Origin of the sequence: Mesorhizobium captivum, assembly GCF_033977165.1 — a bacterium.
GTDB classification, from domain to species: domain Bacteria; phylum Pseudomonadota; class Alphaproteobacteria; order Rhizobiales; family Rhizobiaceae; genus Mesorhizobium; species Mesorhizobium captivum.
This window is the reverse complement of sequence record NZ_JAVIJB010000025.1, coordinates 53446-105849: the sequence shown is the minus strand read 5'-3', so window position 1 is coordinate 105849 and position 52404 is coordinate 53446. Positions and strand designations below refer to the sequence as shown.

The following is a 52404-nucleotide window of genomic DNA, read 5'->3' as shown; positions in this document are numbered from 1 at the left end:
TCGACAACAAGAGCGGCAAGCTCAACCGCAGGAGCCAGATCCAGGGCGGGCGATCGCGCGTGCGCCGCGCCCTCTACATGGCGGCGCTCAGTGCCATTCGAACCTGCGACCGCTTCAAAAAAATCTACACCGACCTTGCCGCCCGCTCGGGTTCCAAAAAAACTCGCCATCATCGCCGTCGCAAGGAAGCTCCTGGTCGTCCTCAATGCCATCATCAGAGACAAAACCGCATTCGCATGAACACAGTTGCCATGCCGTGACGTCGAGGCTCCGCAACAGTACTGGATAGGGGATGCGAATAAACGTCTCTTCTGCACAGCTGCATCCTAGTGCAGACGTCACGGAATGGATCCTCGGGTCTGCGCCGCGTCGCTTCGCTCCTTGCTCCGCCCGTGGATGACGAAGCGCACGGTTGGCCACCGGCAGTGATGGCGCTGCGTGAGTTAACCCTGCGCCGCCTGCAGCCGGTTATAATCATGCAGCGTGCGGCTGAGCCGGCGGCGCAGGAAGTTCGAGATGTTGTCGAAGACGAAGACGACGAGCAGCGTCAGCAGCACCATGTAGAAGACGTTGGCCCAGTTCGAATTGGTGCGCATCGCCTCCCATAGCTTCAGGCCGATGCCGCCGGCGCCGACGGCGCCGATGATGGTCGCGCCGCGGGTGTTCGATTCCCACTGGTAGAGCGTCTGGCTGATGAAGATCGGCACCACTTCCGGCAGCACGCCGTAGCGCTGCACGAGCAAGCCGTTGGCGCCGGTCGACAGCACGCCTTCGCGCGGCTTGTCGTCAATGTTCTCCAGCGCCTCGGAATAGGTTTTGCCGAGCGTGCCGATCTCGGTGAAGAAGATCGCGGCGCTGCCGGCCAGCGGGCCGGGGCCGAAGGCGCGGGTGAAGAACAGCGCCCAGATCAGCATGTCGACCGAGCGCATGAAGTCGAAGAAGCGCTTCAAGACCTGGCTGAGCAGGCCGCTCGGCGTGATGTTGCGGGCGGCGAAGAAGGCAAGCGGGAAGGCGACGATGCCGCCGAGCAGCGTGCCGAGGAAGGCCATGACGATGGTCTGCAACAGCTTCGTCCAGACGTCGCCATGCTGCCACTGGGCGTTGTTCCAGATGTTGTCGACGGCAAGCGCGAGGTTCGACGTGCCGGGCTGGAGCTCAGGCCCCGAGACGATCAGCGACAACACCTCGCCCGCCGATTTGCCGAAGAAGGGCGAGCGTGTGTCGAAGACGAAGTTCGCCCAACCGAGGAAGCGCTTGCGCACCTTGACGCGGTCGACGGTGACGCGCACCTCGCCGGCAAAGCCCATCTTGGCGACGACCTCGTCGTCATGCACCGTCACCCAGTCCGGCACCGGGCCCGTGACGACCGGTTTGCCGCCGGTAAGCGATATCGGAATGGTCTCGCCATTGGCGACGATCGTCGCCCTGGTCTTGTCGAAGGTGATGGATTTGGCTTCGCCGTCGATCTGCACGGTGAAGGTGCCGTCGGGATTCCTGATCACCCAGTCCGGATTGGGGTTCTCGCCAAGCGCCGAGAAGCGCGGATATTTCGGCGTGATCTGAGGCTGGTCGAGCCGGAATTCCGGCTGCAGGTCGTAGCTGATCCATTGCGACAGGAAGAGCGGCAGGCGCTCCCAATGCGATTCCTTCAACACTTGCGGAAGGCTGAAGAACCACAAGGCGTAGGCGAGGTAGAGTACCGTGCCCGCGATCAGGAGCAGCGGCCAGAAACGCTTGTAGGCCGGCCGCTGGAATATCTGCGGGTGGCGTTCCTCAATGGCCCTGATTTCGTCGACTGTCATAGCCATGGTTAAGCAGCACTCATCAGGAAAGCCTGCTCACCAACCAGCTTGCGGCGCAGCCAGGCGGAGAACTGGTCGACGAGGAAGATGGTGACGAAGAGCAGCAGCACCAGCGCCAGCGTCTTGGCGCCGAAGCCGCGCGAGATCGAAAGCTTCAGCTCCTCGCCGATGCCGCCGCCGCCGACCGCGCCCATGATGGTCGAGATGCGCACGTTGATCTCGATCCGGAGCAGCGTGTAGGACATGAAATTGGGCAGCACCTGCGGCAGGTCGGCGAAACGCACCCGCTCGATCCAGTTGGCGCCGACCGCGCGCAAGCCCTCCTCGGGGCGCATGTCGATATTCTCGTTGATCTCGTAGAACAGCTTGCCCAGCGCCCCGATCGAATGCAGGCCGATGGCGATGATCGCCGCTACCGGGCCGATCGAGACGATGGCCGCGAACAGGCCGGCGATGACGATCTCCGGAAAGGCTCGCAGCAGTTCCATGAAGCGCTTGACGATGAGCCGCAGGATCGGGCTCGGCGTCAGGTTGCGCGCGGCGATGAAGGAGAAGGGAACGGCGAAAACGAAGCCGATGAAGGTCGAGACCAGCGCAACGTTGACGGTGGTCAGCATCAGCTCGAAATATTCGGGGATGTAGAAGCCGCCCCAGACATAGACGCGGCCGAGCGGGAAATTGAATTCCTGTGTGCCCTTGTCATGCGGCGAGGCGATGTCGAACAGCGCCCGCCAGACGTCGTTCCAGTCTTTCGGGATCAGCCAGCTCAGGAAGTCGAGGATATGCGGCAGCCGCTCGAAGAAATGGCCGGCATTGGCCTCGTCGGCGAACCACATGGTCGCGCACATGGCGACCAGAAGAAGGCCGACGCCGAGCGCGGTGTAGAAGCGGCGAAGCGAGGTCTGGCGCCGCCAGGCGTCCGCCTGCTGCCGGGTCGCTTCCGAGTGGATTGTCGCTGAGGCTGTCATGATCGGAACATGCAAGAAGGGCGGCGTTTTAGAGACGCCGCCCTTCTTTCCTGATGCCGTCAGCCGCCGATCGCGGCTTTGCGGGCTTCGATGATGACGTTGTAGAAGTCCGGCTTCACCGGCACGTAGCCTGTGAAATCGCCGCCTTCGACGCCTTCGAAGCAGGGCTTGTCCTTGGTCGGCAGCTGGGTGAAGAAGTCGGCGAGTTTGGCGGTCATGTCGGCGCCGAGCGCGGTGCGGACGACCAGCGGACCATTCGGGATCAGGCCCGAGCGCCACACTTCGACGAAATCGTTCGGGTCGACGGCGCCCTTGGCGACTTCCTTGTGGAAGGTGCCGGAGGTGTAGCCGTTCTTGAAGTCGCCGATGCCGGAGGAATCGTCCACCGCCACGTCGACCTTGCCGTCGCGGACGGCGAGCACGTTGTTCTCATGGCCGCCGTTGAACTGGGTCGAGGCGAAGTAGGTCTCGTTGGAGGCGCCGGTGTCCTTCGGAATCTGGGTCAGCGGGATCAGGTAGCCCGAGGTCGAATCCGGGTCGGCATAGCCGAGCTTCTTGCCCTTGGCCGACTTGATGTCGGTGATGCCGGAAGTCTTCAGCGCCAGGCCGATAGAATAGTAACCGGTCGAGCCGTCGGTCTGCTTGGTGGTGAGGATCGGGGTGACGGCGTTCGGGTCCTTGAGATAGACGCTGGCATAGCCGGACGCGCCGAGCTCGGCGAAGTCGAGCGTGCCGCCAAGCAGGCCCTGGATGACGCCGTCATAGTCGGCGGCCGGGAACAGCGACACCTTCTCGAAGCCGAATTCGGCCTTCAGATGGTCGGCAAGGCACTGGTAGTTGCGCAGACGGTCGGTTTCGTTCTCGCCGCCGAGGATGCCGACGCGGAACTCCTTGATGTCGGCAGCGTGCGCGGCGCTTGCCGCCATGGCCAGCATTGATACGGCGCAAAGAACAATTTTCCTGAACATTTTGATCTCTCTCCTGTTGCTCCGGCTTCGCGCCGGCGGCGTTCGAATTTTTAAGTCTGGCCTTTGACGCGGGCTGGCGATCCGGGTTGCTCTCTTGAAATCCGCGATTTGCCCGGAACCGCTTCGGGTCCGGGCGATGGATTCAGTAGCCAGGGAAGGCTGGTTCGAGCGGTCCGGCGGATGCGGTGATCTTCGGCTTGATGGTGACGCTGGTCGACGTGATGGCCTCGGAGATCTCGACGCCATTGGCGTCGGCGCCATAGACGGTGCGCACGGCCTCGCGGTCGAGATCCTCGGGCGCGCCGTCGAACACGACCTTGCCGGCGGCCATTCCGATGATGCGGTTGCAGTAGGCGCGGGCGGTGTCCAGCGTGTGCAGGTTGGTGACGACGGTGATGCCTTCGCGCAAATTGATGTCGCGCAGCGAGTCCATCACCACCTTGGCGTTGAGCGGGTCGAGCGAGGCGATCGGCTCGTCGGCGAGCAGCACCTTCGGCTGCTGCATCATGGCGCGCGCGATCGCCACGCGCTGCTGCTGGCCGCCGGAAAGCGTGCCGGCCGGCTGCAGCGCGGTGCGGGCGATATCGAGGCGCTCGAGCGCGGCCACCGCCTCGGCGCATTCGGTGCGCGAGAACATGCCGAGCAGGTTGGAGAACGTCGAACGGTGGTTGAGCCGGCCGAGCAGCACGTTGGTGAGCACGTCGAGGCGCGGCACGAGGTTGAACTGCTGGAAGATCATGGCGCAGTCGCGCTGCCAGCGGCGCAGCGGCGAGCCCTGCAGGCGCGAGACCTCGGCGCCGTCAAAAAAAATCGACCCCTGGCTGGGATCGATGAGACGGTTGATCATGCGCAGAAGCGTCGACTTGCCGGCGCCGGAACGGCCGATGATGCCGACCATCTGGCCCTGCGGGATCGAGACGTTGATATCGCTGACGGCGGTGTTCTTGCCAAATCGTCGGGTTACGCCGCGAATTTCCAGCGTGGCCGATGATGCTGACATGGCAAGACTCCGGTACGTCGCGGTTTTGAAGGTCCGTTAACCTTCGCTAGCGCAGCCCCATGAAGCTGGGGTGTCGGATTGATGTCAGTTTTGTTACGACCCACAGGCAGGAATCCTCGTTTATGCATGTCGTTGTCCCAAAACCGCCAGGCACTTTTGGGCGACATGCATGGGCTCATCCAAGGACAAGCAATTCCTCGAAATGCTTCATGTCCTTGAAGCTGCAGAAGGCCGGCGGGCGCAATTCGATCACCGGAGCCTCGCGCTCGAGGAACGACAGGCAGTCGTCGAACAGATCCTGCCAGGCTGATACCCGCTCATCGGCGAGGCGGCGGATCTGGTAGGCGAAAGTGATGTGGAAGATGTAGGTGTCGTGGTCGGGATGGCGGTAGCCGAACGGCACGGACAGCGCGTCGCGCCACGTGCGCAGGATGCGCTCATCCTCGTCGGAAGCACCGGCGACCGTAAGGCCGTTCGGCGTGACGCCAATGGCCTTGATGCGGAAGGGAGGGCAAGGCTCAAAGCCCTGCAGGCGCTGCAGACAGAGACGGGTCATGTCGTCGATGCCGGTGTCGAGCGGCACATCGGCAGGCCAATAGGGAAGGCGGCGCCGGTATTCGATGATGCCCTGGAACAGGGTCATGTGCAGGCTGGAGATCGGCGTGAAGGCGAGGCGGTTCGCGTCGGGCATGGCGCGGATGCGCTCGCGCACCGCGATGATCGCGGCTTCGGAAGGCGAGCCCGAAACGAGGTGGCTGACCACCGTGTTGCCGGGCTCGAAGAGGAAGTTGCCCGATCTGTCGTAGCGCGTGCCGAGATGCACCGGCGGCATCGGGTTGGTGCCTTCGAAGAAGGAGGCGAGCGAGGGTCTTACCTTGTCGAGCATGACGATCTCCTAGGGGAGAACGCCTACTGTCCGAGTCATGTGTCAAGGATGTGAATGGTGAATGGTGAATGGTGAATGGTGAATGGTGAATGGTGAAGAAGGCTTCCTAGCCCGAACCTCGTCGGCCATTCACTATTGACCATTCACCATTCACGATCGTTAGCCGCCATACTTCTCCAGGAAGGCCTCGGCCGAGAGCTCGCGGAAATCATCGAGCGCGGCGCGCAGCCGGGCATGATCCCAATCCCACCAGGCGAGCGCCTGAAAACGCTCGGCGGTGCGGCGGTCGAAGCGCTCGCGGATCGGCTTTGCCGGCACGCCGGCAACGATTGTGTAGGGCGCGACATCCTTCGACACCACCGCACCCGCGCCGACCGCCGCGCCGTCGCCGACGGCCACGCCGGGCAGGATGGTCGAGCCGTGGCCGAGCCAGGTGTCGTGGCCGATGGTGACCCGTCTGGCACGGCGCTCGGCGAAGAATTCGCTCTCGTGATCGGCGTCGTCCCAGTAATCCGAGGCGCGGTAGGTGAAGTGATGCAGCGTCGGCCGCCAGGTCGGGTGGTTGGTGGCGTTGATGCGCACGCTTGCCGCGATGTTGGAGAACTTTCGAATGGTGGCGCACCAGACGGCGCAGTCCTGCATCATGTAGGAATAGTCGCCGAGCTCGCTTTCCGAGACCCGGCTACGCTCGGCGATCTCGGTCCAACGGCCGAGCGTCGAGTTTTCGACCTGCGCAGTCGGATGAACCAGCGGCGCCTCAGAAAGCTTCTTCATGCGGCGATCCTGCCTGCGGCGAAAGCGGTGACGTCGATGACGCGGTCGGCCACCGCATCGCGTACATCCTGATCGTGGAAGATGCCGAGCAGGGCGACGCCCGCCGCCTTCTTGGCGGCGATGAGGTCGACCACGACATCGCGGTTCCTGGCGTCGAGCGAAGCGGTCGGCTCGTCGAGCAGCAGGATCGGATGCTCGGTGATGAAACCGCGCGCGATGTTGACGCGCTGCTGCTCGCCGCCGGAGAAAGTCGCCGGCGGCAGCGCCCAGAGTTTTTCGGGCAGGTTGAGCTGCGCAAGCAGGGTGCGCGCCTTGCCACGGGCAGTTTCCCTGTCCTCGCCGCGCTCGACCAACGGCTCGGCGACGACGTCGAGCGCCGAAACGCGCGGCACGGTGCGCAGGAATTGGCTGACATAGCCGATGGTATGACGGCGCACGGCAAGCACTGTGCGCGGACTGGCTGAGCCGAGATCGATCAGGCCGCCCTCATGCTGGACGATGATCTGGCCTTCGTCGACGGCATAGTTGCCGTAGAGCATCTTCAGGATCGAGCTTTTTCCCGCGCCCGACTGGCCGCCAAGCACGGCGCATTCGCCGGCGCGGATCGAGAAGGAAACGCCCGCCACCACCGGCAGCGTGACGCCGTCGCGCAGATGCATGGTGAAGCTCTTTGCGACATCGGAGACAACGAGAGGTGTTGGCATCAGAAAGTCCTCCAATCGTCATTCGTTGGCGGGACAGCACCCCCCTCTGCCTTGCCAGGCATCTCCCCCTCAAGGGGGGAGATTGGCTGTCCCATTCGGTTTCGCCACTCACCTGCGTTGCAGAACGAGCGGGGCGTGAAAGCTGCCGATCTCCCCCCTTGAGGGGGAGATGGCCGGCAGGCCAGAGGGGGGTGACTTGGCGCCATCATCACACCTGCAAAATCGAAGAAACAAGCAACTGCGTATAAGGCGCGCGCGGGTCGTCGAGGACGCGGTCGGTGAGGCCGCTTTCGACGACGCGGCCGTCCTTCATCACCATCATGCGCTGCGACAAGAGCCGCGCCACGGCGAGGTCATGGGTGACGACGATCGCCGCGAGGCCGAGGTCGGTGACCAGTCCGCGCAACAGATCGAGCAGGCGCGCCTGCACCGAGACGTCGAGGCCGCCGGTCGGCTCGTCCATGAATACCAGGCGCGGTCCCGTCACCAGGTTGCGGGCGATCTGCAGGCGCTGGCGCATGCCTCCGGAAAAGGCGCGAGGTTCGTCGTCGATGCGGTCCTCGTCGATCTCGACACGCGACAGCCAGTCGACGGCGGTGGCGCGGATCTTGCCGTAGTGGCGGTCGCCGACCGCCATCAACCGCTCGCCGACATTGGCGCCGGCCGATACCGTCATGCGCAGTCCGTCGGCCGGGTTCTGATGGACAAAGCCCCAGTCGGTGCGCATCAGGAAGCGGCGCTCAGCCTCGCTCATGCGGTAGAGCTCACGCCACTGGCCATCGCGCATGCGGTAGCTTGCCGTGCCGGAAGAGGGCAGCAGCCGCGTCGACAGGCAGTTGAGCAGCGTCGTCTTGCCGGAGCCGGACTCGCCGACCACCGCCAGCACCTCGCCCGGCCAGAGATCGAAGCTGATAGTCTCGCAGCCGATGCGCGAGCCGTAGAATTTGGAAAGTGCTGCGACGCGCAGCAGCGGTTCGTCGGTCATTTTGCCTCCTTACCCTCCCCCTTGTGGGGAGGGTCGGCGCGCAGCGCCGGGGTGGGGGTTGAGAGGAATTCGCCATCACCCCCACCCGCGCCTTCGGCGCGACCTCCCCACAAGGGGGAGGTAGGATCGGCGCGCCGCTTTTCGCAGTGGTCGGTGTCCGAGCAGACGAACATGTGGCCGCCATGGTCATCGAGGATGACCTCGTCGAGATAGACGTTCTCGGCGCCGCAGAGCGCGCAGGGCTGGTCGAAGGTCTGCACCTCGAACGGATGGTCCTCGAAATCGAGGCTGACGACGTCGGTGAAGGGCGGCACCGCATAGATGCGCTTCTCGCGACCGGCGCCGAACAGCTGCAGGGCCGGCGAGCGGTGCATCTTCGGATTGTCGAATTTCGGCGTCGGGGAAGGGTCCATCACATAGCGGCCCTCGACCTTGACCGGATAGGCGTAGGTGGTGGCGATGCGGCCGTGCCTGGCGATGTCCTCATAGAGCTTGACATGCATGAGGCCGTATTCCTCCAGCGCATGCATCTTGCGCGTCTCGGTCTCGCGCGGCTCGAGGAAGCGCAGCGGCTCGGGGATCGGCACCTGGAAGACCAGCACCTGGCCGGCATCGAGCGGATGCTCCGGGATGCGGTGGCGGGTCTGGATGATGGTGGCGCTGGCGGTATCGGTCGTCACCGCGACGTCGGCGACCTTCTTGAAGAAGGCGCGGATCGAGACGGCATTCGTGGTGTCGTCGGCGCCCTGGTCGATGACCTTGAGCACATCATCGGGGCCGATGATCGAGGCGGTGACCTGCACGCCGCCGGTGCCCCAGCCGTAGGGCATCGGCATCTCGCGCGAGGCGAAGGGCACCTGATAGCCGGGAATGGCGATGCCTTTCAAAATGGCGCGGCGGATCATCCGCTTGGTCTGTTCGTCGAGATAGGCGAAGTTGTAAGTGGCGATGTCGGTCATGACGATCACATCCGCTTCGTGCTAAGGATTTGGCACCCAAGACGCGGGAGCATGCCCACATGGACTCTACCGGTTGGTTGCATCTTGGCGCGCTTTTGCTGGTCTTCGCCGGCGTCGCGGCCTTCGCGCTTCGGAAAATGTTTCTCCCCGCGCCAAAGGAGCCTCCGCACGGCGAGACCGTTGCCGGCACCAGTGGCTCCGGCGCCGGCGGTTATGGCGGCGGCTCGTTCGATGCCGGCAGCGGGCATTCCGGTAGCGGACACTAAAATCATTCCGCCGCCTCCCGCTTTTCCTCGGCGGACTTATCCTCATGTTCGCGCGCCTCGTATTCGGCGCGCATGCGGCGCACGAGATCCAGCTCGGCCTGGAAGTCGACATAGTGCGGCAGCTTCAGATGCTCGACGAAGCCGGTCGCCTGCACATTGTCGGAATGCGAGATGACGAACTCTTCGTCTTGTGCTGCGGCAATCACATCCTCGCCGAGCTCGCTCGCGCGCAGCGCCCGGTCGCACAGCGCCATGGCCATCGCCTTGCGCTCGCTCTGGCCGAAGACAAGGCCGTAGCCGCGGGTGAATTGCGGCGGCGCCTTGGCCGATCCCTTGAACTGGTTGACCATCTGGCATTCGGTGACGCGGATCGAGCCAAGCGGCACGGCGAAAGGCAGTTCCGGCACGTCCAGCTCCAACTCGACCTCGCCAATGCGGATCTCGCCCACGAAGGGATGGTTGCGGGCGTAGCCGCGCTGCGTCGAATAGCCGAGCGCCAGGAGAAAACCCTCGTCGCCGCGCGACAGCGCCTGCAGGCGGATGTCACGCGCCATCGGGAATTGCAGCGGCTCGCGCGTGATGTCGCCGGGGATATGGTCAAGCGGCATGTCGCCGTCGGCTTCGATCAGCCCTTCATGGGCGAGGATCGAGGAGACGCGCGGCATGACTTCCGCCTCGGTCGGACGCTGCGCGGGCGCCTCGACTTCGGCGCCGGCGGCAAGCTCCGGGTCAAGCAGGCGGTGGGTGTAGTCGAAGGTCGGGCCGAGCACCTGGCCGCCGGGCAGGTCCTTGTAGGTGGCCGACACGCGCCGCTCGACCTGCATGGCGCCTGTATCGACCGGGCTGGTGTAGCCGAAGCGCGGCAGCGTGGTGCGGTAGGCGCGCACCAGGAAGATCGCCTCGATCATGTCGCCGCGCGCCTGGACGACGGCAAGCGCCGCCAACTCGCGGTCGTAGAGCGAGCCTTCGCTCATCACGCGGTCGACGCCGAGCGCCAGCTGCTCGACGATCTGGTCGAGGCGCAGCGCCGGCACCGAGCGGTCGCCGCGGCGGCGGTCGGCCAGCAGGCGGTGGGCATTGGCAATTGCGGCTTCGCCGCCTTTCACCGCGACATACATGTCATGCCTCCATCGTCTTGATGCGGGTGGTGCGCGGCAGGCAGGCGAGGCTGCCGCGTGCCGCCAGGATGATGTCGACGCCGCGCGGAAAACGCTGGTTGTTCTGCTTCCACTGCTCGACGAAATGGCGCGGCATGCCTGTCGGAGCGATCATAGACGTCTTCTCGATGCCTGGTCCTTCGAGTAGCAGCGACGGACCCGAAGCAAGGTCATCGACCAAAAGGATGAGCGTCGTCGAGCGGTTGGGATATTCCTGCGTGCCCTGCGAAAAGCCGTCGAGCGCCGCCATTTCCGCCGGGTTGGCGACCAAAGCGAAATGCGCGTCGGCCGGCGTGTTGGCCAAGGGCGCGCCGGTGTGGAAGCCGAGCCAGGCCTTGACCGGGGCCTCCGCCTGCAGCCGCGGATCGAGCCAGACCGGCGTGTCGTTGTCGCAGAGCGAAAGCGCCACGGCGCCGGCGGTCGCCGACAGCGGCGCCGGCGGATGGGCGAGCGGCGGCAGCGCCTGGACGCTGCCGGGGCGAGCCATCGCATCCATGATGGCGCGGAACACGACTTGAGCGTTGAAGACGGGATCGGCGAAGCCGCCCTCGATCGATTGCGTGGCGATATCCATCAGTCCTCTCCGCGCACCATGGTGAAGAAATCCACTTTCGTGGCCGCCGTCTCGACGCGCCGCTTCTCGCGCGCCTCTTCGAGTGCTGTCCGCAACGGCGTGACGAGCTTCGTTTCGACCGCTTCGCGGTGAGCCGGGTCCTGCCAGAGCGCATCGGCGATTGCGGCGAGCCTGGCTTTGGCCTTGTCGCGGCCGAGCGCGTAGGAATGGCCGACCTGTCCGGCGGGCAGCCGCACGGTGGCGCGGGTGACGGTCGCCTCGCCGACATTGAAGGGCGCGCCGCCGCCGCCGATCCGGCCGCGCACCGTCACCAGCCCGGTTTCGGGGCCGCGCAGCAGTTCGGCCTCGGAGGGCAGGCCTGAGCTGTCCCACAGACGCGTGATTTCATCGGCCGCCGCATGCGCCAGCGTCGCCATCATAGCCTTCCGCTCGGCCTGCTCGCGCGCTTCCTGTCCTCGCATCGCTTCACTCCTCGCATGAAGATGATTTGTCTATTGATATAGACAACTATACAAATTATACTCATCATCTAGCGAGAGTCCATGACGGGTGGATGACAAAGGGGCGTAAAAGTTTGGGGGCGGGGAGATGATCGGAATTGCGAGCAGCATAGAAAGGCGCAGCGGCGTGTCGCTGTGGCGCCAGATCGCCGACAGGATATTACAGGGGATCGCGAGCGGCGATTTCGCCGAAAATGCGGCGCTGCCGCCCGAGGTTGTGTTGGCGGAACGCTACGGCGTCAACCGCCACACGGTGCGCAGCGCTATTGCTGCACTCGTGCAGGAAGGCGTGCTGAGGGCCGAGCAGGGGCGCGGCACCTTCGTTTTGTCGCGCAAGCGCCTGTCCTATCCGATCGGCGCCCGCACACGCTTTTCGACCGGGCTGCAGAGCCAGACGACCGAGCGCCACATCGCTCTGCTGTCGTCCTCGACCGAGCCGGCCAACCGGCGCATCGCCGAGGCGCTCGGCATTGCCAGGGGAGCGGCCGTGATCCGTCTGGAAACGCGCGGCGAGGCCGACGGGCATCCGGTGTCGCGCGCGACGACCTGGTTCGATGCAAAGCGTTTCGCCGGCATCGAGGCCGCGATGGCGGAGACGGGATCGATCACCGCCTCGCTCAAGCGCTTCGGCATCAACGACTATCTGAGGCACTCAACGGTGCTGTCGGCGCGTCACGCCGACGCCGACGACCTCGCCGCACTTGATTTGCAACCGGGCGCCATCGTGCTGGTGACCGTCGCCGTCAACGTCACGCTGGATGGCCAGCCGATCCAGTTCGCGGAGTCGCGATTTCCGGCGGAACGGGTGGAGCTCAGGCTGTCGGCCAGCGATTAGTCGCGTCTTACCCGACCTCAATAACCGCCTTGATCAGCCCCGACTTCTCATGCGCCCATCGCGCGAGATCGCGCGGCGTTCCGGCAAGCGTCGTGCGGTGGGTGACGAGTTTCCCGAGCGGCACCGCACCGTTGCGGATCGAGGCGGCGACGTGGTCGAAATCGGCATGGAGCGCATTGCGACTGCCGACCAGCGTCATCTCGCGCTTGTGGAATTCAGGATCGGAGAAAGTGATATCGTCCTTGACGACGCTGACCAGCACCAGCGTGCCGCCATGCGCGACATGGGCGAAGGCAGATTGCACCGACTGCGTGTTGCCGGTGGCGTCGAAGACCAGGTCGAAGCCTTCGCCGCTCGTCGCCTCCCGTACCAGGTCGGTGGCTGGTGCTTTCGAACCGTCGAGCGCGGCAAAGCCGAGCTCGCCTTCGGCGAAATTAAGCCGCTCGGTGCTCATGTCGAGCAGGCTGACGTCGAACCCGGCAATGCGCGCGAAGATCGCTGTACCAATGCCGATCGGCCCGGCGCCGATGACCAGCGTGCGGGAGCCCTGCACGGCGAGCGAGCGTCGCACGGCATGCGCGCCGATCGCCAGGAATTCGACCGCAGCCGCATCGGCCAGCGAGAGGCCGTTTGCCGGATAAAGATTTTGCGCCGGCACCAGGATCTCGTCGCACATGGCGCCGTCGCGGTGTACGCCAAGCACCTCGATCCTGACGCAGCAGTTGGGCTTGCCGTGCCGGCAGGCGATGCATTTGCCGCAGGCGAGATAGGGGTTGATGATCACCGGCTCGCCGACGGGAAGGCCGACGCCTTCGCCCCTCTCTACGACCGTGCCCGAGACCTCATGGCCCATGATGCGCGGATAGGCAAGGAACGGGTGCTTGCCCTCGAAGATGTGGTAGTCGGTGCCGCAGATGCCGACATGGCTGACAGCGACCCGCGCCCAGCCGGGCGGCGGCGCGCCGGGCGCCGCGCGGTCTTCGAGAACAAGGTCGCCAGGCGAGCGGCAAACGACGGCTTTCATGCGCTAATCCAGTATTTGTAAGGAGCGCCGGCCTCGGTCGATCGGGGCCGGCGCGTCATTCATGGTTATTTGCCGCGACGGCGCAGGCCGTCGAAGTAGACGATGACAATGATCAGCACGCCGGTGATGATGCGCTGCCAGAAGGCATTGACGTTGAGCAGGTTGGCGCCGTTGTTGATGGTGGCCAGAATGAAAGCGCCAAGCAGCGGTCCGTGCACGGAGCCGACCGCGCCGAACAGCGAGGTGCCGCCGATCACCGACGAGGCAATCGCCTGCAGTTCCCAACCCTCGGCCTGCGTCGGATTGCCGATGCCGATGCGCGAGGCCAGCAGCACGCCAACGAAAGCCGCGCAGAGACCCGATAGCGTATAGGCCATATAGATGGTGCGCTGGACATTGACGCCCGACAGGCGCGAGGCCTCGGCGTTGGAGCCGACCGAGAACAGATATCGGCCCCAACGGCTGTGATGCAGGAAGACATAGGCGGGGATGCCGACCAGGATCACCATCCAGAACAGGTTGGGGATGCCGACGAAGGAACCGCGCGAGAACTCCTGGAAGGCGTCGTTGTTGATCGAGATCGAATTGCCGTTGGTCATCAGCAGGCCGATGCCGCGCAACGAGGTTAGCGTCGCCAACGTGATGATGAAGGGCGGCAGGCCCATCTTGACGATGCCAAAGCCATGGAACAGGCCGATGGCGACGCCCACAAGCAAGGTGATGAGGATGGCGGCGAAGACCGGCACTCCGGCATTGATCAGCATCGCCGTGGTTACGGTGCAGAAGCCGACAACCGCGCCGACCGAAAGGTCGATGCCGCCGGTGATGATGACGAAGGTCTGACCGACCGCGAGGATGGCGATCATCGAACCCTGGCGGAGCAGGTTCGAGATGTTGTTGGCCGAGGCGAAGCTTGGCGTCGCCACCGACAGGATGATCCACAAGAGAACCAGCAGCGCCAGCAGTGTCAGCCCGAACAGGGCGTTGTAATTGCGCTTGGGTTTTTCGGCAGGGATCGCCTCGGTGCTCATTTTTGTCCTCCCGTCTTTTCTTGTTTCTCGGCCAGTGCCTGGCTCAAAATGTCCTCGTGGCTTGCAGTGTGGAAACCATGCGTGGCGACCAGCTTGCCGCGCCGGAACACGTGCAGCGTGTCGGCGAGCTCATAGACTTCCGGCAGATAGGACGAGATCAGGATGATGCCGGCGCCCTTGGACAGAAGCGTCGAGAACAGGCGGTAGATCTCGGCCTTGGTGCCGACATCGACGCCGACCGTCGGCTCGTCGAAGATGAACAGCTTGGCGCCGTGCGCCAGCCATTTGCCGATGACGATCTTCTGCTGGTTGCCGCCGGACAGGCTGGAGGCCAGCGCATGGCGCGTCGGCGTCTTGATGCGCAGATCGGCGATCTGGCGGTCGGCCTCGGCCTTCTCGCGTGAGCCGGAGATCAGAAGATTGCTCGAAATGCGCTTGTAGATCGGCAGGTTGAGGTTCATGCTGACCGGCAGGTTGAGGCAAAGGCCCTGGTCGCGGCGGCTTTCCGGCGCCAGCGCCATACCGAGCCTTATAGCGTCATGCTCGGAATTGACCTGCACCTCCTTGCCTTGCCAAAAAATCTGGCCGGCCGACTTTCTGTGACGGCCGTAGAGCGTGGTGACGAACTCGCTGCGGCCGGCGCCGATCAGGCCGTAAAGGCCGACGATCTCGCCGGCGCGGACGGTCACCGAAACGTTCTCAAAACCTTTGCCGGAGAGGCTCCGCGTCTCCACGATCGTCGCGCCCGGCGTGAAATGCTCCTTGTGATAGATCTGCTCAATCGAGCGGTTGATCATCAGCTTGACCAGTTCCGGCTCATTGGTCTCGGCGATGTTGCGGGTGCCGACGAGGGTGCCGTCGCGCAGCACCGAAACGCGGTCGGCAAGCTCGAACACCTCCTCCATGCGGTGGCTGATGTAGATGATGGTGACACCTTCGCCCTTCAGCCGGCGGATCAGCTTGAACAGCTGGTCGGCTTCCTTGCGGGTGAGGTAGGCAGTCGGTTCGTCGAAGATCAGGAATTTGGTGCCGCGCACCGTGGCGCGGGCGGCGGCGATCAGTTGCTGCTGGCCGATGGTGAGGTCGCCGAGCATGACATGCGCCGGCAGGTCGAAACCGAGATCGTCGATGATCTTCTGCGCGTCCTTGACCATGGCGCGTTGCTGCAGGATGCCGAAGCGGGACTCTTCCTCGCCGAGGAACATGTTGGCGGCGACGGTAAGGTGGCGGCAGAGCACGACCTCCTGGTGGACGGCATTGATGCCGAGCGCCATCGCTTCATGCGGCGTGGCCAGCGCCTCGGGCTTGCCTTCCCAGATCACCTCGCCGGAGGTGCGCGGCATGACGCCGGTCAAAAGTTTGATGAGCGTCGATTTGCCGGCGCCGTTCTCGCCCACGATGGCGTGGATCTCGGCTGCCTTGAAGGCAAGGTCCACCGGCTTCAGCGCATGCGTGCCGGGATAGCGCTTTTCGAGCCCTTTGAGTTCCAGGATCGTCCGGCCGGGCTCCAGCGTTGGTGCGGGGTGCAGTTCCTGCGCCGTCGACGTCATGACAATCCTCCCAGACTGATCTCAACCGTTGGGGTACGCAGCGATGCGTCTTGATCGCGCATCTTGTTGGCGGAGCCTAAAGCTAGTTTACGCAATTCCGTACGGAAAACCGCTACACACTTTTCCTGGAATTGCGCAGGGCAAGCCGACGAATTTCCAAACCGCTTGCGGTGGATGTTTCCGGGGCGGTGAGGCCCCGGAAACGATTGTCGCGATGCCGCTCAGTTAAGCTTCGGGTTGAGCAGCGCGTCGATCTTCGGATCCTTCATGTTGTCCTTGGTGACGAGGTTGGCGCCGGTGTCGACATTGGCCTCGACCTTCTCGCCCTTCGAGGCGGCTAAAGCGGTCTTGATGCCGTCGTAACCCATCCGGTACGGATCCTGGACGACGAGGCCGGAGATGACGCCGTCGTTGAGGAACTTGATCAGCTTTTCGTCACTGTCGAAGCCGATCAGCCCGACCTTGCCGGCAAGGCTGTTCTCGGCGATCGCCTGGCCGACGCCTTGCGCCATGATCAGGTTGGAGGCGAAGATGCCCTTCAGATCCGGATTGGCGGTGATCAGGTCGGTGGCGATGTTGAGGCCGGTTGTGGCCTGGCCATCGGCATATTTGTCGGCGATCAGTTCGAGGCCGGGATATTTCGCCTTGAGCTGTTCCTTGAAGCCTTGCGCGCGCTGCTCGAGCGAGCCGGCGCCGGGCAGCGCGGTGATCAGCGCAACCTTGCCTTCGACCTTGCCGCCGTTGGCGGCGCCGATCGCTGCGGCAAGACCGTCAGCCGCAACGCGGCCGCCCTGGACGTTGTCGGTGGTCAGGAACGAGGTGAAGGCCTTGGAGTCGGCACCGGAGTCGATGCCGATGACCTTGACCTTGGACGCGGCCTCGTCGATCGGCTTGCCGAGCGCCTTGGCTTCGGTCGGTGCGATAACGACGGCGGCCGGATTGCCGGCGACGGCATTCTCGAGGATCGAGATCTGGCCGTTGACGTCGGTCTCGGCCTGGGCGCCAAGCTCCGGCACGTTGATGCCGAGATCCTTGCCGGCCTTGCGGGCGCCGGCCAGCACGATCTGCCAGTAGAAGGACGTGGTGTCCTTGACGATGATCGGGATGGTTACGTCGGCCGCCGAGGCAGGTGCGGAATGCATTGCACCGGCCAGCATTGAGGCAGCGGCTAAAGCCACGAAAGCGCGGCGGTTGAGAAGGCTGGTCACGAATTTCATTAGGTTCCTCCCTAAGTCGCCTGGTGAAGGTTGCGGAAGCTCCATCTGGATAGGCGCGAGCCAAACAGAACTTTATCAATAAAAAACAGATACCGCATTTTGATAGTGCATCAGTCCGGCCGATGCAAGCGGTGTCTGGTGCCGTTTGCGTGATACCGGGCGAGGTATGATCGGCTCTGCCGGTTCCTCACTGGCCGCACCCGGATGCTTCCGTTCCTCCTTTCCAAAATGGAACACAGATTCCATATATCTGTCAATATGGAATATTCATTCCCTTATGGAAGTCGCATGATTGTGAAGCTCGGTACTGCCGACATAGCCGGCGGGCCGACCAACAGCATCTCAGCCGAGCTGCTGAACGATCGTGTAAGGATCGTATTTGGCGAACTCAGCCGCTGGCACCTCGATGTCGAGAAGTTCGAGATTGCGCGTCAGATTGGCGGGCTTGGCCGTGCCGGTCAGCACCGAGGCGACGACCGGCTCATGCAGCGGGAACTGAAATGCGGCGGCGGCCAGCGGATAGCCGCCTTCTCCGGCGATCCTTTCCATCGCGCCGACCCTGTCGAGAATATCCTTGCTCGCCGGCAGATAATCGAAATGCGCGCCGTGCACCGGGCCCGTCGCCAATATGCCCGAGTTGAAGACACCGCCGATGATCAGCGATGTCTGCCGCTCGCGGCAGAGCGGCAGCAGTTCGGCCTCGGCGCTGCGGTCGAGCAGCGAATAGCGGCTGGCGAGCAGGATGCAGTCGAGCGGCGCGCGGCGGAGCACGTCGAGGCAGATTTGCACCTCGTTGACGCCGAGGCCGTAGGCCGAGATCGTACCGGATGACTTCAGTTCTTCCAGCGCCTTCAGTCCGCCATCCATGAGCTGGCGGAAATGGATTTTCGTCGCCTCGACGCCATGCGTGTAGACGCCGATGTCGTGGACGAACAGGATGTCTATTCTGTTGAGGCCGAGCCGCGCGTAGGAAAACTCCACCGAGCGCATGATGCCGTCGTAGGAATAGTCGTAGTCGAGCGCGAAGGGCAGCGGATCGACATAGGAGTGATCGGGAACCTGGTTCTCCAGCACCGGCCGGAACAGGCGCCCGACCTTGGTCGAGAGCACGTAAGACGAGCGCGGCTTCTCGCGCAGGAAGTCGCCGGTCCGGCGCTCTGACAGGCCGAAGCCGTAGAAGGGCGCGGTGTCGAAATAGCGCAGGCCGCCATCCCAGGCCGTCTGCAGCGTTTCCATCGCGGGCTCGCGCGGACAGGCGCGATAAAGCCCGCCGATCGCTGCGCCGCCGAAGCTGATTTCAGTCACTTCGAGCGCAGTCGTGCCGATCCGGCGTTTGTTCATCAAAGCCTCCCCTTGCCGTTCGCCCGGCCGATGTTTTGAAATACTTAGAGCGTCGCGCCGAGGTGCCAGGGCACGAACTCGTTATCGCCGTAGCCGAACGCCTCGCTCTTGGTCTTGCGGCCGGACGCCGTCTCGATGATCAGCTCGAAGATCTCGCGGCCCATGCCGGCTATGGTCTTCTCGCCCGAGGCGATGACGCCGCAATTGACATCCATGTCCTCCTCCATCTGGTGGTACATGGTCGAGTTGGTGGCGACCTTGATCGACGGCGTCGGCCGGCAGCCGAAGCAGGAGCCGCGGCCGGTGGTAAAGACGATGACGTTGGCGCCGCCGGCGACCTGGCCAGTGGCCGAAACCGGGTCATAGCCAGGCGTGTCCATGAACACCAGGCCGCTGCCGCTGACCTTCTCGGCATAGCCGAAGACGCCGTTGAGCGACGTCTGGCCACCCTTCGCTACCGCGCCCAGCGACTTCTCGAGGATAGTGGTCAGGCCGCCGCGCTTGTTGCCGGGAGAGGGGTTGTTGTCGATCGAGGCGCCGTGCTTGGCGACATGGTCTTCCCACCACTTCACGTAGCTGTCGAGCTTGGCGGCGATTTCGGGCGAGGCGGCGCGGTAGGCGAGCAGATGCTCGGCGCCGTAAATCTCGGTGGTCTCGGACAGGATGCCGATGCCGCCGACGCCGGCGAGGATGTCGACCGCGGCGCCAAGCGCCGGGTTGGCGGTGATGCCGGACATGCCGTCCGAGCCGCCGCACTGCAGGCCGACGACGATCTCGCTGACCGGGATCGGCTCGCGCTGCAATTGGCCCACTTCCTCGGCGATCTCCGCCAGCACGCCCATCGCCTTCTCGACGGATTTGCGCGAGCCGCCAGCTTCCTGGATATTGAAGTGGCGTTTTCCCGCCGCGACGCCTTTCTGGCCGTACAGCGTGAGCTGGTTGACCTCGCAGCCCAGCCCCACCATCAGCACGCCGCCGAAATTCGGATGGCGCGCATAGCCGGCGAGCGTGCGATGCAGCACCATCATGCCGTCGCCGGTGGCGCTCATGCCGCAACCCTGGCCGTGAACGATCGGCACGAAGCCGTCGATGCCGGGATATTTGGGCAGCAGCACACGGTTGGCCTCGTCGGCGATGGCATGGCAGACGGTGGACGAGCAATTGACGCTGGCTACGATGCCGACGAAGTTGCGGGTTCCCGCGCGGCCGTCGGCGCGGCGATAGCCCATGAAGGTGCGCTTGCGGTCGGCCTCGGTGGCATGCTCGGCCTCGCTCGGCGGCACCACCGGCAAGCGTCCGCTCTCGAACACCAGATTGTGCGAGTGGACATGCTCGCCCGGCGCGATGTCCTGCGTTGCGCGGCCGATTGCCTGGGCATATTTCACCACCGCTTCGCCCGCCGCGATCGGCTTGATCGCCACCTTGTGGCCGGGGTCGATCGCTGCCACGGCAGCCGCGCCGCCGGGCAAGGCCGTGCCGATCTCGATGCGGCCATTGGCGACCGCGACATTGTCGGCGGGGGAAAGAAGAATGGTGTTTGCGGCGTTCACGGGCGGCTGTCCTGGGTAAACCTGGGAGTGTGGGCGGATTGACATGCGCCCGTTTGAGGATAATGTCTTTTATCGTGAAAAAACATTTTTGCGTCAATTGTTTTTTCAGCGCGTGCCGCGCGCCCTTTGGGCGTGTGGCAAAGCCGACGAAATCCGATTCCGCATTTCGCGGGCTTGCGCTAGGAACACCGATCATATCGCGCTTCCGGCGGACCGCCGCAAGCGTTGGGGATACGGGGCATGTCGAAGAGCAACAACGTCTACAAGGACGCCTTCAACCGCGGCTTGCGGCTGCTCGATGAAACCAGGAGCCTGCCGTCGGAGCCGGAGCTTGGGACGCTGCTCGGCGTCAGCCGCACCACGGTGCGCAGCATCCTTTCGCGCATGGAGGAGACCGGGCTGATTGCCTGGAACAAGCGCAACAAGACGGTGCTGCGGGCGCCGAAGCCGGAAGATTTCTTTCCCGAAGAGGAGACCGATTCGCTGGCCGAGATCATCGAGCGCTCCTTCATGCGCCGGCTGCTTGCCGAGGGCGCCGAGGCCGGCATGCAGATCAACGAGCTGGAGCTGGCGCGCGAGATCGGCGTCGGCACCACCAGCGTGCGCGAATTCCTGATCCGCTTCTCGCGCTTCGGCCTGATCGAAAAGCGACGCAACAGCCACTGGGTGCTGAAGGGCTTCACCCGCGCTTTCGCGCTGGAGCTGACCGAAATCCGCGAAATGTTCGAGCTGCGCTCGGCTGCCGCTTTCGTCGCGCTGCCGGAAGAGAGCGCGGTCTGGGCCGATCTCGACAGGCTGGAGGAGGAGCACCGCCAACTGGCCGGCGAGATCGCCACCCGCTTCAACGAATTCTCCGAGCTCGACGAGCGCTTCCACCGGCTGATCCACCGCGCCTCGCACAACCGCTTCATCGTCGATTTCTACGATGTGATCGCGATGATCTTCCATTACCATTACCAGTGGAACAAGGCGCAGGAACGTGAGCGCAACGAGGTCGCGGTCCAGGAGCATCTGGCCTATATCGCGGCGCTGAAATCGCGCGATCCCGGCAAGGTGGATGCCGCTTGCCGAAAGCATCTAAAGTCGGCGCGCCAGACGCTGCTGAGCTCCATTCCGGAAGGACGGCAGGTACAGCCTGCCTGATGCAGCACATCGCGCCGCGTTGCCGCAGGATGGTTTTGCCGATTTTCCGGTTGCTGCCCCCATGCTAGGGTCGGTTGAGTTGCTAGAGCAGTTCACCGTTTCACGGAAACGCCGAACTGCTCTAACTATTTGTTTCTACGCAGTTCCAGACGGAAAACCGTTACACACTTTTCCTGGAATTGCTTTAGGAAGAGGCAGGTCTTTGAAAATCCGGCTGAGGCGATGGAGCATGCCGGCCGCGTTCGTCGCGGCCCTGCTGCTGTTGCTCCAGTCGACGCTCGGCGCCTTTGCCTTCGGCGCGCCTTCGCAGCTCGATGCCTTCGGCAACGTCATCTGCACGCATGAAGGGGCGGTCAAGCTTCCAGGCGGCGATCCGCCTCAGCAGCATATGCCGGCCTGCTGCTCGCTTGGCTGCAGCATGGTGTCGCCGGCGCATATGCCGCCGCAAGATGCCGGCGCGTTAGCCAGAACACTCGTTTTCGAGGCGGTCGCTTTCCGGCTTCCCGCCTTCCGGCATCTCGATTTCGCCCGCGACCGCTCGCCGGCCAATCCACGAGCGCCGCCGGCTACGGTCTGACGCCACGACCCGCGGAACCTTTCGCGGGCGCATTCATCCAAGTTCAGACTGCCAAGTTCAGACTGCTCGCGACCGGATGACGGCGCGACCTCATAGCCATGGAGCAACCATGTCCAATTTTCTTCCTGCAGCGCGTGCGCACGCTCATCACGGCATGCCTTCACGCAGCTTCGAACACTTGAGTCTTGCCGTGTTCGTCCTCCTTCTCCTCTTAGCCTGCGTTCCCGGCGCCCTGGCGCATGAATTCAAGGCCGGCGACCTGGAAATCGGGCACCCGTGGTCGCGCGCGACGCCGCCCGGCGCCAAGGTGGCCGGCGGCTATTTCACGGTGACGAACAAGGGCAACTCGCCCGACCGGCTGCTGTCGATTTCCTCCGACATTTCGGACACGGCCGGGGTGCATGAAATGGGCGTCAAGGACGGCGTCATGACCATGCGATCGGTCAATGGCGGGCTGGAAATTCCTGCGGGCGGCAAGGTCGAGCTGAAGGCGGGCGGCTATCACGTGATGTTCGTCGGCCTGAAGCGGCAGCCCAAGCAGGGCGAGAAATTCCCGGCCACTTTGACCTTCGAGAAGGCCGGCAGCGTCACCGTCGAGTTCGCCGTCGAAGGCATGGGCGAAATGGGCGGCATGGACGATCACGCCGAGTGAATCCGCCATCCGCCAATTCGAAATCAGAGGGACAATTCATGAAAAAGTATCTTTTGGCGGCGGGCGCGCTTTGCGCGCTTGGCACCAATGCCGCGCTCGCCCACATCACGCTCGAAACCCAGGAAGCGGCCGTCGGCTCGACCTACAAGGCAATCTTACGCGTACCGCATGGCTGTGAAGGCAAGGCGACGACAGCGGTGCGGGTGCAGATCCCGGAAAGCGTCATCTCGGTAAAGCCGATGCCGAAGCCCGGCTGGACGCTGCAGACCAAGAAGGGCAGATACGAAAAGTCGTACCAGCTCTATGGCGAGACGCTGACCACCGGCGTCAAGGAGGTCGACTGGAGCGGCGGCAATTTGCCTGACGACTTCTATGACGAGTTCGTCTTCCGCGCTTCGCTCGCGGCCGATCTGCCGGCCGGCCAGATGCTCTATTTCCCGGTGGTGCAGGAATGCGGCGATGCCGCCGCTCGCTGGATCGAAATTCCGGCGGCAGGCCAGGATGAGGACGCGCTGGAAGATCCGGCGCCCGGCATCAAATTGCTGCCGAAGAAATGATCTCTTGATGGCGCGACCCATTCGGGCGCGCCATCGCTTCTCGAAAGACCGCATGAACGCAGCAATTTTCCCCGCCCGCCTGAGTGGCACCCGCATCAGCCCTGTCACCAGCGGCCTGGTGGCGGCCTTCGTGCTGATCGCGCTGCTGGTCTTGCCTTGCCGCGCCTTCGCGCATGCGGCCCTGGTCGCAACCGATCCGGCCGATGGCACGATGTTGGTGCAGAGCCCTGCGCATTTCTCGCTGACCTTCAGCGAGCCGGTCTCGCCATTGGTCCTCACTCTCGTGCGGCCGGACGGCACGCGGCTTGCGCTGACCTCCTTCCGTCTCACCGACCGGACCGTCGAGATCGATAATCCCGAGACGCTCAAATCCGGCATGCATGTGCTGAGCTGGCGGGTTATTTCGGAGGACGGCCATCCGGTCGGCGGTTCGGCGCTGTTTTCCGTCGGCGCGCCAAGTGCGGCGCCCGTCGCCGGTGAAACCGTCGACTGGTCGCTGCGCACGACGATCTGGATCGGCAAGTTCTTGCTCTATGCCGGCCTCTTTCTCGGCGTCGGCGGCGCCTTCTCTCTCGCCTGGCTCGTCGAATACCGCCGCTGCGGCCGGCGCTTCGTCATTGGCGCTCTGCTCTTCGGGCTGGCCGCTGCCCCGTTTTCGCTTGGCTTGCAGGGACTGGACTCGCTCGGCGCGCCGCTCGCCCGGTTCGCGACGCCGGTCGTCTGGCAGACAGCGCTTGAGACGAGCTTCAGTTGGACCGTGCTGGTTGGCTTGATCGCGCTTGGGCTGGCATTGCTGTCCCTTGTCGCACCGGGCGCTTCTCGCAAGCTGCTTGCGCTGGCAGGGCTTGTCGGCGTGGGCTTAGCGCTCGCCGCCTGCGGACATGCAAGTGCGGCCGAGCCGCAATGGCTGATGCGGCCTTTGGTGTTCCTGCACGGCACAGCCATTGCCTTCTGGACCGGCGCGCTGGCGCCGCTCGGCCTCGTTTTGCGACACCAGCCGGCTGAAGCGAAGGTTTTCCTGCGCCGGTTCTCGCGCGCGATCTTGCCCGTCGTTGCCGTGCTTGCCGCAAGCGGCATTGTGCTGGCGGTCATCCAGGTGCAGGAGCCGGCAGCGCTGATCAACACCGCCTATGGCCGCCTGCTGCTGCTGAAGCTCGCCCTGCTGCTGTTCCTGTTCACGCTGGGCTCCGTCAACCGCTGGACGCTGACCGCGCCGGCCGAGGCGGGCGACACGGAAGTGCAGCGGCGGCTGGTGCGTTCGATCGGCATCGAGACGCTGATCGTGCTCGCCATCTTCGGCGTCGCCGCCGGCTGGCGCTTCACGCCACCGCCACGCGCGCTGGCGATCGCCGCCGCGCAACCGGTATCGGTCCATATCCATACGCTGCAGGCGATGGCCGATCTCAGCATCACGCCCGGCCATGCAGGACAGGTCGTGGCTTCAATCGTCGTGATGACCGGCGATTTCGGTCCGCTCGATGCCAAGCAGGTGACGCTGGTGCTGTCGAAGCCGGATTCCGGCATCGAACCGATCAAGCGGCCGGCGACCAAGCCGGGCGACGGAACATGGCGCGTCGAGGATCTCGTCATCCCGCTGCCTGGCCGATGGAACGCCCGGCTTGATATCCTGGTTTCGGATTTCGAGGTGGTAAAGATCGAAGCGCCGATTGATATCAGAGCCCAGTGACCTAGACCGAGACACAATTCGGCGAGGCGGTTGACGCCGCAGCGAAGGCTCGTCAATCATCGCCTGCAAATCGACGGCCTCAACAAAAGCATTCGAAAGCAGGGAAGAAACGATGGAAAAAGCCGAAATCGGCCTGATCGGCCTTGGCACGATGGGCTCCAACCTGGCGCTCAACATCGCCGAGCATGGACACCGCATCGCCGTCTTCAACCGCACCGCGTCGCGCACCGACGCCTTCGTCGAGAGCGCCGGGCCGCTGAAGGACAGGGTCGTGCCCTGCTACAGCCTGGAGGAACTGGCCGCGGCGATCCGGCCGCCCAGGCCGATCATCATCATGGTGCTGGCCGGCAAGCCGGTCGACGAGCAGATCGCGGCGCTGCGCGGGGTGCTCTCCGACAACGACATCGTCATCGATGCCGGCAATGCCAATTTCCGCGACACGATGCGGCGCTTCTCCGAGCTGTCGGGCTCCGGCCTAACCTTCATCGGCATGGGCGTGTCCGGCGGCGAGGAGGGCGCGCGACATGGCCCGTCGATCATGGTCGGCGGTACGGAAGACTCCTGGAAGCGCGTCGAGAAGGTGCTGACGGCGATCTCCGCCAAGTTCAAGGACGAGCCATGCGCTGCCTGGCTCGGCACCGACGGCGCCGGCCATTTCGTCAAGACGATCCACAACGGCATCGAATATGCCGACATGCAGATGATCGCCGAGATCTACGGCATATTGCGCGACGGCCTCGGCATGGGCCCCAAGGAGATCGGCGCCGTCTTCGCCGACTGGAACAAGGGCCGGCTCAACTCCTACCTGATCGAGATCACCGCCAAGGTTCTGGCCGCCGACGATCCCAAGACCGGCAAGCCGATGGTCGACATCATCCTCGACCGCGCCGGCCAGAAGGGCACCGGCAAATGGTCAGTCATCGAGGCGCAGCAGCTCGGCATTCCGGCGACGGCAATCGAGGCCGCGGTGGCGGCGCGCGTACTGTCGTCGATCAAGGACGAGCGGCAGGCGGCGGAAAAGGCCTATGGCAATATCGGCGTCGAGAAGATTTCCGGCGACAGGGCGACGCTGCTGAAGGATCTGGAACTGGCGCTGTTCGCCGGCAAGATCGGCGCCTACGCGCAAGGCTTCGCGGTGATGAGCGGCGCCTCGAAGGAGTTCAACTGGAACCTGCCGATGCCGACCATCGCCAAGATCTGGCGCGCCGGCTGCATCATCCGCTCGCAGATGCTGGACACGATGGCCGAGGCTTTCGGCGCGGGCGGCGCTTCGACCAACCTGCTGATGGCGCCGGCTTTCATCGCGATGATGAAGGAGGCGCATCCATCGCTGCGGCGCATCGTGGCGAGGGCCTCGGAGGCAGGCTCGCCGGTGCCGGCGCTGTCCTCGGCGCTCGCCTATTTCGACAGCTACCGCCAGGGCCGCGGCACCTCGAACCTCATCCAGGCGCAGCGCGATTTCTTCGGCGCCCATGGCTTCGAGCGGATCGGCGAGCAGGGGGCGTTCCACGGGCCTTGGGGCAGCGGCGCCGCCTAGAGGCAGGTGAGGCCGGTCTGCAAATGGCGGTTTCCTGCGCTTCCGGCCTTCGCCGGCCGAAGCACTGATGAGTGGCGCGGCAGTTGAATTTAGGCTACGGCCGGCGTAGGCCGGTGCTCACGTACTTCAAGTACGCTCCGCTCCGGCCTTCGCCGGCCGAAGCCCTCATAAATGTCTCCGTCCTATGAAGGCTACGGCCGGCGTAGGCCGGTTCTCGGAAACTACCATTTTCGACTCGGCCTGACCTGCCTCACAAGTCGCGCCAATCAGCCCCGATAGGGCAGGACCTCGCCCGGCGTGCTGAGCGACTGCAGCGAGCCGGGCGCTGCGCCGCCGATCCAGCCGAGCACCGCGCGGGCGAGCTCGGAACCGGCGAGCCGGAAGTTCTCGTTGACGACGAGCAATTCCCGCCGGAACAGATGCAGCAGTTCCGACGACTGTTTCGAGACCACGTCGACGTCGCGGCCGAGCTTCAGGCCGGCATCCTCGATGCCGGCGACGACGGCAAGCGTGGCCGCGGCGGCGCTGCTGACGATGCCGTCCGGGCGATCGTCCCGGCGCATGAGCTGCGCGGTCCGCATCCTGATCTGCTCGATCGTGTGGTCGATGGAGACGGTGTTGAACGGCACCTCGCTGGCGCCGACCTCGCTCAGCGCATCGGCAAAGCCGTTCACCGTGTGACCGTAATAGGTGAGGCCGACCGGCGGCGTCACCAGGGCGAGGCGGCGCCGGCCCATGCCGGCGAGATGGCGCACCGCCTCGCTCGCGAAAGCGTAGTTGTCGAAGTCGTGATAGGGATGCACCAGCCCCATGTCGGTGCGGCCATGCGTGGCAAAGGGAATGCCGCGCTCCAGCATGTAGCGGGCCCGCGGATCGTTGGGCTGGGTGCGTGAAATGATGACGCCGTCGGCGGAGCCGGTTTCCACCAGGTAGCGCACCGGATCCAGCGGATCCTGCGAGCGCGAATAGGGCGTGACGATCAGGTGATAGGGCGTGTCGGCGATCACCTCGGTGACGCCATAGATGATGTCCGAGACGAAGCTCATGATCTCGTGCTCGGTGTTGAGCACGAGGCTGATGACATTGGTCTTGCCGGTTCTCAGCCTGACGCCGGCGCGGTTCGGCCGGTAGCCGATCTGCTTGGCGACGAGCTGGACGCGGCGCCTGGTCTCGGCGCCGATTTCGGGCGCATCCTTCAGCGCGCGCGAGACCGTCGTGACGCCAAGCCCGGTCATGAAGGCAAGCGTCTTCAGCGTCGGCCGTTCCTTGGCCGACGTCTGGTCGTCCTTCTCGGTAGCTCGTCTATCCATTCGTCCCGCCCATCCGGCGCATAGCAGCCGCGAGGCCTACCGGCAATCGTGCGCGTTGACATTTCGCGGCTTTCAGCCCGTGACGCGGTTCAATATACTGAAACGTTACAGGTTGCCAACGCCTGAGGCCAGAAGGCAAACCGCGATCCTCGCGATCAACGCTGTCGAAGTCGGTCCAAGGCTACTGGAATCGCAAAGAAATCTCCGGTTTCTTGCAGCTTTTGGCGCCATTCGATCAAGCTGAGCATGTTTGGGCTCTCTCAGGAGAAGGATTTTGTTCGCGTCTCGAAAAAATCTTGGACCAAGTTCATTCGAGGGGTTGCCTATGCCGGCCATTTGCCGTATCGAAAATCTGTAACGTTTCAGATTCTGGGAGGAACCGAAATGCGATACAAATTCCTGACTGCCGCGTTCGCGGCGACGGTCGCGCTGAACTTCGCCGGACCGGCTGCCGCGACCGACCTCGAAGTCACCCACTGGTGGACTTCGGGCGGCGAGGCGGCGGCGGTCGCTGAACTTGCCAAGGCCTTCGACGCGACCGGCAATCACTGGGTCGACGGCGCCATCGCCGGCTCCGGCGGCACGGCGCGGCCGATCATGATCAGCCGCATCACCGGCGGCGATCCGATGGGCGCCACCCAGTTCAACCACGGCCGGCAGGCGGAGGAACTCGTCCAGGCCGGGCTGATGCGCGACCTCACCGACATCGCCACCAAGGGCAAATGGACCGAAGTCGTGCGACCGAAGAGCCTGCTCGACTCTTGCACCATCGACGGCAAGATCTATTGCGTGCCGGTCAATATCCATTCCTGGCAGTGGCTCTGGCTGTCGAGCGAAGCCTTCCAGAAGGCGGGCGTGCCGATGCCTAAGGACTGGAACGAATTCGTGGCGGCCGCTCCGGCGCTGGAAAAGGCCGGCATCATCCCGTTGGCTGTCGGCGGACAGCCCTGGCAGGCATCGGGCGCCTTCGACGTGCTGCTCGCCGCGGTCGGCGGCACCGACGCCTTCCTCAAGGTCTACAAAGAAAAGGACGCCAAATTCGCCGGCGGTCCCGAGATCGCCAAGGTGTTCAAGGCGGCCGACGATGCTCGCAAGATGGCCAAGAACACCAATGTGCAGGACTGGAACCAGGCGACCAATCTCGTCATCACCGGCAAGGCCGGCGGCCAGATCATGGGCGACTGGGCGCAGGGCGAATTCCAGGTCGCCGGCAAGACCGCCGGCAAGGACTATACCTGCCTGCCCGGCCTCGGCCTGAACGAGGTCATCGCCACCGGCGGCGACGCCTTCTACTTCCCGCTGCTCAAGGACGCCGACAAGTCCAAGGCGCAGGAAGTTCTGGCCGAGACACTGCTCGATCCGAAGACCCAGGTCGCCTTCAATCTCAAGAAGGGCTCGCTGCCGGTGCGCGGCGACGTCGACCTCAACACGGCGAACGACTGCATGAAGAAGGGTCTCGCCATCCTCGCCAAGGGCGCCGTCATCCCGTGGACGGACCAGTTGCTCTCGCAGGACAGCCAAAAGCAGAAGGAGGATCTGTTCTCCGAATTCTTCGCCAAGCCCGACATGACGCTCGAAGAGGCGCAGAAGCGCTTCGCCGACATCATCGCTTCGGCCGACTGATCGACGGCGCCCCCGCCAGCTCCCGGCCCCTGCCTATCCGGGGTCGGGAGCATGATGTCCTCATTGTCCCAGCCCGGCTGCCGAGATGAGCAACAGCGAACGCCCCAACCAGATTTTCCGCAACCTCAACGCCAAGGTCGCATCGATCCCGATGATCCTGACCGCGCTGGTGGTCTTCGTCGGCGGCACGGCCTGGACGGTGCTCTATTCCTTTACGAATTCAAAGCTGCTGCCGCGGCTGAACTTCGTCGGGGTCGACCAGTATTACCGGCTGTGGGCGACGCCGCGCTGGCTGGTGTCGATCGAGAACCTTCTGATCTACGGCGTGATCTCGCTGGTGTTCTCGCTGGTCATCGGCTTCGTCCTGGCGGCGCTGCTCGACCAGAAGATCCGCTTCGAGGACACGTTCCGCACCATCTTCCTCTACCCCTTCGCGCTGTCCTTCATCGTCACCGGGCTGGTCTGGCAGTGGCTGCTCAATCCCGATTTCGGCATCCAGCGCGTCGTGCGCGATCTCGGCTGGGAAAGCTTCAGCTTCGACCCGCTCTACAATTCCAGCATCGTCATCTACGGCATTTCGATCGCGGCACTCTGGCAAGGCACGGGGCTCATCATGTGCCTGATGCTTGCCGGCCTGCGCGGCATCGACGAGGATATCTGGAAGGCCGCCAGGGTGGACGGCATACCGATGTGGAAGACCTATCTCTTCATCGTCATCCCGATGATGCGGCCGGTCTTCATCACCACGCTGGTGATCATCGCCGCCGGCATCGTCAAGGTCTACGACCTGGTGGTCGCCCAGACCAGCGGCGGGCCGGGCATCGCCTCCGAGGTGCCGGCAAAATACGTCTACGACTACATGTTCTTCGCCCAGAATCTCGGTCAGGGTTTTGCCGCCTCGACCATGATGCTGCTCTCGGTGGTGATCGTCATCGTGCCCTGGGCCTATCTCGAATTCGGAGGCAAGAAGCGTGGCTGAGATCGCTGCCTCCATACCCAAGACCGATGCCCTTCGGCGCGTGGCCGTGGGGCCGAGCGGAGCGAAGCCGCGGCATGTGCTGTCGCGCCGCAACATCTTCCTCTACGGCACGCTTATCATGGTGGCGCTCTACTATCTGTTGCCGCTTTACGTGATGGTCGTCACGTCGCTCAAAGGCATGCCGGAAATCCGGCTCGGCAACATCTTCTCGCCGCCGCTGGAGATCACCTTCGAGCCCTGGGTGAAGGCCTGGTCGCAGGCCTGCACCGGCCTCAATTGCGACGGGCTCTCGCGCGGCTTCTGGAATTCGGTGCGCATCACCGTGCCGTCGGTGCTCTTGTCGATCGCGATCGCCTCGGTGAACGGCTATGCTTTGGCCAACTGGCGCTTCAAGGGTGCCGACACCTTCTTCATCATCCTGATCGTCGGCGCCTTCATCCCCTATCAGGTGATGATCTACCCGATCGTCATCATCCTGCGTGAGATCGGCATCTACGGAACGCTGACCGGCCTGGTGATCGTGCATTCGATCTTCGGCATGCCGATCCTGACGCTTCTGTTCCGCAACTATTTCACGTCGATGCCGGAGGAACTGTTCAGGGCCGCGCGCGTCGACGGCGCCGGCTTCTGGGGCATTTATCTGCGCATCATGCTGCCGATGTCGCTGCCGATTTTCGTCGTCGCCGTCATCCTGCAGGTGACCGGCATCTGGAACGACTTCCTGTTCGGCGTCGTCTACACCCGTCCCGACACCTATCCGATGACGGTGCAGCTCAACAACATCGTCAACTCGGTGCAGGGCGTGAAGGAATACAACGTCAACATGGCCGCGACCATCCTGACCGGCCTCGTGCCGCTCATCGTCTACTTCGTTTCCGGCAAGCTCTTCGTGCGCGGCATCGCCGCCGGCGCGGTGAAAGGATGATGATGGCAGCAGCAATCGCCAACACCAGCGTTTCGATCCAGGACCTGTCGCTGAATTTCGGCGTGATGTCGGTGCTGAAGACGCTCAATCTCGACGTTGCCGAGGGCGAGTTCATCGTGCTGCTCGGGCCGTCCGGGTGCGGCAAGTCCACCTTGCTCAACTGCATCGCCGGCCTGCTCGACATTTCCGAGGGCCGCATCTTCATCAAGGGCAAGAACGTCACCTGGGAGGAGCCGAAGGACCGCGGCATCGGCATGGTGTTCCAGTCCTATGCGCTCTATCCGCAGATGACGGTGGAGAAGAACCTTTCCTTCGGTCTGCGCGTCGCCGGCGTGCCCAAGGACGAAATCGCCAAGCGCATCGCGCGCGCGGCCGAGATCCTGCAGATCGAGCCGCTGCTGCAGAGGAAGCCATCGGCGCTTTCCGGCGGCCAGCGCCAGCGGGTGGCGATCGGGCGGGCGCTGGTGCGCGACGTCGACGTCTTCCTGTTCGACGAGCCGCTGTCCAACCTCGACGCCAAGCTGCGCTCGGAGCTGCGCGTCGAGATCAAGCTCCTGCATCGCAGGCTGCAGAACACGATGATCTACGTCACCCATGACCAGATCGAAGCGATGACGCTGGCCGACCGCATCGCGGTGATGAAGGGTGGCGTCATCCAGCAGCTCGACGCGCCGCAGACGATCTACAATCGCCCGGTCAACCGCTTCGTCGCCGGCTTCCTCGGCTCGCCGGCGATGAATTTCCTCAAAGGGGAGCTGCAGGCGGGCGATGCTCCCACGTTCAAGGCCGACGGCGTGTCGGTGCCGCTTAGCCGCTATCAGTTCGAAGGCAACAGCGGCCGTACCGCCAAACCCTGCGTGTTCGGCATCAGGCCGGAACACATTGCCTTGGGCGACGCCGCCAAGGCGATGCCGTTTAGCGCCGAGTCCACCGTCGAGATCGTCGATCCGATGGGTTCCGACACGCTGGTGTGGACCAAGCTCGGCGGCCAGATTCTTTCCTTCCGCGTCGAAGCGGACAAGACGCTGCGCAACGGCGATGCGATCCGCATCGGCTTCGATCCGGCGCGCGCTTCGCTGTTCGACGCCGAGACCGACGGCCGACTTTAACCTCCCAAACCACCAAGAACGGACAGACAGATGAACTGGTCATTCCAACTTTATAGTGCCCGCAATTTCCAGCCATGGGACGGCGTGCTGAAAATGCTCGGCGAGCTCGGGTACAAAGAGGTCGAAGGTTTTGGCGGCGTCTATGACGATCCAAAGGCGTTCCGCGCCGCGCTCGACAAGAACGGGCTCGCCATGCCGACCGGGCATTTTTCCATCGACGCGCTCGAAAAGGATTTCGACGGCGTGCGCAGGATCGCCGATACGCTCGGCGTCAAGCTGCTGATCTGCCCCTACCTGATGCCCGATGCGCGGCCGGGCGACGCCGCGGGCTGGGGCGGCTTCGGCGAGCGCCTGGCGAAGGTCGGCGAAACGGCGACGAAGGCCGGCTACGGCTTTGCCTGGCACAACCACGATTTCGAATTCAAGGCGTTGGCCGACGGCTCGCTGCCGCAGGACCACATTCTGTCCGCGGCGCCCGATATCGGCTGGGAGATGGACGTCGCCTGGGTGGTGCGCGGCGGCGCTGATCCGCTGCCCTGGATCGAAAAGCACGGCAAGCGCATCGTTGCCGTTCACGTCAAGGATATGGCGAAGCCCGGCGAGGGGCTTGACGAGGACGGCTGGTCCGATGTCGGCCACGGCACTATCGACTGGCCAGGCCTTATCAAGGCGTTGCGCGCTAGAAGCGCGACGCAGTATTTCGTCATGGAGCAGGACAACCCCAACGACATCGAGCGCTTCGCCCGTCGCTCGATCGCGGCAGCCAAGAGCTGGTAGGAGCAGATCAAAATGGCAAGGAAACTTGGCGTAGGCGTCATCGGCTGCGGCAACATCTCGAAGGCGTATTTCTCGCTGGCGCCGCTCTTCCGCGGCATCGAGATGCGCGCCTGCGCGGATATCAACATGGACGCCGCGAAGGCGCGGGCGAAGGAGTTCAAGCTGCGCGCGCAAACGGTGGATGAGCTGCTCGAAGCCGACGACATCGATATCGTCGTCAACCTGACGATTCCGGCCGTGCATTATGAAGTGTCGAAGCGGGTGCTCGACGCCGGCAAGCATGTCTATTCGGAAAAGCCCTTCGTGCTGTCGGTCAAGGAAGGGCTGGACTTGAAGAAGCGGGCCGAAAAGAAGGGCCTGCGCATCGGCTCGGCGCCGGACACTTTCTTCGGCGGGGCGCACCAGTTGGCGCGCGAGCTGATCGACAATGGCAAGCTCGGCAAGATCACCAGCGGCACCTGCCACGTGATGGGTCACGGCATGGAGCACTGGCACCCCAATCCGGACTTCTTCTTCCAGCCTGGCGCCGGCCCGGTGCTCGACATCGGCCCGTACTACATCACCAACCTGATCCAGCTTATCGGGCCGGTCAGCCGAGTCGCTGCCTTCGCGGCGATGCCGGCCAAAGAGCGCACGATCAGCTCCAAACCGCGCGCGGGCGAAAAAATCCCGGTCAACACGCCGACCACCATCCATGCGCTGCTGGAATTCGAGAACGGCGCCGTGGTGACGCTCAACACCAGCTGGGACGTCTGGAGCCATGGCCACGCGCCGATGGAGCTCTACGGCGAGGCGGGCACCGTCTTCGTGCCGGACCCGAACTTTTTCGGCGGCGAGGTCCGCTTCACCGATGCCACCAAGCCGGTGAAGAAGCTGCCGAAGTGGGATCATCCGTTCGGCGTGCCCAACGAGATGCACAGCCAAGGCATGATGGCCAACTACCGCACCGCCGGCCTGGCGGACATGGCGATCGCGATCGCCGAAGGGCGGCCGCACCGCTGCTCGATGGAGCTGGCGCTGCATGCCGTCGATGTCATGACCGGCATCCTGCGCTCCGGCGAAAGCGGCAAGTTCGTCGCCATGCAGACGACCTGCGAGCGGCCGGCAGCGCTCGGCATCAAGGAGGCGAAGGCGCTGCTGGCGAAGAAAAAGTAGGTGGCGACCCCTCTCCCCGTTTCGGCGGGGAGAGGGTAAGGGTGTCGGGCAAGCATCGATTCAATTCACACTAGAGCCGGAGCATGATGTCGTCCGAAAACCGCTCCACACTTTTCGGCATCATGCTCTAGCGGCGATCGCCGCGCCCTTCGATCCCGAGGATTTCCCATGCCCTATGTCGCCGCCGAGAACCGCTACGAGAAAATGATCTACAACCGCTGCGGACGGTCCGGCCTCAAGCTGCCGGCCATCTCGCTGGGGCTGTGGCACAATTTCGGCAACGACGCGCCGCACAGGACCAAGCAGGCGATCGTGCGCAGGGCCTTCGATCTCGGCATCACCCATTTCGACCTCGCCAACAATTACGGCCCGCCGCCCGGCTCGGCCGAGACCGCGTTCGGCGAGATCCTGCGCACCGATTTCGCCGGCTATCGCGACGAGTTGATCATCTCGACCAAGGCCGGCTACGAGATGTGGGCGGGCCCATACGGCGAGTGGGGCAGCCGCAAATATGTGCTGGCGAGCCTCGACCAGAGCCTGAAGCGGATGGGGCTCGACTATGTCGATATCTTCTATTCCCACCGTTTCGACCCCGAGACGCCGCTGGAAGAAACGATGGGCGCGCTCGACCATGCGGTGCGTTCTGGCAAGGCGCTCTATGCCGGCATCTCCTCCTATAATTCGCAGCGCACGCGCGATGCGGCCGACATATTGAAGCGGCTCGGCACGCCCTGCCTGATCCACCAGCCGAGCTATTCCATGCTCAACCGCTGGGTCGAGGAGGACGGGCTGCTCGACACGCTGGATGGACTGGGCATCGGCTCGATCGTGTTCTCGCCGCTGGCGCAGGGCATGCTGACCGACAAATATCTCGGCGGCATTCCCGAGGGCAGCCGCGCATCCCAAGGCAAGTCGCTCAGGCCCGCTTTCATCAACGACAAGTCGGTCGCCAACATCAAGGCGCTCAACGCCATTGCCGGCCGGCGCGGTCAGACGCTGGCGCAGATGGCGCTGGCCTGGGTGTTGCGCAAGGGCAGGGTGACGACGGCGCTGATCGGCGCCAGCCGGCCGGAGCAGGTCGAGGATTGCGTCGGCGCGCTCAAGGCGCTCGAGTTCAGCGATGCCGAACTAGCCGAGATCGACACCTATGCGCGCGAGGCCGACATCAACCTCTGGGCGGCTTCCGCCGAGCGCAAAGGGCCGCCGCGTAAGTAGCGATTGGCCGGCCGTGTGCCGCTGCCTGTCGTCAGGCGACGCCTGTGCGGAAACAGTGGCAAAAATGCGCGTTCGTCGCTATCTCATGGAGCGGAGACCGTTTCATGTGCACAATCGGCGCGCGAAACGACGCGACGACCGGACGGATAAGATGACGGCAAGGGATGCGCTGACCAAGAACCAGCTGTGCGTGCTCGAGAGGCTCGAGGCCGCCAGCGGGCCGCTCAGCGCCTATATGCTTCTAGACCAATTGCGCGAGCGCGGCTTCCGGGCGCCGCTGCAGGTTTATCGCGCGCTCGACACGCTGGTGAAGTCAGGCTTCGTGCACCGGCTCGAAAGCCTCAACTCCTTCGTCGCCTGCGCCGAGCCGCACGATCACAGCCATTCGATGACGGCCTTCGCCATTTGCGATAGCTGCGGCCAGGTGACCGAGATGTCCGACCACGATGTCGACCACCGGCTGGACGAGTGGGTGCGCTCGACCGGATTTGCGGCGAAGAAGGCGGTTATCGAGTTTCGGGGGGTGTGCGCCAAGTGCCGGGCTGAGGCGGCGTAAGCCTTCGCTCCTTGCTCCGCCCGTGGATGACGAACGAAGGTGAGGCGCCTAATGCGCCTCGTCCCAATTATGCGCAGCCCTCGCGTCGACATGCAGCGGCACCGACATCGAGACCGCCGGCATCGGCGCGTTCTCCATCACGCGGCGCACGACGGGGATAGTCGCCTCGACCTCCGCTTCCACCGTCTCGAAGATCAGCTCGTCATGAACCTGTAAAAGCATGCGGGCCGAAAGCTTCGCTTTCTCCAACGCCTCTTCCATATGCACCATGGCGCGGCGGATGATGTCGGCCGCGGTGCCCTGGAGCCTGGCGTTGATCGAGGCGCGTTCGTTGAAGGCGCGGACCGACGGGTTGGACGACCTTATCTCCGGATAGTGGATGCGGCGGCCGAAGATCGTTTCGACGAAGCCGTTCTCGCGCGCGTAGGTCTTGGTTTCCTCGATATAGTCGCGGATGCCCGGGAAGCGTTCGAAATAGCGCTTGATGTAGGCGCTCGCTTCCTCGCGCGGGATCGACAGCTGGTTGGCGAGGCCGAAGGCCGAGATGCCGTAGATGATGCCGAAATTGATCGCCTTGGCGCGGCGGCGCACTTCAGAAGGCATGCCCTCGACCGGCACATTGAACATCTCCGAGGCGGTGATGGCGTGGATGTCGGCGCCGTCGGCGAAGGCCTGCTTGAGCTGCGGGATCTCGGCGACATGCGCAAGCACGCGCAATTCGATCTGGCTGTAGTCGGCCGAGACCAGCTTGTGGCCTTTCTCGGCGATGAAGGCGGTCCTGATCTTGCGGCCTTCGGCGGTGCGCACCGGAATGTTCTGCAGATTGGGGTCGGAGGACGACAGACGCCCGGTGGTCGTCGCGGCCAGCGCATAGGAGGTGTGGACGCGATTGGTGCCGGGGTTGATGAAGCCCGGCAGCGCATCGGTGTAGGTCGATTTCAGCTTGGTGAGCTGGCGCCAGTCGACGATCTTGCGCGGCAGCTCGTGGCCTTCGGCGGCCAAGTCTTCCAGAAGCTGCGCCGAGGTCGACCATTGGCCGGTCTTGGTCTTGGAGCCGCCCGGCAGGCCCATCTTGCCGAACAATATGTCGCCGAGCTGTTTCGGCGAGCCGATGTTGATGCGCTCGCCGACGATGCCGTAAATTTCTTCCTCGACGCGCGCGGCGCCTTGCGCCAGCTCACCGGAGAGTCGGGACAGGATCTGGCGGTCGATCGAAATGCCGCGCTGCTCCATGCGGGCGAGCACGGGCACCAGCGGCCGCTCCAGCCGTTCATAGACGGAAACGAGGCCCTTGGCGGCGAGCCTGGGCTTCAGCAGCTGCCAGAGGCGCAGCGCCAGATCGGCCTGCTCACCGGCATAGGCGGTCGCCCGCTCGATATCGACCTGGCCGAAGCCGATGGCGCTCTTGCCCGATCCGGCAAGTTCCTTCTTGGAGGCCGGAGCATGGCCCAGCCATTTCTCCGACAGCGAGGCGAGATCATGGCCGCCGGACGTGCCGGCATCGAGCACATAGGAGACCAGCATCGTGTCGTCGAACGGTCCGACCTCGATGCCGTGCCGGCTCATCACGACGATGTCGTATTTCATGTCCTGGACGATCTTGAGAACCGACCTATCCTCGAGCAGCGGCTTGAGCAGCGCCAGCGCTTCGCGGACCGCGATCTGATCCGCCAGCGGGCCGCCGCCAAGCAGGTCGCCATTGCCGCTCATATGGGCGAGCGGCACGTAGACGGCGCGGCCCGGCGCGATCGCCATGGAGAGGCCGATCAGCTCGGCCTGCATCGGGTCGGACGAGGTGGTCTCGGCATCGAAGGCAAGGATGCCGGCTTCTCTCGCCTCGGCAACCCAGGCTTTCAGCGCGGCCAGGTCGCGAATGGCCGTATAAGCCGAAGGGTCGATCTTGCGCGCCGTCGCCTGCTCCAGCCGCAGCGCCGAGAGCAGGGAGGGGGTGTCGCCCTGCGGCGGCGCGTCCTCGCCTCGGACTGGCGGCCGGGAGGGCTCCGCGGTGCCATTTGGCGGGGCTGGTCTTGGGGCCGCCGGCGCGCCGGCGCCGACATCGGGGCCATGCGCGGTATCGGCGCGCTCGATGGTGACCGACGCGGCCTGGACGTCGCCGATCTCGGTTGCGGTCGCTTCCGCGACGCGGCGCGTCAGCGTGGTGAATTCCATCGTCTTCAGGAAGCCGATCAGCTTCGGGCCGTCTGGCGCATGCAGGATGAGGTCGTCCAGCCCTTCTTTCAGCGGCACGTCGTTCTTGAGGGTCACCAGCTCACGCGAGATGCGCGCCTTGTCGGCATTGGCGATGATGGTTTCGCGCCGCTTGTCCTGCTTGATCTCGCTGGCACGAGCCAAAAGCCCGTCGAGGTCGCCGAACTGTTCCAGCAACTGCGCCGCGGTCTTCGGGCCGATGCCGGGTACGCCGGGCACGTTGTCGACGGAGTCGCCGGTCAGCGCCTGCAGGTCGATCATCTTTTCCGGCGGCACGCCCCATTTCTCGACCACTTCGGGGATGCCGATCTGGCGGTCCTTCATCGGGTCGTACATGCCGACCGTCGGGCCGACCAATTGCATCAGGTCCTTGTCGGACGAGACGATGGTGGTGTCGGCGCCGACCTCGCAGGCCAGCCGGCTGTAGGTGGCGATGATGTCGTCGGCCTCGAAGCCTTCCATCTCGATGCAAGGCAGGTTGAAGGCCACGGTGGCCTGGCGGATCAGGCCGAATTGCGGGATGAGGTCTTCCGGCGGCGCCGAGCGGTTGGCCTTGTATTCGGGATAGAGATCGCTGCGGAAGGTCTTTGACGAATAATCGAAGATGACGGCGAAATGAGTCGGCACGATGCCGACGCTGGTGTTGCGGGCATCCTGCATCAGCTTCCACACCATGTTGCAGAAGCCGAGCACGGCGCTGGTCGGCAAGCCGTCGGATTTGCGGTTCAGCGGCGGCAGCGCGTGGTAGGCGCGGAAAATGTAGCCGGAGCCGTCGACAAGGAAGAGGTGATCGCCTTTTTTCATGCCGGCAGGGATAGCGCGGCCAGGCTTCGCGGTCCATGCCAAAGGCGGCGCAACCCACCGGTTCCGGCAACACCCTGACAAGTGCCGATCGCGCCGGAATCCGGCTGCTCATCCGGCCACTCACGGGTATGTTACAAAAGTGTAATGCTCGTGCCCTTGAATCGCCATGTTCACGGACCCAAATAGCTGTCATCGGCAGTTTTCGCCGAAGTCCGGAGTAAGGCCCGTCCCCCGCCTATCCCGGGCAACTGCGGCAGCCTATCCCCCCTCTCCGGGCTGCCGCAACGTTTCGAGTAAAGACCGCCGTGGTTCCCCCTCCACCACGGCGGTTCTTTTTTGTCCCGCAGCCTCCGTGTCACTGACGCCAAAGCCCGTGGTCCAACGATCACGGCTTTGCGTTTTCTGCTCGCCCCTTTAGGGTCGGGCCAGAATCGAAAGGCTGAAAAAATGTCCAGAATCTCCCCCGTCCTCGACCGTCTCGACCAGAACCTCGACCAGAGCCTGGAACGGCTTTTCGGCCTGCTCGGCATCAAGTCCATCTCCACCGATCCGGCCTTTGCCGCCGCCTGCCGCAAGGGCGCCGAATGGCTGGTCGCCGAGCTCAAGCTGATCGGCTTCGACGCCAGCGTGCGCGACACGCCCGGACATCCGATGGTGGTGGCGCATCATGAGGGGCCCGCCGGCGCGCCGCATGTCCTGTTCTACGGCCACTACGACGTCCAGCCGGTCGACCCGCTCGAGCTTTGGGAGAGCGATCCGTTCGCGCCGTCGATCAAGGAGATCGAGCCCGGCCGCAAGGTGATCACAGGGCGCGGCTCGGCCGACGACAAGGGGCAGCTTATGACCTTCGTCGAGGCCTGCCGCGCCTGGAAGCAGGTGCATGGCAATCTGCCCTGCCGCGTCACCATCCTGTTCGAAGGCGAGGAGGAGTCCGGCTCGCCGTCGCTGAAGCCTTTCCTCGAGGCGAATGCCGCCGAACTGAAGGCGGATTTCGCGCTGGTCTGCGACACCAGCATGTGGAACCGCGAGACGCCGTCGATCTGCGTGTCGCTGCGCGGCATGGTCGGCGAGGAAGTCACGGTCAAGGCCGCCAGCCGCGACCTGCATTCGGGCCTCTATGGCGGCCCGGCCGCCAACCCGATCCGGATTCTCGCCAGGATCCTGGCCGACGTTCACGACAAGGACGGTCATGTCACCATTCCAGGCTTCTATGACGGCGTCGAGGAAACGCCCTCGCAGGTGCTGAAATCCTGGGAGGGGCTCGGCGAAACGGCCGAGACCTTCCTCGGGCCGGTCGGGCTTTCCATTCCCGCCGGCGAAAAGGGCCGCTCGCTGCTCGAGCTCACCTGGGCGCGGCCGACCGCCGAATTCAACGGCATCATCGGCGGCTATACCGGCAAGGGCTTCAAGACGGTGATCGCCGCGGAAGCCTCGGCGAAGGTGTCGTTCCGCCTCGTGCACAAGCAGGATCCGAAGAAGATCCGCGCCGCCTTCCAGGCTTTCGTGCGCGAGCGCATCCCGGGGGACTGCTCGGTCGAATTCCATCCGCATGGCGGCTCGCCGGCGATCCAGCTCTCCTACGACTCGCCGTTCCTCGCCAAGGCCAAGGACGCGCTGTCCGACGAATGGGAGAAGCAGGCCGTCACCACCGGCGGCGGCGGCTCGATCCCCGTGGTCGGCGACTTCCAGACCTATCTCGGCATGGAATCGCTGCTGGTCGGCTTCGGCCTCGACGACGACCGCATCCATTCGCCCAACGAGAAGTACGAGCTCTCCTCCTTCCACAAGGGGCAGCGCTCCTGGGCGCGCATTCTCGATGCGCTGACCCGTTGAGAGGCGGGAAAGACAAGTTTTTGTTGATTTTTCTTCGGATCGCGGCGAGGACGGGCTTTCTAGCGCAAAGTGCTGCAGCGTCCTTTGCGCATCCCAAAGGATGCGCAGCGCTGCAGGCCGCGATCCGGAGAAGAGAATGACCGACATCCGTTTCCACAAGAACGATCTGCCGGACCTGTCCCACTACAATGTCGGGGCGGTGGCCATCGACACGGAAACGCTGGGACTCAATCCGCATCGCGACCGGCTCTGCGTAGTGCAGATTTCGCCCGGCGACGGCAGCGCCGACGTCATCCAGATCGCTCCCGGTCAGCGGAAAGCGCCGAACCTCGTCAGCCTGCTCCGGAACCGCACTATCACCAAGCTGTTCCACTACGGCCGTTTCGATATCGCCGTGCTCTACCACACCTTCGGCGTCATGGCCGAGCCGGTGTTCTGCACCAAGATCGCCTCGCGGCTGACCCGCACCTATACCGACCGGCACGGGCTGAAGGATATCTGCAACGAACTGCTCGGCATCGGCCTCTCCAAGGCGCAGCAATCGTCGGACTGGGCAGCGGAAACGCTCTCGCCCGAGCAGCTCGAATATGCGGCATCGGACGTGCTCTACCTGCACCGGCTGCGCGAGGTGCTTGCGGCACGGCTGGCGCGCGAGGGCCGTGCCAAGGAGGCCGACGCCTGCTTCCGCTTCCTGCCGACGCGCGCCAAGCTCGACCTGATGGGCTGGGGGGAAGAAGATATCTTCGCGCACAGCTGACGGAACCCGGCGCGTCGAGCCGCGTTCCTGCCGGTCCATTGTTGGAGTGAGGGAATGAAATGGCAGAGCGCAAACCGATAGCGACCGCGCCGAAGGACGGCTCGAAGGTCACGATCATGTGGAAGGACGTCGACGGCGTGATCAACGAATCCGCCGGTCAATATCGTGACGGCGGCTGGTGGGTCTACACCGACAGCAACACCCAGAAAAAAGTCGATCCGACGAGCTGGCGGCCAGCATCCGGCGATGACGACGACCAGTGAGCAATCGCTGGCAGTTTCTGAAGCGAGCATGAGGTCCGGCCGCAACAAGGGGGCGCAATGAGACAGAACATGCTCTACCTCGTCATCGGGGTATTGGTCGTCGTGATCATTGGACTTGGCGTCTATATCTATCGTGAGCAGACCAGGCCGAAAGGCGTGGAGCTCAAGATCGATGACAAGGGCATTTCGATCCAACAGAATTGATCCCGTCGCGTGCGCATCTTGCGGCTTGACCGGCTTGCTCCGGATAACAGCTCCCATCAATCTTGCGGGAGCGGGACGCAACGAGAGTGACGTCCGGGCGGTTCGGCGGTATCATCACGGCATAGGGAGTTTGGGGCCAACCAACCTAGCCACTAGGAGGTTGCCATGAGGCACCAAACACTGGACCAACTGCACGCCGTTGCCGAGGTCAAAACTGCCAGACCCATCATGAGCCGAACCCAGCGCCTCGCACGTTGGGCGGAGCTTCTCGAACGTGAGCCAACCCGGCTGCTAACCGCGCTTACCGGCACCGAATACCGTGCCCGGCCCGAGCGCGACATCATGCGCGGTGACGGCTCGCCGATATCGGTCGCTCTCGAAGACCCGATTTTGCACGGGGAAGGTTTGAAGGACGACAGTTACGGGGAGGCAAAGCGCTTCTTCGAGCTGAGCGACTATCAGCTGCACGAGATCGTCTGCTACTGCCATGTCGGCGATGTGATGCAGGCATCGAGGGCAGCGCTGTCGGTCCGGGCCGTGCTCGACTGAAGCGCGTCGCGACGAACCACAAGTAGGAGCGCGATCGGGTCTTGCCGCCGCTTGCGCTCCTACGTCCGCGAAATCGGTTCAGATCGCGATTGCTGAACATTTGATTTTCAATCGCTTCGATTTTTCCCCACTTAACGCGCCTTTAAACCGCCGCATCTACTCTGCAACCCGAGCGCCATCGGCACCGGGGACAGACAAGCACAGCGCATGGCGAACCGCAGAGACAGTCGCATCGAACCAAGCTTCGAGGGCTCGCCGCGGGCGAAATCCTCCGACAGCTTTTCGGTCAGCGAGGAGGATCGCGTCGTGCCGGCAAATCGCAAATCCGCAGGAAAACGCAAATCCGCCAAGGCTAAATCGTCGCGTCGCGGCCGAGACCGCAACCGGCGCGGGCTGGTTTCCGTCTTCGGCCGTCTGCTCTACTGGTGCTTCGTGCTCTGCATCTGGGGCGGCATCGCGGTGGCCGGCATCGTCGTCTATTACGGCGCCAAGATGCCGGCGGCGACCACCTGGTCGATCCCCGATCGCGCGCCCAACATCAAGATCGTCTCGGTCGACGGGCAGCTTATCGCCAACAGAGGCATGAGCGGCGGCGAGGCCGTCGGCCTCAATGAGATGTCGCCCTATATTCCCGAGGCCGTCGTCGCCATCGAGGACCGCCGCTTCTATTCGCATTTCGGCATCGACCCGATCGGGCTGACGCGAGCCATGGTCACCAACGTGCTCGGCGGGCATTTCTCGCAGGGCGGCTCGACGCTGACGCAGCAGCTGGCGAAGAACCTGTTCCTGACGCCGGACCGGACGCTGGAGCGCAAGGTGCAGGAGGTGCTCTTGGCGCTGTGGCTGGAACACAAACACAGCAAGGACCAGATTCTCGAAATGTACCTCAACCGGGTCTATTTCGGCTCCGGCGCCTATGGCGTAGAAGCGGCCTCGCGGCGCTATTTCGGCAAGAGCGCACGCGACGTCTCGCTGTCGGAGGCAGCGCTTCTCGCCGGTCTGTTGAAGGCGCCGTCGCGGCTTTCGCCGGCGCGCGACCCGAAGGCGGCGGAAGAGCGCGCGCAGCTCGTGCTCGCCGCCATGCGCGAGGAAGGCAAGATCAGCGACAAGGAATACAAGGTGGCGCTCAGCGCGCCGGCGACGCGCTCGCCCTCCTACTGGACCGGCTCGGAAAACTATGTCGCCGACACGGTCATGGAGGAACTGCCCGACCTTATCGGCGACGTGCGCGGCGACATCGTCATCGACACCACCGTCGACCTGACGCTGCAGAAACTCGCAGAGCAGTCGATCCGCCGGCTGATCGACGAGAGCGGCAAGAAGCTCAACGTCACGCAAGGCGCGCTGGTGTCGATCGACGATTCCGGCGCCGTGCGGGCCATGGTCGGCGGCTACGACTATTCGACCAGCCAGTTCGACCGCGCCTCGGAAGCGCGGCGCCAGCCAGGCTCCGCCTTCAAGCCGTTCGTCTACATGGCGGCGCTCGAGGCCGGCCGCACGCCGGACAGCGTGCGCAACGACGCCCCGATCAAGATCGGCAAGTGGACGCCGGACAATTACGGCGGCAAGTACTACGGCAAGGTGACTTTAGCCACCGCGCTGGCCAAGTCGCTGAACTCGGTCGCGGCGCAGCTGACCATGGAAGTGGGGCCCGACGCGGTGGTCGAGGCGGCGCACCGCATGGGCATCCAGTCCGACCTGCAGTCGAACACCTCTATCGCGCTCGGCACGTCGGAAGTGACGCCGCTGGAACTGACCTCCGCCTATGTGCCTTTCGCCAACGGGGGCTACAAGCCGGACGTCCATTTTATCAGCCGCATCGCCACGGCCGGCGGCAGGGTGCTCTACGAGAACAATGGCGGCAGCGCGCCGCGCGTCATCAAGGCCGACATCGTTGGCATGATGAACTCGATGATGACGGGCACGGTCGAGGTCGGCACCGCCAAGAAGGCGGCCTTCAACTGGCCTTCGGCCGGCAAGACCGGCACCAGCCAGAATTCTCGCGACGCCTGGTTCGTCGGCTACACCGCCAACCTCACCACCGGCGTCTGGTTCGGCAATGACGACGGCAGTCCGATGAAGAAGGTGACGGGCGGCGCATTGCCGGCGCAGGCCTGGCACGAGTTCATGGTGGCGGCGCATGAAGGCGTGCCGGTCAGGCCACTGCCCGGCACGTGGAAGTCGACGCCCGCCGATACGGTCGTGCCGGACGAGATCCCGTCGGCGGATGGCTCACAGCCGCCGCCGGCGCCGCCCGCGCCGGTCGGCCAGTCGGCGCCGGTTGCCCAGGCACCCGCGCGCCAGGCGCGTCCAGCCCAGGCGGTCGATGCCGACGGTTTCGATATGCCCAGCGACGGCGGCACCACCGCGTCGGTCGGGCATCCGGTGCCGCCCGGCGACGTCGGCGGCCCGAAGAAACGGCGGCAGACGTCTATTCTCGATATTCTGAGCGGCGGCTAAAGCCTGATCCCGTTTTCGGGATCATGGTCCAGCCGGCAACTCGCCTCTCGCAATGGCAAGCGCCTTCGGCTACATGTCCGGCCGGAGATCAAGCCATGGCCGAAATCGACAGCAGAAAAACCATCGTGCTCACCGGGGCCAGCCGCGGCATCGGCCATGCGACGGTGAAGCGCTTTTCGCGCGAGGGCTGGCGCGTCATCACCTGCTCGCGGCAGGCCTTTGCCGAGGATTGTCCGTGGCCGGCCGGCCCCGAGGACCACATCAAGGTCGATCTCGCAGACCAGGAGGATGTCGGCATCGCCGTCTCGGAAATCCGACATCGGCTGGAAGCGCATGGCGGGCAGCTGCATGCGCTGGTGAACAATGCCGGCATCTCGCCGAAGCTGAAGGACGGCGGCCGGATGAACTCGATCGAGACGCCGATGCATGTCTGGCGTGACGTGTTCCAGGTCAATTTCTTCGCGCCGATCATGCTGGCACGCGGCCTGTTCAAGGAACTCGCCGCGGCCAAGGGCTCGATCGTCAACGTCACCTCGATCGCCGGCACCAGGGTGCATCCGTTCGCCGGAACGGCTTATGCGACATCCAAGGCAGCGCTCGGCTCGCTGACGCGCGAGATGGCGCATGACTTCGGTCCGCACGGCATCCGCGTCAACGCGATCGCGCCGGGCGAGATCGACACGGCGATCTTGTCGCCCGGCACCGACAGAATAGTCGAGACGATCCCGCTGCGACGCCTCGGCGCCACGGCGGAAGTCGCCGACATCATCTTCTTCCTGTGCTCGGGCCAAGCCTCCTACGTGACCGGTTCGGAAATCCACATCAATGGCGGCCAGCACGTGTGAGCCGGTCAGCCTAAGCGGGCTCATCCGCCGATAGTGAGAACAGCCTTGCCGCTGATGCTGCGCTGTCGCAGCGCATCCAGGGCCTGGGCGATATCCGTCCAGGGCACGGTCAAGGCCACGCGGGTTTCCAGCCGGCCAGAAGCGGCCAGAGCGAGCAGCGAGGCGATGTCCGCGCCAATGGCTGAGCCCGATGTGTAATAAGCGAAAGTCTGAAGCCGCGCACCCTCGTGACCCGGAACGAACTGGCGGAATCCAACGGGCGTGAGTTCGCCACTGCTCGAACCAAACATGACGATGGTCCCGCCGGGTGCGACGCGTTCGATCGCGTGTGCGAGGCTTTCACCACCGACCGACTCGGTGATCAGCGAAAACGGTCCCTCGGCCAGTTCGATCGCCTCGACCACCTGCTCGGCCCCCAGGCGACGGAGATCCTCGCCGTGCCGCGCGGCGGCGACCGCGGTCACGCGCCCGCCCTGTTGACGGGCGATCTGGATCTGGAAACGGCCGACCGCGCCGCTTGCACCGGTGATCAGGACCTGCTGGCCGGTCAGGTCACCGCCATGGCGCAAAGTTCTTAGCGCCGTCCTGCCCGCGACCGGAAGCGTGGCGGCGACCGCGAGGCTGACCGCGTCCGGCAGGACGGCAAGGCGGTCGGTCGGAACGGCGACATGTTCGGCCCAGCCGGCCTGGTCGACCAAGGCCGCAACGCGCGTGCCCGCAGTCGGGCCTGAGCCGTCGGCCGCCGCGCGCTCGACAATGCCGACGATGTCCTGGCCAGGTATCCACCCGTCAGGTCGTATGCTGAGCAGGCGCAGCTCGCCATGATTCAACGATGTTGCATGAACTGCCACCAATGCTTCATTCCCATTGCAGTTTGGCTCGTCGACCTGGGTGAGCTTCAGCCGGTCGGGGCCGTCGGAAGAAATGGCGAGAGCGAGCATAGGCCACCTTTGAAATTGGCGGTTAGGGAGCCGCGATCGACTGCGACGGTCACGGCTCAATCTATCGACTTTTGCGGCCGAAAAATTTAGATATAAAGCCAAGTGATCGCTAAAAGTCGTCAATCATGAGACAGCCTCTTCGCTGGCCCTGGCCCGATTTCGACGTCGACAATGTGCTGGCGCCAGCAATCGCGGTGCGCGTCGACGTTACCGGGAACAAGACTGAAGTGCCCGAGCACTGGCACCGCAAAGGGCAACTCGTCTTTGCGGTGGGAGGCGGCGTCACATGCCGCGTTCCGAGCGGCTTTTGGATGGTGCCGCCGCATTGCGGTGTGTGGATTCCGAGCCGCATGCAGCACAGCAATATCGCAACCGCCAATGCCCGGATTTTCTTTGTCTACATCGAGCCCGGGGCCGCCGATCTGCCGGCCCGGTGCTGCACGCTTTCGATCTCGCCGCTGCTGCGCGAACTGATCATCGAGCTGTCGGATCGTGCTAACGACAACGATGCGAGGGGCGAGCTCCTGACCAGGATCCTGCTTACCGAATTGCCGCTCATGCCTGTCCAGCAACTGCACCTGCCGACCTCATCCGAGCCGCGCATGAGGCGGATCGCCGAAGCGCTGGCAGAAAATCCCGCCGACCGCAGCACCCTGGCGGAGTGGGCCAGCCGCGTTGCGCTGAGCGAGAGCAGCCTCGCCCGTCTCGTGGTCAAGGAGACAGGGCTGAGCTTCGGGCGCTGGCGCCAGCAATTGCACTTGATCGTCGCGATACGAGAGCTGGCCGCCGGCGCCAGCGTGCAGCAGGTTTCGGCCGATCTCGGCTATGAATCGGTCACCGCCTTCATCACCATGTTCAAGAAGGCGCTCGGCAAGCCGCCAGCGAAATATCTCAGCGACATCGCGCAAAACGGCGGTTCCGCGTTCGTTGCTTAATTCCCGTTCACTCCGCGCAAATCGGCAATGCGAAGAGTTGGTTTCAGGCTTCCGCCTTGACCGGCTCCACAACAGCCGCGCCCGTCACCACCTCGACGATGCCGCGCGCGATCTCGCGCTCACCCATGATCACCGTGTCGGCGCCGAGGCCTATCAGATGCTCGACCTCGGCATCGGAATGGGCACGGGCAATGACGCTTATGCCTGGATTGGCGGCGCGGGCTCGAAGCACGATCTGCCCGGCCTCGAAGGCATTGGGAATGGCAAGGATCAGCCGCTTGGCGCCCTCCGGATTGGCGGCGGAAAAGACCTCCGCATTGGCGGCGTTGCCTGCCACGGTCTCGACGCCGTCGTCCCTGAGCTTCGCCAGTGTCTTGTCGGCATCCTCGATGACCAGGAAGGGCAGGTCGGCTTCCTTCATCGCGGCCCCCACGAGGCTGCCGACACGGCCATAGCCAACCAGGATGGAATGATCGGTGAGCGCGGTGCGCGGCGGCGGGCCGTCTTCCTTTTCCGGAGCTGCCACCACCGAAGCCACCTGGCCTGGCTCGGTTGCAGGGCCGATCGGCCTTGCCTCGACTGGGGGCGCTGCTTTGGTGGCGCGCGCTTCCAGCCATGGCTTCATCCAGTCGACGACGAGGAACATCAACGGATTGAGCAGGATCGACAGGATTGCGCCGGCCAGAATCAGGTCGCGGCCCTGCTCGGGCAACAGCTTCAGCCCGACACCGAGCTCGGCCAGGATGAAGGAGAATTCGCCGATCTGGGCGAGACTGGCCGAGATCATCAGTGCCGTCGCGATGGGATAGCGGAAGGCGATGACGATGACGAAGGCGGCAATCGATTTGCCGACGACGATGATGGCAAGCGTGGCGAGTATAGGCAGGCCGTTGCTGATCAGGCTGAGCGGGTCGAACAGCATGCCGACCGAGACGAAGAACAGCACCGAGAACGCGTCGCGCAGCGGCAGAGATTCTTCCGCGGCGCGGTGGCTGAGCTCGGACTCGCTCATGATCATGCCGGCGAAGAAGGCGCCGAGCGCCAGCGAGACGCCGAACAGTTTCGCCGCGCCGAAGGCGACGCCGAGCGCGATCGCCAGCACCGAGAGCCGGAACAGCTCGCGCGAGCCGGTATGGGCGACATAATGCAGGATCCACGGGATGACCCTGCGGCCGACGACAAGCATGACGGCGACGAAAGCGGCGACCTTGGCCAGCGTCACGCCGACCACGCCCCATATGCCGTAGCTGGCAGGCAGCGAGAGCAGGCTCGCATGGTCGTCGGCCTGCGACTGGCCGCCGAGCACGCCGGCGAGCGCCGGCAAAAGCACCAGCGCCAGCACCATGGCCAGATCCTCGACGATCAGCCAGCCGACGGCGATGCGGCCGCGCTCGGTCTCGATCAGCCGCCGCTCCTGCATGGCGCGCAGCAGCACGACGGTCGAGGCGACGGAAAGCGCCAGGCCGAAGACCAGGCCGGCGCCCAAGGACCAGCCGAGCAGCCAAGCGAGGCCAACGCCGAGCAGCGTGGCAAAGCCGATCTGCACGACGGCGCCGGGCACGGCAATCGCGCGAACCGACAGAAGGTCCTTCAGCGAGAAATGCAGGCCGACGCCGAACATCAAGAGGATGACGCCGATCTCGGCGAGTTCGTTGGCGAGGCTGGCGTCGGCGACGAAGCCCGGCGTGTTCGGCCCGACCAGCACGCCGGCGACGAGATAGCCGACCAGCGGCGGGATGCGGAAACGGTTGGCCAATGCTCCGAAGACGAAAGCAAGCCCCAAACCGGCGACGATGGTGGCGATAAGGGGCGTGTCATGCGGCATGGTCTATGGAGCGCCTTTCAGAAACTGCGATGTCGGATAAGCGCCGCCCGAGGCCGTCGCCTTTCGCAATATGGCGGGGAGAGCGGTGGTGATGCAACCGCTGGTGCGCTGGAATCGGCGCCCTGGAGGCCACCGCAGGATGAAAACCGCAGCCGGCCGCCGCGCGGCGGCCGTGCAGCATCAATGGCGTTTCGGTAGCCTCTCGCTGCCTGGCTTAGGCCGCTTGGAGCAGCTTCTCGATCTCGGGAATGGTGTGGTTGGTCAGTGTCTTCGGTATCTCCGCCTTCACCTTGTCGCAGACCTCCTTGTGCAGCTTCTGGCGCATCTCGCCGAGCACCTGCGGTGGGGCAATCAGCACGACCTCGTGGAAGTCACCCCGATGCGCAAGTTTGTAGAGCCGCTCCGCGATGGTGTCGGCGAAGCGTTCCTTGCCGAGACGGTGCCAATCGGTGTCTTCAACCGCGCTGCGGTGAACTGTCGGCCCGTCACTGTAGCGGCCCGGCCTGTCGCTGCCCTGCTCGCGGGTAGCCGGATTCTCCTGCTCCAGCTCCTGCACGACCTGCAGGTCCGGAAATTTGGTATCGCCCTCGTTGCGAAGGAAAAGCGCCTTTTCACCGTCAGCCACGATAACCCAAAGATCGTGTTTCAGCCTGATGCTCATGGCGCTCCTCCTTTTCGGCTTCCGGACCTGTCGACAACGTGCCGCCGAGCGTGATTGTTCCGGCCAAGGACGACGGCTCGATCATCTCTTGCAAAGCGCATCAACCGGCCGCTCGGCGCGGGTACGGCTTTAATCTACTAACTTAGTAGAAATTAGAAAAAACTATTTTCCTGCCATGACCGGGAAGCGCTAAAAAATATGCTGGATCAATGGGTGCCGGCGAGGTGTCTGGGCACCTGAAGCCCAGGCGTAGAATTTTTTTCTCCTGCCTTTCGCGGTTGCGAAAAAGCGATTGCCTGCCATCGAGCGATGCGCGAGTGCTTGCCTTCTGGTTTTTGCCGCGCCCGCATAAAACTGCCAGACTGTTCTCGTATTGTTTATCGCTATGTCGCCAGCCAACGCCAAGCTCAACGCCTTCCCCGTCTTCGTGCGGGTCGACGGCGAAGCTGTGGCCATCGTCGGCAACGGCGAGGAGGCGCTTGCCAAGGCGAGGCTGCTGGCGCAGTCGAGCGCTTCGCTGCGCATCATTGCCGACAACGCCGATGCGGAGCTGCTTGCATTCATCTCATTGGCCGGCGCCGTCCATGTCGATACGGCCTATGATGCCGCGCAGATCGAAGGCGCAGCGATGGTGTTCGCCGCCAGCGGCGACGAGGCGCTCGATCGCCGCGTTGCCGAGGATGCGCGCCGGCTGGGCATCCCGGTCAATGCCGTGGACCGGCCGGAGCTCTGCGATTTCTTCACCCCGGCGCTGGTCAACCGGGCGCCGGTCGCCATCGCCATCGGCACCGAGGGCGCCGGCCCGGTGCTCGCGCAGATGCTGCGCGTGCGCATCGACCGCATGCTGTCGCCGTCGCTCGGCCGGCTGGCGGCCTTGGCGGCTTCGTTCCGTGCCGCGGCCGAGCGGCTGCCGAAGGGCAATCGCCGCCGCCGCTTCTGGAGCGATTTCTTCGCCGGCGCTCCTGCTAAGGCCATCGAAGCCGGAGAGTTCGACAGGGCGCATGGTGCGGCGCTAGACCTTCTGGTTTCGAACACACCGGCGTCGGGTCATATCGCGCTGGTCGGCGCCGGTCCGGGCGCGGAGGATCTGTTGACGCTGCGCGCCCACCGTCTGCTGATGGAAGCGGACGCGATCGTTCATGATGCGCTGGTCCCGGAGGCGATCGTCGCCATGGGCCGCCGCGACGCCGAGCGCCTGCCTGTCGGCAAGCGCAAGGGCTGCCATTCCAAGAGCCAGGAAGAGATCAACGCGCTGCTCATCGAGCTTGGCCGCGCCGGCAAGCGGGTGGTGCGGCTGAAGTCGGGCGATCCGCTGGTGTTCGGCCGCGCAGGCGAGGAAATGGCGGCGCTGCGCGAGGCTGGAATTGCCTACGAGGTGGTTCCGGGCGTCACCGCCGCCTTCGCCGCCGCCGCCGATTTCGAGCTGCCGCTGACGCTGCGCGGCGTGACATCCTCGATGGTGTTCACCACCGGCCATGACCTCAAAGGCAACTCGCTGCCCGACTGGGCGAAGCTCGCCATCTCCGGCGCCACCGTCGCCGTCTATATGGGCCGCTCCGTGGCGGCAGAGGTGGCTGGCCGTCTGATCGAAGCCGGGCTGTCGCCCGACACGGCGGTCGCCGTCGTCGAGAATGCCAGCCTCAACAATCGCCGCCGCTTTCACGGCACGCTGGCCGACCTGCCGTCGCTGGAAGCGCGGGCCGATCTCACCGGGCCCGTCATGACGATCATCGGCGACGCGGTCGCCGGCGCCAATTTCGAACGTTCCGAGCCGCTCGCTGCACGTAGACGTGAAGATACAGGACATGAAGAGGCAGCCAGCGTTGCAGGCGCCGAAGGAGCACGGGAATGAAGGTTCTGACCGCGAACAGGCTCTCCGACGGCATTGCCGTCTGGTACGCCGATGGCGCCTGGGCGGAGATAGTCGGCAATGCCGACATCGCCCATGACAAAGCGGCGGAGGACCGGCTGGAAGCGATCGGCGCCGCGGCCGCTGCCAGCAACGAGGTGGTCGACGTCAACCTGATCGACGTCACCGTGGTCGATGGATTGGTCGAGCCGGTGCGGTTGCGCGAGAAGATCCGCGCAGCGGGCCCGACCATCCGCACCGACATCGGCAAGCAGGCGAGCCCGCAAGCGGTTCGGGCGGCCTAAGGGTTCAAGGAAAGCAGCGGGCGGACGCGCCCTGAAAGACGAAGCATGTACCGTTACGACGAGTTCGACCAA

At 64.3% G+C, this 52404-nt stretch carries 50 protein-coding genes and 1 pseudogene (1 of these 51 only partly in view); 28 read left to right on the top strand and 23 right to left on the bottom strand.

The genetic code is table 11. The annotated features are described in order from the left end of the window. Window positions 1-260: transposase (locus RFM40_RS21170; RefSeq protein ID WP_320278134.1), on the top strand; the 260-nt coding region annotated here is incomplete at its 5' end. A 183-nt stretch (window positions 261-443) separates the two neighbouring features. Here the strand turns inward: RFM40_RS21170 and phnE (RFM40_RS21165) are convergent. The 9 genes and pseudogenes from phnE (RFM40_RS21165) to RFM40_RS21125 all read right to left on the bottom strand — a co-directional run. Continuing rightward, a complete protein-coding gene (phnE, locus tag RFM40_RS21165) occupies window positions 444-1808 on the bottom strand; it encodes a phosphonate ABC transporter, permease protein PhnE (RefSeq protein WP_430691718.1) in 1365 nt (454 codons plus the stop codon). A gap of 2 nt (window positions 1809-1810) precedes the next feature. Beyond that, a complete protein-coding gene (gene phnE, locus RFM40_RS21160; protein WP_320228104.1) occupies window positions 1811-2770 on the bottom strand; it encodes a phosphonate ABC transporter, permease protein PhnE in 960 nt (319 codons plus the stop codon). 59 nt (window positions 2771-2829) lie between these two features. Then, the gene (gene phnD / locus RFM40_RS21155) at window positions 2830-3738 is read right to left on the bottom strand and encodes a phosphonate ABC transporter substrate-binding protein (protein WP_320228105.1); all 909 of its coding nucleotides are present in this window, start codon (window positions 3736-3738) and stop codon (window positions 2830-2832) included. A 142-nt stretch (window positions 3739-3880) separates the two neighbouring features. Beyond that, window positions 3881-4738 carry a phosphonate ABC transporter ATP-binding protein gene (gene phnC, locus RFM40_RS21150; RefSeq protein WP_320228106.1) on the bottom strand — a complete coding sequence of 286 codons (858 nt, stop codon included), beginning with the start codon at window positions 4736-4738 and terminating at the stop codon, window positions 3881-3883. Between the two features lie 175 nt (window positions 4739-4913). Further along, on the bottom strand, window positions 4914-5624 hold the full coding sequence (locus RFM40_RS21145) for a DUF1868 domain-containing protein (RefSeq protein WP_320228107.1): 711 nt from the start codon (window positions 5622-5624) through the stop codon (window positions 4914-4916). Window positions 5625-5783: 159 nt separating this feature from the next. Beyond that, window positions 5784-6398 carry a DapH/DapD/GlmU-related protein gene (locus RFM40_RS21140; RefSeq protein ID WP_320228108.1) on the bottom strand — a complete coding sequence of 205 codons (615 nt, stop codon included), beginning with the start codon at window positions 6396-6398 and terminating at the stop codon, window positions 5784-5786. Beyond that, the gene (gene phnL / locus RFM40_RS21135) at window positions 6395-7102 is read right to left on the bottom strand and encodes a phosphonate C-P lyase system protein PhnL (RefSeq protein WP_320228109.1); all 708 of its coding nucleotides are present in this window, start codon (window positions 7100-7102) and stop codon (window positions 6395-6397) included. The genes RFM40_RS21140 and phnL overlap by 4 nt, the downstream gene beginning before the upstream one ends. A gap of 208 nt (window positions 7103-7310) precedes the next feature. Continuing rightward, window positions 7311-8087 carry a phosphonate C-P lyase system protein PhnK gene (gene phnK / locus RFM40_RS21130; RefSeq protein WP_320228110.1) on the bottom strand — a complete coding sequence of 259 codons (777 nt, stop codon included), beginning with the start codon at window positions 8085-8087 and terminating at the stop codon, window positions 7311-7313. 125 nt (window positions 8088-8212) lie between these two features. Next, window positions 8213-9046 (bottom strand): annotated as a pseudogene (locus tag RFM40_RS21125) (alpha-D-ribose 1-methylphosphonate 5-phosphate C-P-lyase PhnJ); the annotation flags it as partial. A 59-nt stretch (window positions 9047-9105) separates the two neighbouring features. Here RFM40_RS21125 and RFM40_RS21120 point away from each other — a divergent pair. Continuing rightward, on the top strand, window positions 9106-9312 hold the full coding sequence (locus tag RFM40_RS21120; RefSeq protein ID WP_320228111.1) for a hypothetical protein: 207 nt from the start codon (window positions 9106-9108) through the stop codon (window positions 9310-9312). 2 nt (window positions 9313-9314) lie between these two features. Here RFM40_RS21120 and RFM40_RS21115 read toward each other — a convergent pair whose 3' ends face one another. Genes RFM40_RS21115 through phnG form a run of 3 tightly spaced genes read right to left on the bottom strand, consistent with a single transcriptional unit; the run spans window position 9315 to window position 11504 of the window. Then, on the bottom strand, window positions 9315-10430 hold the full coding sequence (locus RFM40_RS21115; RefSeq protein ID WP_320228112.1) for a carbon-phosphorus lyase complex subunit: 1116 nt from the start codon (window positions 10428-10430) through the stop codon (window positions 9315-9317). A 1-nt stretch (window position 10431) separates the two neighbouring features. After that, window positions 10432-11043, bottom strand: a complete 612-nt coding sequence (gene phnH, locus RFM40_RS21110; protein WP_320228113.1) for a phosphonate C-P lyase system protein PhnH — start codon at window positions 11041-11043, stop codon at window positions 10432-10434. Next, window positions 11043-11504 (bottom strand): phosphonate C-P lyase system protein PhnG, encoded by a 462-nt coding sequence (gene phnG, locus RFM40_RS21105; protein ID WP_320228114.1) that lies wholly within the window; start codon window positions 11502-11504, stop codon window positions 11043-11045. Before phnG ends, phnH begins: the two co-directional genes overlap by 1 nt. A gap of 127 nt (window positions 11505-11631) precedes the next feature. Between phnG and phnF the strand changes: the two genes are divergently transcribed. After that, window positions 11632-12378 (top strand): phosphonate metabolism transcriptional regulator PhnF, encoded by a 747-nt coding sequence (phnF, locus tag RFM40_RS21100; protein ID WP_320228115.1) that lies wholly within the window; start codon window positions 11632-11634, stop codon window positions 12376-12378. Window positions 12379-12385: 7 nt separating this feature from the next. Here phnF and RFM40_RS21095 read toward each other — a convergent pair whose 3' ends face one another. The 6 genes from RFM40_RS21095 to RFM40_RS21070 all read right to left on the bottom strand — a co-directional run bounded on the left by RFM40_RS21095 (window position 12386) and on the right by RFM40_RS21070 (window position 20091). Next, window positions 12386-13402 carry a zinc-binding alcohol dehydrogenase family protein gene (locus RFM40_RS21095; RefSeq protein ID WP_320228116.1) on the bottom strand — a complete coding sequence of 339 codons (1017 nt, stop codon included), beginning with the start codon at window positions 13400-13402 and terminating at the stop codon, window positions 12386-12388. A 65-nt stretch (window positions 13403-13467) separates the two neighbouring features. Then, entirely contained in the window at window positions 13468-14433 is a 966-nt protein-coding gene (locus tag RFM40_RS21090) for an ABC transporter permease (RefSeq protein ID WP_320222032.1), read from the bottom strand. After that, window positions 14430-15983, bottom strand: coding sequence for a sugar ABC transporter ATP-binding protein (locus tag RFM40_RS21085; RefSeq protein ID WP_320228117.1), 1554 nt, complete (start codon window positions 15981-15983; stop codon window positions 14430-14432). Before RFM40_RS21085 ends, RFM40_RS21090 begins: the two co-directional genes overlap by 4 nt. A 221-nt stretch (window positions 15984-16204) precedes the next feature. Continuing rightward, window positions 16205-17200 (bottom strand): ABC transporter substrate-binding protein, encoded by a 996-nt coding sequence (locus RFM40_RS21080; protein WP_320228118.1) that lies wholly within the window; start codon window positions 17198-17200, stop codon window positions 16205-16207. A 342-nt stretch (window positions 17201-17542) separates the two neighbouring features. Next, window positions 17543-18541: an aldo/keto reductase gene (locus RFM40_RS21075; RefSeq protein WP_320228119.1), complete on the bottom strand. Its 999-nt coding sequence runs from the start codon at window positions 18539-18541 to the stop codon at window positions 17543-17545. 44 nt (window positions 18542-18585) lie between these two features. Continuing rightward, window positions 18586-20091, bottom strand: coding sequence for a UxaA family hydrolase (locus tag RFM40_RS21070; protein WP_320228120.1), 1506 nt, complete (start codon window positions 20089-20091; stop codon window positions 18586-18588). 240 nt (window positions 20092-20331) lie between these two features. Here RFM40_RS21070 and RFM40_RS21065 point away from each other — a divergent pair, with 240 nt between their 5' ends. From RFM40_RS21065 to gndA, 6 genes are all read left to right on the top strand, one after another. Next, window positions 20332-21234 (top strand): GntR family transcriptional regulator, encoded by a 903-nt coding sequence (locus RFM40_RS21065; RefSeq protein ID WP_320228121.1) that lies wholly within the window; start codon window positions 20332-20334, stop codon window positions 21232-21234. A gap of 229 nt (window positions 21235-21463) precedes the next feature. Continuing rightward, window positions 21464-21811 (top strand): DUF2946 family protein, encoded by a 348-nt coding sequence (locus RFM40_RS21060; protein ID WP_320222026.1) that lies wholly within the window; start codon window positions 21464-21466, stop codon window positions 21809-21811. A gap of 109 nt (window positions 21812-21920) precedes the next feature. Then, a complete protein-coding gene (locus RFM40_RS21055) occupies window positions 21921-22463 on the top strand; it encodes a copper chaperone PCu(A)C (RefSeq protein ID WP_320228122.1) in 543 nt (180 codons plus the stop codon). A gap of 38 nt (window positions 22464-22501) precedes the next feature. Continuing rightward, window positions 22502-23020 (top strand): YcnI family copper-binding membrane protein, encoded by a 519-nt coding sequence (locus RFM40_RS21050; RefSeq protein WP_320228123.1) that lies wholly within the window; start codon window positions 22502-22504, stop codon window positions 23018-23020. A gap of 52 nt (window positions 23021-23072) precedes the next feature. Next, window positions 23073-24707 (top strand): copper resistance CopC/CopD family protein, encoded by a 1635-nt coding sequence (locus RFM40_RS21045; protein WP_320228124.1) that lies wholly within the window; start codon window positions 23073-23075, stop codon window positions 24705-24707. Between the two features lie 112 nt (window positions 24708-24819). Continuing rightward, the gene (gene gndA / locus RFM40_RS21040) at window positions 24820-26244 is read left to right on the top strand and encodes an NADP-dependent phosphogluconate dehydrogenase (RefSeq protein ID WP_320228125.1); all 1425 of its coding nucleotides are present in this window, start codon (window positions 24820-24822) and stop codon (window positions 26242-26244) included. Window positions 26245-26510: 266 nt separating this feature from the next. Here the strand turns inward: gndA and RFM40_RS21035 are convergent, their stop codons facing one another. Beyond that, a complete protein-coding gene (locus tag RFM40_RS21035; RefSeq protein WP_320228126.1) occupies window positions 26511-27554 on the bottom strand; it encodes a LacI family transcriptional regulator in 1044 nt (347 codons plus the stop codon). 384 nt (window positions 27555-27938) lie between these two features. Here RFM40_RS21035 and RFM40_RS21030 point away from each other — a divergent pair, with 384 nt between their 5' ends. The 8 genes from RFM40_RS21030 (at window position 27939) to RFM40_RS20995 (ending at window position 35893) form a co-directional block, all read left to right on the top strand. After that, window positions 27939-29177, top strand: coding sequence for an ABC transporter substrate-binding protein (locus RFM40_RS21030; RefSeq protein ID WP_320228127.1), 1239 nt, complete (start codon window positions 27939-27941; stop codon window positions 29175-29177). A gap of 85 nt (window positions 29178-29262) precedes the next feature. Further along, on the top strand, window positions 29263-30156 hold the full coding sequence (locus tag RFM40_RS21025; RefSeq protein WP_292302266.1) for a carbohydrate ABC transporter permease: 894 nt from the start codon (window positions 29263-29265) through the stop codon (window positions 30154-30156). Further along, window positions 30149-31081, top strand: coding sequence for a carbohydrate ABC transporter permease (locus tag RFM40_RS21020; protein ID WP_320228128.1), 933 nt, complete (start codon window positions 30149-30151; stop codon window positions 31079-31081). Before RFM40_RS21025 ends, RFM40_RS21020 begins: the two co-directional genes overlap by 8 nt. Beyond that, complete coding sequence (locus RFM40_RS21015) at window positions 31081-32190, top strand: ABC transporter ATP-binding protein (RefSeq protein WP_320228129.1); 1110 nt, start codon at window positions 31081-31083, stop codon at window positions 32188-32190. The genes RFM40_RS21020 and RFM40_RS21015 overlap by 1 nt, the downstream gene beginning before the upstream one ends. A 30-nt stretch (window positions 32191-32220) precedes the next feature. Next, window positions 32221-32967 (top strand): sugar phosphate isomerase/epimerase family protein, encoded by a 747-nt coding sequence (locus tag RFM40_RS21010; RefSeq protein ID WP_320228130.1) that lies wholly within the window; start codon window positions 32221-32223, stop codon window positions 32965-32967. Between the two features lie 12 nt (window positions 32968-32979). Beyond that, on the top strand, window positions 32980-34122 hold the full coding sequence (locus RFM40_RS21005) for a Gfo/Idh/MocA family protein (RefSeq protein WP_320228131.1): 1143 nt from the start codon (window positions 32980-32982) through the stop codon (window positions 34120-34122). 168 nt (window positions 34123-34290) lie between these two features. Beyond that, window positions 34291-35337, top strand: a complete 1047-nt coding sequence (mgrA, locus tag RFM40_RS21000) for an L-glyceraldehyde 3-phosphate reductase (RefSeq protein ID WP_320228132.1) — start codon at window positions 34291-34293, stop codon at window positions 35335-35337. A gap of 151 nt (window positions 35338-35488) precedes the next feature. Further along, complete coding sequence (locus RFM40_RS20995; protein WP_320228133.1) at window positions 35489-35893, top strand: Fur family transcriptional regulator; 405 nt, start codon at window positions 35489-35491, stop codon at window positions 35891-35893. A 48-nt stretch (window positions 35894-35941) separates the two neighbouring features. Here the strand turns inward: RFM40_RS20995 and polA are convergent, their stop codons facing one another. Further along, window positions 35942-38905 carry a DNA polymerase I gene (polA, locus tag RFM40_RS20990; protein WP_320228197.1) on the bottom strand — a complete coding sequence of 988 codons (2964 nt, stop codon included), beginning with the start codon at window positions 38903-38905 and terminating at the stop codon, window positions 35942-35944. 447 nt (window positions 38906-39352) lie between these two features. Here polA and RFM40_RS20985 point away from each other — a divergent pair, with 447 nt between their 5' ends. The 7 genes from RFM40_RS20985 (at window position 39353) to RFM40_RS20955 (ending at window position 45816) form a co-directional block, all read left to right on the top strand. Beyond that, a complete protein-coding gene (locus RFM40_RS20985; protein WP_320228134.1) occupies window positions 39353-40738 on the top strand; it encodes a M20/M25/M40 family metallo-hydrolase in 1386 nt (461 codons plus the stop codon). A gap of 136 nt (window positions 40739-40874) precedes the next feature. Further along, window positions 40875-41495, top strand: coding sequence for a ribonuclease D (locus RFM40_RS20980; RefSeq protein ID WP_320222013.1), 621 nt, complete (start codon window positions 40875-40877; stop codon window positions 41493-41495). A 59-nt stretch (window positions 41496-41554) separates the two neighbouring features. Beyond that, on the top strand, window positions 41555-41758 hold the full coding sequence (locus RFM40_RS20975) for a hypothetical protein (protein ID WP_320222012.1): 204 nt from the start codon (window positions 41555-41557) through the stop codon (window positions 41756-41758). Between the two features lie 57 nt (window positions 41759-41815). Continuing rightward, a complete protein-coding gene (locus tag RFM40_RS20970) occupies window positions 41816-41962 on the top strand; it encodes a hypothetical protein (protein WP_126097851.1) in 147 nt (48 codons plus the stop codon). 165 nt (window positions 41963-42127) lie between these two features. After that, window positions 42128-42511 carry a hypothetical protein gene (locus RFM40_RS20965; protein ID WP_320228135.1) on the top strand — a complete coding sequence of 128 codons (384 nt, stop codon included), beginning with the start codon at window positions 42128-42130 and terminating at the stop codon, window positions 42509-42511. Between the two features lie 207 nt (window positions 42512-42718). Beyond that, window positions 42719-44971 (top strand): transglycosylase domain-containing protein, encoded by a 2253-nt coding sequence (locus tag RFM40_RS20960; RefSeq protein WP_320278133.1) that lies wholly within the window; start codon window positions 42719-42721, stop codon window positions 44969-44971. A gap of 95 nt (window positions 44972-45066) precedes the next feature. Beyond that, the gene (locus RFM40_RS20955) at window positions 45067-45816 is read left to right on the top strand and encodes an SDR family NAD(P)-dependent oxidoreductase (protein ID WP_292302565.1); all 750 of its coding nucleotides are present in this window, start codon (window positions 45067-45069) and stop codon (window positions 45814-45816) included. 20 nt (window positions 45817-45836) lie between these two features. Here RFM40_RS20955 and RFM40_RS20950 read toward each other — a convergent pair whose 3' ends face one another. Continuing rightward, the gene (locus RFM40_RS20950) at window positions 45837-46757 is read right to left on the bottom strand and encodes a zinc-binding dehydrogenase (protein ID WP_320278132.1); all 921 of its coding nucleotides are present in this window, start codon (window positions 46755-46757) and stop codon (window positions 45837-45839) included. A gap of 125 nt (window positions 46758-46882) precedes the next feature. Between RFM40_RS20950 and RFM40_RS20945 the strand changes: the two genes are divergently transcribed. Continuing rightward, window positions 46883-47692 carry an AraC family transcriptional regulator gene (locus RFM40_RS20945; RefSeq protein ID WP_320228138.1) on the top strand — a complete coding sequence of 270 codons (810 nt, stop codon included), beginning with the start codon at window positions 46883-46885 and terminating at the stop codon, window positions 47690-47692. Between the two features lie 43 nt (window positions 47693-47735). On the opposite strand, the gene ybaL is transcribed toward RFM40_RS20945, so the two are convergent. Both ybaL and RFM40_RS20935 read right to left on the bottom strand, forming a co-directional pair. Further along, on the bottom strand, window positions 47736-49517 hold the full coding sequence (gene ybaL / locus RFM40_RS20940; protein ID WP_320278131.1) for a YbaL family putative K(+) efflux transporter: 1782 nt from the start codon (window positions 49515-49517) through the stop codon (window positions 47736-47738). A 214-nt stretch (window positions 49518-49731) separates the two neighbouring features. Then, window positions 49732-50178 (bottom strand): host attachment family protein, encoded by a 447-nt coding sequence (locus tag RFM40_RS20935; protein WP_320228140.1) that lies wholly within the window; start codon window positions 50176-50178, stop codon window positions 49732-49734. Between the two features lie 385 nt (window positions 50179-50563). Here RFM40_RS20935 and cysG point away from each other — a divergent pair, with 385 nt between their 5' ends. The 3 genes in view from cysG to RFM40_RS20920 are tightly spaced (at most 45 nt apart) and all read left to right on the top strand, a layout consistent with a single transcriptional unit that may run on beyond the window. Next, the gene (cysG, locus tag RFM40_RS20930; RefSeq protein ID WP_320228141.1) at window positions 50564-52030 is read left to right on the top strand and encodes a siroheme synthase CysG; all 1467 of its coding nucleotides are present in this window, start codon (window positions 50564-50566) and stop codon (window positions 52028-52030) included. Further along, window positions 52027-52332 (top strand): DUF2849 domain-containing protein, encoded by a 306-nt coding sequence (locus RFM40_RS20925; RefSeq protein ID WP_320228142.1) that lies wholly within the window; start codon window positions 52027-52029, stop codon window positions 52330-52332. The genes cysG and RFM40_RS20925 overlap by 4 nt, the downstream gene beginning before the upstream one ends. A gap of 45 nt (window positions 52333-52377) precedes the next feature. After that, on the top strand, window positions 52378-52404 hold the 5' portion of the coding sequence (locus RFM40_RS20920) for a nitrite/sulfite reductase (protein WP_320228143.1). It continues 1644 nt past the right edge of the window; the window shows 27 of its 1671 coding nt (coding positions 1-27); the start codon lies at window positions 52378-52380; its stop codon lies beyond the right edge, outside the window.

Bases quoted from the DNA above. Each gene is read 5' to 3' on its own strand.
- phnE (WP_430691718.1), bottom strand. From the start codon at position 1,808: ATGGCTATGACAGTCGACGAAATCAGGGCCATTGAGGAACGCCACCCG.
- phnE (WP_320228104.1), bottom strand. From the start codon at position 2,770: ATGACAGCCTCAGCGACAATCCACTCGGAAGCGACCCGGCAGCAGGCG.
- phnD (WP_320228105.1), bottom strand. From the start codon at position 3,738: ATGTTCAGGAAAATTGTTCTTTGCGCCGTATCAATGCTGGCCATGGCG.
- phnC (WP_320228106.1), bottom strand. From the start codon at position 4,738: ATGTCAGCATCATCGGCCACGCTGGAAATTCGCGGCGTAACCCGACGA.
- RFM40_RS21145 (WP_320228107.1), bottom strand. From the start codon at position 5,624: ATGCTCGACAAGGTAAGACCCTCGCTCGCCTCCTTCTTCGAAGGCACC.
- RFM40_RS21140 (WP_320228108.1), bottom strand. From the start codon at position 6,398: ATGAAGAAGCTTTCTGAGGCGCCGCTGGTTCATCCGACTGCGCAGGTC.
- phnL (WP_320228109.1), bottom strand. From the start codon at position 7,102: ATGCCAACACCTCTCGTTGTCTCCGATGTCGCAAAGAGCTTCACCATG.
- phnK (WP_320228110.1), bottom strand. From the start codon at position 8,087: ATGACCGACGAACCGCTGCTGCGCGTCGCAGCACTTTCCAAATTCTAC.
- RFM40_RS21120 (WP_320228111.1), top strand. From the start codon at position 9,106: ATGGACTCTACCGGTTGGTTGCATCTTGGCGCGCTTTTGCTGGTCTTC.
- RFM40_RS21115 (WP_320228112.1), bottom strand. From the start codon at position 10,430: ATGTATGTCGCGGTGAAAGGCGGCGAAGCCGCAATTGCCAATGCCCAC.
- phnH (WP_320228113.1), bottom strand. From the start codon at position 11,043: ATGGATATCGCCACGCAATCGATCGAGGGCGGCTTCGCCGATCCCGTC.
- phnG (WP_320228114.1), bottom strand. From the start codon at position 11,504: ATGCGAGGACAGGAAGCGCGCGAGCAGGCCGAGCGGAAGGCTATGATG.
- phnF (WP_320228115.1), top strand. From the start codon at position 11,632: ATGATCGGAATTGCGAGCAGCATAGAAAGGCGCAGCGGCGTGTCGCTG.
- RFM40_RS21095 (WP_320228116.1), bottom strand. From the start codon at position 13,402: ATGAAAGCCGTCGTTTGCCGCTCGCCTGGCGACCTTGTTCTCGAAGAC.
- RFM40_RS21090 (WP_320222032.1), bottom strand. From the start codon at position 14,433: ATGAGCACCGAGGCGATCCCTGCCGAAAAACCCAAGCGCAATTACAAC.
- RFM40_RS21085 (WP_320228117.1), bottom strand. From the start codon at position 15,983: ATGACGTCGACGGCGCAGGAACTGCACCCCGCACCAACGCTGGAGCCC.
- RFM40_RS21080 (WP_320228118.1), bottom strand. From the start codon at position 17,200: ATGAAATTCGTGACCAGCCTTCTCAACCGCCGCGCTTTCGTGGCTTTA.
- RFM40_RS21075 (WP_320228119.1), bottom strand. From the start codon at position 18,541: ATGAACAAACGCCGGATCGGCACGACTGCGCTCGAAGTGACTGAAATC.
- RFM40_RS21065 (WP_320228121.1), top strand. From the start codon at position 20,332: ATGTCGAAGAGCAACAACGTCTACAAGGACGCCTTCAACCGCGGCTTG.
- RFM40_RS21060 (WP_320222026.1), top strand. From the start codon at position 21,464: ATGCCGGCCGCGTTCGTCGCGGCCCTGCTGCTGTTGCTCCAGTCGACG.
- RFM40_RS21055 (WP_320228122.1), top strand. From the start codon at position 21,921: ATGTCCAATTTTCTTCCTGCAGCGCGTGCGCACGCTCATCACGGCATG.
- RFM40_RS21050 (WP_320228123.1), top strand. From the start codon at position 22,502: ATGAAAAAGTATCTTTTGGCGGCGGGCGCGCTTTGCGCGCTTGGCACC.
- RFM40_RS21045 (WP_320228124.1), top strand. From the start codon at position 23,073: ATGAACGCAGCAATTTTCCCCGCCCGCCTGAGTGGCACCCGCATCAGC.
- gndA (WP_320228125.1), top strand. From the start codon at position 24,820: ATGGAAAAAGCCGAAATCGGCCTGATCGGCCTTGGCACGATGGGCTCC.
- RFM40_RS21035 (WP_320228126.1), bottom strand. From the start codon at position 27,554: ATGGATAGACGAGCTACCGAGAAGGACGACCAGACGTCGGCCAAGGAA.
- RFM40_RS21030 (WP_320228127.1), top strand. From the start codon at position 27,939: ATGCGATACAAATTCCTGACTGCCGCGTTCGCGGCGACGGTCGCGCTG.
- RFM40_RS21025 (WP_292302266.1), top strand. From the start codon at position 29,263: ATGAGCAACAGCGAACGCCCCAACCAGATTTTCCGCAACCTCAACGCC.
- RFM40_RS21015 (WP_320228129.1), top strand. From the start codon at position 31,081: ATGATGGCAGCAGCAATCGCCAACACCAGCGTTTCGATCCAGGACCTG.
- RFM40_RS21010 (WP_320228130.1), top strand. From the start codon at position 32,221: ATGAACTGGTCATTCCAACTTTATAGTGCCCGCAATTTCCAGCCATGG.
- RFM40_RS21005 (WP_320228131.1), top strand. From the start codon at position 32,980: ATGGCAAGGAAACTTGGCGTAGGCGTCATCGGCTGCGGCAACATCTCG.
- mgrA (WP_320228132.1), top strand. From the start codon at position 34,291: ATGCCCTATGTCGCCGCCGAGAACCGCTACGAGAAAATGATCTACAAC.
- RFM40_RS20995 (WP_320228133.1), top strand. From the start codon at position 35,489: ATGACGGCAAGGGATGCGCTGACCAAGAACCAGCTGTGCGTGCTCGAG.
- polA (WP_320228197.1), bottom strand. From the start codon at position 38,905: ATGAAAAAAGGCGATCACCTCTTCCTTGTCGACGGCTCCGGCTACATT.
- RFM40_RS20985 (WP_320228134.1), top strand. From the start codon at position 39,353: ATGTCCAGAATCTCCCCCGTCCTCGACCGTCTCGACCAGAACCTCGAC.
- RFM40_RS20980 (WP_320222013.1), top strand. From the start codon at position 40,875: ATGACCGACATCCGTTTCCACAAGAACGATCTGCCGGACCTGTCCCAC.
- RFM40_RS20975 (WP_320222012.1), top strand. From the start codon at position 41,555: ATGGCAGAGCGCAAACCGATAGCGACCGCGCCGAAGGACGGCTCGAAG.
- RFM40_RS20970 (WP_126097851.1), top strand. From the start codon at position 41,816: ATGAGACAGAACATGCTCTACCTCGTCATCGGGGTATTGGTCGTCGTG.
- RFM40_RS20965 (WP_320228135.1), top strand. From the start codon at position 42,128: ATGAGGCACCAAACACTGGACCAACTGCACGCCGTTGCCGAGGTCAAA.
- RFM40_RS20960 (WP_320278133.1), top strand. From the start codon at position 42,719: ATGGCGAACCGCAGAGACAGTCGCATCGAACCAAGCTTCGAGGGCTCG.
- RFM40_RS20955 (WP_292302565.1), top strand. From the start codon at position 45,067: ATGGCCGAAATCGACAGCAGAAAAACCATCGTGCTCACCGGGGCCAGC.
- RFM40_RS20950 (WP_320278132.1), bottom strand. From the start codon at position 46,757: ATGCTCGCTCTCGCCATTTCTTCCGACGGCCCCGACCGGCTGAAGCTC.
- RFM40_RS20945 (WP_320228138.1), top strand. From the start codon at position 46,883: ATGAGACAGCCTCTTCGCTGGCCCTGGCCCGATTTCGACGTCGACAAT.
- ybaL (WP_320278131.1), bottom strand. From the start codon at position 49,517: ATGCCGCATGACACGCCCCTTATCGCCACCATCGTCGCCGGTTTGGGG.
- RFM40_RS20935 (WP_320228140.1), bottom strand. From the start codon at position 50,178: ATGAGCATCAGGCTGAAACACGATCTTTGGGTTATCGTGGCTGACGGT.
- cysG (WP_320228141.1), top strand. From the start codon at position 50,564: ATGTCGCCAGCCAACGCCAAGCTCAACGCCTTCCCCGTCTTCGTGCGG.
- RFM40_RS20925 (WP_320228142.1), top strand. From the start codon at position 52,027: ATGAAGGTTCTGACCGCGAACAGGCTCTCCGACGGCATTGCCGTCTGG.